Source organism: Corynebacterium sp. HMSC075F02 (assembly GCF_001838335.1).
Taxonomy (GTDB): Bacteria; Actinomycetota; Actinomycetes; order Mycobacteriales; family Mycobacteriaceae; genus Corynebacterium; species Corynebacterium jeikeium_D.
In genome coordinates this window covers 170,405-228,075 of sequence record NZ_KV836313.1, presented here as the reverse complement: position 1 = coordinate 228,075, position 57,671 = coordinate 170,405, and the positions used below count along the sequence as shown (strand labels likewise).

At 58.2% G+C, this 57,671-nt stretch carries 42 protein-coding genes and 1 tRNA gene (2 of these 43 running past the window's edge); 19 read left to right on the top strand and 24 right to left on the bottom strand.

What is annotated here, in order from left to right:
• The 4 genes from HMPREF2920_RS07320 to HMPREF2920_RS07305 form a co-directional block, all read right to left on the bottom strand.
• On the bottom strand, nt 1-1,275 hold the 5' portion of the coding sequence (locus HMPREF2920_RS07320; protein ID WP_070854120.1) for a protein adenylyltransferase SelO family protein. It extends 354 nt beyond the left edge of the window; 1,275 of the gene's 1,629 nt are visible here — the first part of the coding sequence; it begins with the start codon at nt 1,273-1,275; its stop codon lies beyond the left edge, outside the window.
• A 140-nt stretch (nt 1,276-1,415) separates the two neighbouring features.
• On the bottom strand, nt 1,416-3,647 hold the full coding sequence (locus HMPREF2920_RS07315; RefSeq protein WP_070854119.1) for a 3-hydroxyacyl-CoA dehydrogenase NAD-binding domain-containing protein: 2,232 nt from the start codon (nt 3,645-3,647) through the stop codon (nt 1,416-1,418).
• Between the two features lie 74 nt (nt 3,648-3,721).
• Nucleotides 3,722-4,957 carry an acetyl-CoA C-acetyltransferase gene (locus HMPREF2920_RS07310; protein WP_048734356.1) on the bottom strand — a complete coding sequence of 412 codons (1,236 nt, stop codon included), beginning with the start codon at nt 4,955-4,957 and terminating at the stop codon, nt 3,722-3,724.
• 279 nt (nt 4,958-5,236) lie between these two features.
• Nucleotides 5,237-8,446: a type I restriction endonuclease subunit R gene (locus HMPREF2920_RS07305; protein ID WP_070854118.1), complete on the bottom strand. Its 3,210-nt coding sequence runs from the start codon at nt 8,444-8,446 to the stop codon at nt 5,237-5,239.
• Between the two features lie 198 nt (nt 8,447-8,644).
• Between HMPREF2920_RS07305 and HMPREF2920_RS07300 the strand changes: the two genes are divergently transcribed.
• Nucleotides 8,645-10,366 carry a DUF5635 domain-containing protein gene (locus HMPREF2920_RS07300; RefSeq protein ID WP_070566694.1) on the top strand — a complete coding sequence of 574 codons (1,722 nt, stop codon included), beginning with the start codon at nt 8,645-8,647 and terminating at the stop codon, nt 10,364-10,366.
• A 136-nt stretch (nt 10,367-10,502) separates the two neighbouring features.
• On the opposite strand, the gene HMPREF2920_RS07295 is transcribed toward HMPREF2920_RS07300, so the two are convergent.
• From HMPREF2920_RS07295 to HMPREF2920_RS07280, 4 genes are all read right to left on the bottom strand, one after another.
• Nucleotides 10,503-11,714 carry a restriction endonuclease subunit S gene (locus HMPREF2920_RS07295; RefSeq protein ID WP_070601000.1) on the bottom strand — a complete coding sequence of 404 codons (1,212 nt, stop codon included), beginning with the start codon at nt 11,712-11,714 and terminating at the stop codon, nt 10,503-10,505.
• Nucleotides 11,711-12,760, bottom strand: a complete 1,050-nt coding sequence (locus HMPREF2920_RS07290; RefSeq protein ID WP_070566698.1) for a virulence RhuM family protein — start codon at nt 12,758-12,760, stop codon at nt 11,711-11,713. Before HMPREF2920_RS07290 ends, HMPREF2920_RS07295 begins: the two co-directional genes overlap by 4 nt.
• Nucleotides 12,753-14,330 (bottom strand): type I restriction-modification system subunit M, encoded by a 1,578-nt coding sequence (locus HMPREF2920_RS07285; protein ID WP_070566700.1) that lies wholly within the window; start codon nt 14,328-14,330, stop codon nt 12,753-12,755. Before HMPREF2920_RS07285 ends, HMPREF2920_RS07290 begins: the two co-directional genes overlap by 8 nt.
• Before the next feature lie 99 nt (nt 14,331-14,429).
• The gene (locus HMPREF2920_RS07280; RefSeq protein WP_246816238.1) at nt 14,430-15,320 is read right to left on the bottom strand and encodes a class I SAM-dependent methyltransferase; all 891 of its coding nucleotides are present in this window, start codon (nt 15,318-15,320) and stop codon (nt 14,430-14,432) included.
• 93 nt (nt 15,321-15,413) lie between these two features.
• Here HMPREF2920_RS07280 and HMPREF2920_RS07275 point away from each other — a divergent pair, with 93 nt between their 5' ends.
• A complete protein-coding gene (locus tag HMPREF2920_RS07275; RefSeq protein WP_070566702.1) occupies nt 15,414-16,592 on the top strand; it encodes a glycosyltransferase family 4 protein in 1,179 nt (392 codons plus the stop codon).
• Here HMPREF2920_RS07275 and HMPREF2920_RS07270 read toward each other — a convergent pair.
• Both HMPREF2920_RS07270 and HMPREF2920_RS07265 read right to left on the bottom strand, forming a co-directional pair.
• Nucleotides 16,572-18,404, bottom strand: coding sequence for an MmpA family trehalose lipid delivery protein (locus tag HMPREF2920_RS07270; protein WP_070601001.1), 1,833 nt, complete (start codon nt 18,402-18,404; stop codon nt 16,572-16,574). The two genes, HMPREF2920_RS07275 and HMPREF2920_RS07270, sit on opposite strands and share 21 nt — an antisense overlap.
• Nucleotides 18,405-18,496: 92 nt before the next feature.
• The gene (locus HMPREF2920_RS07265) at nt 18,497-19,657 is read right to left on the bottom strand and encodes a cell envelope lipid trafficking protein PgfA (RefSeq protein ID WP_070854117.1); all 1,161 of its coding nucleotides are present in this window, start codon (nt 19,655-19,657) and stop codon (nt 18,497-18,499) included.
• A gap of 196 nt (nt 19,658-19,853) precedes the next feature.
• Between HMPREF2920_RS07265 and HMPREF2920_RS07260 the strand changes: the two genes are divergently transcribed.
• Nucleotides 19,854-21,122, top strand: a complete 1,269-nt coding sequence (locus tag HMPREF2920_RS07260) for an acyltransferase family protein (protein WP_070601005.1) — start codon at nt 19,854-19,856, stop codon at nt 21,120-21,122.
• 6 nt (nt 21,123-21,128) lie between these two features.
• Here HMPREF2920_RS07260 and HMPREF2920_RS07255 read toward each other — a convergent pair whose 3' ends face one another.
• The 3 genes from HMPREF2920_RS07255 to HMPREF2920_RS07245 all read right to left on the bottom strand — a co-directional run bounded on the left by HMPREF2920_RS07255 (nt 21,129) and on the right by HMPREF2920_RS07245 (nt 25,640).
• Nucleotides 21,129-24,740 carry an alpha-(1->3)-arabinofuranosyltransferase domain-containing protein gene (locus tag HMPREF2920_RS07255; RefSeq protein WP_070601007.1) on the bottom strand — a complete coding sequence of 1,204 codons (3,612 nt, stop codon included), beginning with the start codon at nt 24,738-24,740 and terminating at the stop codon, nt 21,129-21,131.
• A 29-nt stretch (nt 24,741-24,769) separates the two neighbouring features.
• Nucleotides 24,770-24,964 (bottom strand): DUF2613 domain-containing protein, encoded by a 195-nt coding sequence (locus HMPREF2920_RS07250; RefSeq protein WP_005510537.1) that lies wholly within the window; start codon nt 24,962-24,964, stop codon nt 24,770-24,772.
• 196 nt (nt 24,965-25,160) lie between these two features.
• Nucleotides 25,161-25,640 (bottom strand): universal stress protein, encoded by a 480-nt coding sequence (locus HMPREF2920_RS07245; RefSeq protein ID WP_005510532.1) that lies wholly within the window; start codon nt 25,638-25,640, stop codon nt 25,161-25,163.
• 185 nt (nt 25,641-25,825) lie between these two features.
• Here HMPREF2920_RS07245 and HMPREF2920_RS07240 point away from each other — a divergent pair, with 185 nt between their 5' ends.
• The 3 genes from HMPREF2920_RS07240 to HMPREF2920_RS07230 are packed head-to-tail and all read left to right on the top strand — an operon-like array spanning nt 25,826 to nt 29,021.
• Nucleotides 25,826-27,157: an MFS transporter gene (locus HMPREF2920_RS07240; protein ID WP_083304820.1), complete on the top strand. Its 1,332-nt coding sequence runs from the start codon at nt 25,826-25,828 to the stop codon at nt 27,155-27,157.
• 56 nt (nt 27,158-27,213) lie between these two features.
• On the top strand, nt 27,214-28,383 hold the full coding sequence (locus tag HMPREF2920_RS07235) for a sensor histidine kinase (RefSeq protein WP_070601009.1): 1,170 nt from the start codon (nt 27,214-27,216) through the stop codon (nt 28,381-28,383).
• Nucleotides 28,380-29,021, top strand: coding sequence for a response regulator transcription factor (locus tag HMPREF2920_RS07230; RefSeq protein WP_070601011.1), 642 nt, complete (start codon nt 28,380-28,382; stop codon nt 29,019-29,021). Before HMPREF2920_RS07235 ends, HMPREF2920_RS07230 begins: the two co-directional genes overlap by 4 nt.
• 121 nt (nt 29,022-29,142) lie before the next feature.
• Here HMPREF2920_RS07230 and HMPREF2920_RS07225 read toward each other — a convergent pair whose 3' ends face one another.
• Both HMPREF2920_RS07225 and HMPREF2920_RS07220 read right to left on the bottom strand, forming a co-directional pair.
• A complete protein-coding gene (locus HMPREF2920_RS07225) occupies nt 29,143-31,533 on the bottom strand; it encodes an MMPL family transporter (protein WP_049171753.1) in 2,391 nt (796 codons plus the stop codon).
• Between the two features lie 173 nt (nt 31,534-31,706).
• Nucleotides 31,707-31,777, bottom strand: a tRNA-Gly gene (locus HMPREF2920_RS07220).
• Between the two features lie 265 nt (nt 31,778-32,042).
• On the opposite strand from HMPREF2920_RS07220, the gene dcd reads away from it, so the two are divergent.
• The gene (dcd, locus tag HMPREF2920_RS07215) at nt 32,043-32,624 is read left to right on the top strand and encodes a dCTP deaminase (RefSeq protein ID WP_005511764.1); all 582 of its coding nucleotides are present in this window, start codon (nt 32,043-32,045) and stop codon (nt 32,622-32,624) included.
• Between the two features lie 201 nt (nt 32,625-32,825).
• Entirely contained in the window at nt 32,826-34,208 is a 1,383-nt protein-coding gene (locus HMPREF2920_RS07210) for a UDP-glucose dehydrogenase family protein (RefSeq protein ID WP_070601013.1), read from the top strand.
• Here HMPREF2920_RS07210 and HMPREF2920_RS07205 read toward each other — a convergent pair.
• From HMPREF2920_RS07205 to HMPREF2920_RS07195, 3 genes are all read right to left on the bottom strand, one after another.
• Nucleotides 34,205-35,644 (bottom strand): YibE/F family protein, encoded by a 1,440-nt coding sequence (locus HMPREF2920_RS07205; protein ID WP_070549975.1) that lies wholly within the window; start codon nt 35,642-35,644, stop codon nt 34,205-34,207. The genes HMPREF2920_RS07210 and HMPREF2920_RS07205 overlap by 4 nt on opposite strands.
• A gap of 544 nt (nt 35,645-36,188) precedes the next feature.
• Entirely contained in the window at nt 36,189-37,571 is a 1,383-nt protein-coding gene (locus tag HMPREF2920_RS07200) for a pyridoxal phosphate-dependent aminotransferase (RefSeq protein WP_275435271.1), read from the bottom strand.
• Between the two features lie 136 nt (nt 37,572-37,707).
• On the bottom strand, nt 37,708-38,244 hold the full coding sequence (locus tag HMPREF2920_RS07195; RefSeq protein ID WP_048734412.1) for a YceI family protein: 537 nt from the start codon (nt 38,242-38,244) through the stop codon (nt 37,708-37,710).
• A gap of 304 nt (nt 38,245-38,548) precedes the next feature.
• Between HMPREF2920_RS07195 and HMPREF2920_RS07190 the strand changes: the two genes are divergently transcribed.
• Both HMPREF2920_RS07190 and HMPREF2920_RS07185 read left to right on the top strand, forming a co-directional pair.
• A complete protein-coding gene (locus HMPREF2920_RS07190) occupies nt 38,549-39,670 on the top strand; it encodes a CE1758 family FMN-dependent luciferase-like monooxygenase (protein WP_049171747.1) in 1,122 nt (373 codons plus the stop codon).
• Nucleotides 39,670-40,437 (top strand): FMN reductase, encoded by a 768-nt coding sequence (locus HMPREF2920_RS07185; protein WP_049171746.1) that lies wholly within the window; start codon nt 39,670-39,672, stop codon nt 40,435-40,437. Before HMPREF2920_RS07190 ends, HMPREF2920_RS07185 begins: the two co-directional genes overlap by 1 nt.
• 50 nt (nt 40,438-40,487) lie before the next feature.
• Here the strand turns inward: HMPREF2920_RS07185 and HMPREF2920_RS07180 are convergent, their stop codons facing one another.
• Nucleotides 40,488-40,679, bottom strand: a complete 192-nt coding sequence (locus HMPREF2920_RS07180; protein WP_049171743.1) for a hypothetical protein — start codon at nt 40,677-40,679, stop codon at nt 40,488-40,490.
• A 518-nt stretch (nt 40,680-41,197) separates the two neighbouring features.
• Between HMPREF2920_RS07180 and HMPREF2920_RS07175 the strand changes: the two genes are divergently transcribed.
• Genes HMPREF2920_RS07175 through HMPREF2920_RS07165 form a run of 3 tightly spaced genes read left to right on the top strand, consistent with a single transcriptional unit; the run spans nt 41,198 to nt 43,119 of the window.
• Complete coding sequence (locus HMPREF2920_RS07175) at nt 41,198-41,791, top strand: hypothetical protein (RefSeq protein WP_016421574.1); 594 nt, start codon at nt 41,198-41,200, stop codon at nt 41,789-41,791.
• A 45-nt stretch (nt 41,792-41,836) separates the two neighbouring features.
• Entirely contained in the window at nt 41,837-42,511 is a 675-nt protein-coding gene (locus HMPREF2920_RS07170; RefSeq protein ID WP_005511744.1) for a hypothetical protein, read from the top strand.
• 8 nt (nt 42,512-42,519) lie between these two features.
• Nucleotides 42,520-43,119, top strand: a complete 600-nt coding sequence (locus tag HMPREF2920_RS07165) for a hypothetical protein (RefSeq protein ID WP_005511781.1) — start codon at nt 42,520-42,522, stop codon at nt 43,117-43,119.
• Nucleotides 43,120-43,259: 140 nt separating this feature from the next.
• Here HMPREF2920_RS07165 and HMPREF2920_RS07160 read toward each other — a convergent pair whose 3' ends face one another.
• From HMPREF2920_RS07160 to HMPREF2920_RS07150, 3 genes are all read right to left on the bottom strand, one after another.
• Nucleotides 43,260-43,913 carry a response regulator transcription factor gene (locus tag HMPREF2920_RS07160; RefSeq protein WP_016421571.1) on the bottom strand — a complete coding sequence of 218 codons (654 nt, stop codon included), beginning with the start codon at nt 43,911-43,913 and terminating at the stop codon, nt 43,260-43,262.
• A gap of 133 nt (nt 43,914-44,046) precedes the next feature.
• Nucleotides 44,047-45,153: a histidine kinase gene (locus tag HMPREF2920_RS07155; protein ID WP_222865634.1), complete on the bottom strand. Its 1,107-nt coding sequence runs from the start codon at nt 45,151-45,153 to the stop codon at nt 44,047-44,049.
• Nucleotides 45,154-45,416: 263 nt separating this feature from the next.
• Nucleotides 45,417-48,800 carry a heterodisulfide reductase-related iron-sulfur binding cluster gene (locus tag HMPREF2920_RS07150; RefSeq protein WP_070601021.1) on the bottom strand — a complete coding sequence of 1,128 codons (3,384 nt, stop codon included), beginning with the start codon at nt 48,798-48,800 and terminating at the stop codon, nt 45,417-45,419.
• A gap of 790 nt (nt 48,801-49,590) precedes the next feature.
• Here HMPREF2920_RS07150 and HMPREF2920_RS07145 point away from each other — a divergent pair.
• Nucleotides 49,591-50,196, top strand: coding sequence for a YdcF family protein (locus HMPREF2920_RS07145; RefSeq protein WP_224784014.1), 606 nt, complete (start codon nt 49,591-49,593; stop codon nt 50,194-50,196).
• A 132-nt stretch (nt 50,197-50,328) separates the two neighbouring features.
• Here the strand turns inward: HMPREF2920_RS07145 and HMPREF2920_RS07140 are convergent, their stop codons facing one another.
• Nucleotides 50,329-51,105 (bottom strand): enoyl-CoA hydratase, encoded by a 777-nt coding sequence (locus HMPREF2920_RS07140; RefSeq protein ID WP_070601023.1) that lies wholly within the window; start codon nt 51,103-51,105, stop codon nt 50,329-50,331.
• A 246-nt stretch (nt 51,106-51,351) separates the two neighbouring features.
• Here HMPREF2920_RS07140 and HMPREF2920_RS07135 point away from each other — a divergent pair, with 246 nt between their 5' ends.
• Nucleotides 51,352-52,116 carry a cyclase family protein gene (locus HMPREF2920_RS07135; protein WP_049171735.1) on the top strand — a complete coding sequence of 255 codons (765 nt, stop codon included), beginning with the start codon at nt 51,352-51,354 and terminating at the stop codon, nt 52,114-52,116.
• 277 nt (nt 52,117-52,393) lie between these two features.
• On the opposite strand, the gene HMPREF2920_RS07130 is transcribed toward HMPREF2920_RS07135, so the two are convergent.
• Nucleotides 52,394-53,125: a YcnI family protein gene (locus tag HMPREF2920_RS07130; protein ID WP_049171733.1), complete on the bottom strand. Its 732-nt coding sequence runs from the start codon at nt 53,123-53,125 to the stop codon at nt 52,394-52,396.
• A gap of 518 nt (nt 53,126-53,643) precedes the next feature.
• Here HMPREF2920_RS07130 and dnaK point away from each other — a divergent pair.
• The 4 genes in view from dnaK to HMPREF2920_RS07110 are tightly spaced (at most 60 nt apart) and all read left to right on the top strand, a layout consistent with a single transcriptional unit that may run on beyond the window.
• Entirely contained in the window at nt 53,644-55,485 is a 1,842-nt protein-coding gene (gene dnaK, locus HMPREF2920_RS07125) for a molecular chaperone DnaK (protein WP_048734453.1), read from the top strand.
• A 2-nt stretch (nt 55,486-55,487) separates the two neighbouring features.
• Nucleotides 55,488-56,075, top strand: a complete 588-nt coding sequence (gene grpE / locus HMPREF2920_RS07120; RefSeq protein WP_016421563.1) for a nucleotide exchange factor GrpE — start codon at nt 55,488-55,490, stop codon at nt 56,073-56,075.
• Nucleotides 56,076-56,135: 60 nt separating this feature from the next.
• On the top strand, nt 56,136-57,332 hold the full coding sequence (gene dnaJ, locus HMPREF2920_RS07115; protein ID WP_005511752.1) for a molecular chaperone DnaJ: 1,197 nt from the start codon (nt 56,136-56,138) through the stop codon (nt 57,330-57,332).
• A protein-coding gene (locus HMPREF2920_RS07110; protein ID WP_070601024.1) for a heat shock protein transcriptional repressor HspR crosses the window boundary here: on the top strand, nt 57,332-57,671 show its 5' portion. The gene runs 71 nt beyond the window's last position; 340 of the gene's 411 nt are visible here — the first part of the coding sequence; its start codon is at nt 57,332-57,334; its stop codon lies beyond the right edge, outside the window. Before dnaJ ends, HMPREF2920_RS07110 begins: the two co-directional genes overlap by 1 nt.

The window sequence follows — 57,671 nt, the reverse complement described above, 5'->3', positions numbered from 1 at the left end:
GGCCAGAGCCTCAATCAGCGCCCGATGAGCATTCGCGTGGTCGAGCCCAAACTTCGCCAGCAACGCCTGCCACTGCTGTACCAAGGGGATGGCCAGCGGGTCGTCGTAAAGCGAGGGGAGAATCCCCAACTTGGGCAGCCACCTGCGGCTGAGCGCATCGGTGAACTCGTCGGCGAATTCTCCCAGGATGTCGCGGGCGCGTGCGAGGGCATCCTCCGGGGTGCCTGCGAAATGCGGTAGCAAAGTCTCCGCGAGCTTCGACATGTTCCACCCGGCAATCGTCGGCTGCGCGCCGAACGCGTATCGACCGCCTCGATCAATGCTGCTAAACACCGCCCGGGGGTCGTGCGCATCCAGAAACGCACACGGCCCGAAGTCGATGGTCTCGCCCGCGATGCTGGCATTGTCGGTGTTCATCACGCCGTGAACAAAACCGCAGGCCAACCACGCCGCAACGAGATTGGCTTGCCGCTTGACGACGTCCCGGAGAACCGACTCCGCCGAACCTTCGTAGCCATGCCGCTGCGCGGCGAACTCGATGAGCCGATCCATGATTCCGGTGTCCGTTCCGGAGCGAGCGACCAGCTCGAACGTGCCAACTCGCAGGTGGCTGGATGCTACGCGCACGACGATGCCACCCGGTTGAAGTTCGGTGGTGGGGTCGGTGTTGTCGAATGGGGTTTGCGAGCCGCGGTAAATCTCTTCGCCGGTTTTGATGACCGCCAGCGCGCGGGTGGTGGGGATGCCGAGCGCATACATGGCTTCGCTGATGAGGTACTCCCGCAGCGCGGAGGTCAGCGTGGCTTTGCCGTCACCGCCACGGGAAAAGGGCGTGGGGCCGGTGCCTTTCGCCTGAATCTCGTAGGCCTGGGTGTTGTCGCTGTGGGTTGTCTCTTTGGGGCAGTCGGGCTGGTTAGGCGGACAGTGCAGCCCAGTCAGCCCCGGTTCAACCTCAACTGTGGCAAGCAAGAGCGCGCGACCATCACCGAGTAGGCCTGCGAAGTTGCCGAACTGGTGGCCGGCATAGGCCGTGGCCATCGGGGTTGTGTATGCGCCGAGTGGGGTATCGGTTTCCTGGCCGACTCCGTGATCGGCGCCGTGGCCAGTGAGGAACTTCAGGCCAGCCTCCGAGCGAAGCCACTGCGGGGAGAGGCCGAGTTGGGTCGCGAGCTCGTCGTTAAGCATGACCAGCTGCGGCGATGGGGCATCAAACCCCTGCTGGTCGATAGCGAGTTCAGGCAGTGCGGTGGGCAGATCAGCGACGTTTCTAGCCATGTGCGCAGTTTAACGGGTAGGCCGAATTGGGGTTGGCGCGCTGGTGCGTTCAGCGGTGCTACGCCGTTGACGTGGCCTCGAAGGCGAAAAACCCCGGTTACTGGAACAATTCCAGCAACCGGGGTGCGCTCGGGGTAGTCCTACTTCTTCAGGGACTCCGGAGCGTTGAAGCGCTCACCGTGCTTAGCGGCCAGCTCTTCGGCGCGCTCGACGAAGCCCGCGACGCCGCGGCGCTCCGGGTGAGCTGCGGCCGGGTCGACAACAGTGGCGCCGTCGTAGTTCTTAATGAACTGGCGAGTACCACCGGTCCAGGCCGGGTAGCCGATACCGAAGATGGAGCCGATGTTGCCGTCGGCGTCGTGAAGCAGAACGCCCTCGTCGACGCACTTCTGAGTCTCGATGGCCTCGATGAAGAGCATGCGGTCGACCAGCTCCTGCAGGTCGGTGTCCTCCGGAGCGATCGGGGCGATGTTCAGCTCCTCACGGAGCTCATTGAACAGGCCCGGCCAGAGACCGGAGCGCTTGCCGTCGACGTACTCGTAGAAGCCCTTACCCTCGAGCTTGCCCGGGCGCTCGAACTTGTGCAGCATGGCCTCGACCAAAGCCGGTACGCCGCCCTCGTCCAAGGTCTGACCTGCGGCCTCGGCGGCAGCGCGGGTCTCGCCAGCGATCTTCTCCATGAGCTTGAGGTTCAGCTCGTCGGCAAGCTGGAGCTGCGGTGCCGGGTAACCAGCCTGGCGACCAGCGGCCTCGATGATGGCCGGGTCGTAGCCCTCGGCAACCATGCGCAGGGCCTCGTTGATGACGGTGCCGATGACGCGGGAGGTGTAGAAACCGCGGGAGTCGGTAACGACAATCGGAATCTTGCGAATTGCAACAGCGAAGTCCAGCGAAGCGGCGAGGATTGCCGGGTCGGTGTTGTCGCCGGAGATGATCTCAATCAGCTGCATCTTGTCCACCGGGGAGAAGAAGTGCAGACCGATGAAGTCCTTCTCACGCTTGACGTGGGAAGCCAGCTCGGTGATTGGCAGGGTGGAGGTGTTGGAGCCCAGGATGCAGGTCTCCGGAACCGCAGCCTCGATTTCGGCGTGAACCTTGTGCTTGAGGTCGGTGTTCTCGAAGACGGCCTCGATGACCAGATCGACGTCGGACAGGTCGTCGTAGGACTCGGTCGGCTTGATGCGGTTCAGCAGTGCTGCGGACTTCTCCTCAGTGGTGCGACCGCGCTTGAGAGCCTTCGCCTCCAGCCCCTCGGAGTAGGCCTTGCCACGCTCGGCGTTTTCCAGGGAAATGTCCTTCAGGACAACTTCCATGCCAGCCTTTGCACACACGTATGCAATACCTGCGCCCATCATGCCGGCACCAACGACGGCAACCTTCTTGAACTCGCGCTTCGGGTACGGGGTGCCGTCAGCCTGCAGCGGACGGGAGCCGCCGCCCTGAGCGTGATTGAGGTCGAAGAAGAACGCCTGCATCATGTTCTTCGACTGAGTGCCGGTGACCAGCTCGGTGAAGTAGCGGGACTCGACACGCAGTGCGGTGTCGATGTCGACCTGAGAGCCCTCGATGGCAGCCTGCATCGCAAGGCGCGGAGCCTTCATCGGGGAGCCCTTGAGCTGCTTGGTCAGGTTTGCCGGGAAGGACGGCAGGTTCATTGCGAACTTAGGAGTCTTCGGGTCGCCGCCCGGAATCTTGAAGCCCTTCTCGTCCCACGGCTGTGCGGCCTTGGCATCTTCGCTGGTCAGCCATGCTCGAGCAGTGTCAATGAGCTGCTCCGGAGCAACAACCTCGTCAACGAGACCAGCTGCGAGGGCCTTGCCCGGGTTCATCTGAGCGCCGGTCAGAATGACCTTCATCAGCGCGTCCTGAATACCCAGCATGCGAACGACGCGGGAGACACCGCCGCCACCCGGCAGGAGGCCGAGGGTGACCTCTGGCAGGCCAATCTTGGAACCGCGGGCATCAGCCGCAACGCGGTGGTTAGCAGCCAGCGCGACCTCGAGGCCGCCGCCCAGTGCTGCGCCGTTGATGGCAGCAACAATCGGCACCGGGAGCTTCTCCAGGCGACGCAGGGAGGCCTTCATGTCCTCGACCATGTTGAACATGTCAGCTGCATCGTCCTCAGTGGCCTTGGACATCTGCTTGATGTCGCCGCCTGCGAAGAAGGTCTTCTTCGCAGAGGTGATGATGATGCCCTTGATGGAGGTCTCAGAGCCGTCGCCAATTTCGTTTTCCAGGCGCTCCACGGTGGCGCGGATGTCGTCCTGGAAAGTCTTGTTCATGGTGTTGACCGGTGCGTTCGGGTCATCCATGGTGAGGGTGACGATTCCGGCGTCGTCCTGATCCCACCGGAACATGTTATCTGTGCTCATAAATCAGTCAGTCCTTTGTGGTTATCGCGGTGTGACCGCGGTAATTGTCGCTGTGAGTTTCGTTCCGGTTTGCTTTAGACGCGCTCGATGATGGTTGCAACACCCATGCCGCCAGCCACGCAGAGCGAGATGAGAGCGTAGCGGCCACCGGTGCGGTGCAGCTCGTCGATTGCGGCGCCGGTGATCATGGCACCGGTTGCACCCAGCGGGTGACCCATGGCCATTGCGCCACCGTTGATGTTGAGCTTGTCGTAGTCGATGCCCAGGTTCTGCTGAGCGTGCTTGACGACGGCGGCAAACGCCTCGTTGATTTCCCACACGTCGATATCGTCGACCGTCAGGTTGGCCTTGGCCAGAGCCTCGCGGACAGCCGGCTCGATACCGGTCAGCATGATGGTCGGCTCGACACCATTGACGGCGGTGGCGACAACGCGTGCGCGCGGGGTCAGACCCATGTCTGCGCCGGCCTTCTCAGAGCCGACCAGAGTCAGCGCAGCGCCATCGACGATGCCGGAGGAGTTACCTGCGTGGTGGACATGGTTGATGCGCTCAAGCTGCGGGTACTTCTTCAGTGCAACTGCGTCGAAGCCACCCTGCTCGCCCATCATGGTGAAGGCTGCGCGCAGGCCGGAGAGGGATTCTGCGGAGACACCTTCGCGGATGGTCTCATCGCGGTCGAGGATGGTCAGGCCGTTAGCGTCCTTGACTGGGACGACGGAGCGGTCGAAGCGGCCCTCAGACCAAGCCTTTGCGGCACGGGCGTGGGAGAGCGCTGCCATTTCGTCGAGGGACTCGCGGTCAAAGCCGTCGAGCGATGCAATCAGGTCAGCGGAGATACCCTGCGGGACGAAGTCAGTTGCGAACGAGACCTGTGCATCCATTGCCATTGCGCCGCCGTCGGACATCATTGGCACGCGGGACATGGACTCGACGCCACCGGCGAGGACGAGCTCGTCCATGCCGGAGCGGACCTTCTGAGCAGCCAAGTTGATGGCGGAGAGGCCGGAAGCGCAGAAGCGGTTGATCTGGACACCGCCGGTGCGGTACGGCAGGCCTGCGGTGAGTGCTGCGGTGCGGGCAATGTCCGCACCCTGGTCGCCGACCGGGCTGACGCAGCCAACGATGAGGTCGCTGATGCGTTCTTCATCCAGCTCCGGGAAGCGGTTGCGAATTTCGTCGATGAGGCCGACGAGAAGTGATACCGGGCGTACCTCGTGGAGGGAGCCGTCCTTCTTGCCCTTGCCGCGCGGGGTGCGAATTGCCTCGTAGATGAAGGCTTCGCCGCCCGGCTGAATGGTGGCGGAAGTCATGTGTTTTTACCTCACAGATTCGTCGTAAAGTGTCGTGCGTCACTCTATAACGAATGGCGGATTGCCGGGGGTGATTTGAGGGGTGCTGGGGAGAAAGTTGACTCGCCGTAGTCTCTCACCTGGGGGTATGGGAGAAACCGGGGGTAATTACATAAGTAGTTTTGGTGATGTGGCGCGAGAGTGGGGCGGTAACGGTCTGTCATGTGAAGGTCCAATCGTTACGCCTGTCCAGCTGCCACGCCCGCCCCTCCAGGCCCCGCAAAAGCCCGCCCGCAACCATCAAGCCGCCTCTCCATCATCCTCCGCGAACCCCAAGTTCCGATAGCGCTCGACAAAGGCCTGGATGCGCTGAAGCACCCGCGTCTTGACCTTTTCACGCTCATTACCTGGAGTAAACCGCGACATTGGCGGAAGAACTCGAACAATTCCGGTGCCAAGCGTGCTGACAATGCCAGTGGTTAGCGCCTCTTCAATGAAAGATTGCGCAGTGGGCATCCGCAGCTTCTCTTCAGTGATGATCGCATTGAGTTCATCCGTGCGTTTGGTCCTGATGAATTCCTCCCACTGCTCGTCAACGGGCTGTGTCAGGCTCACGGTGTTGACAAATTCTTCAATCAGATCGCGCTTGTTCCGCAGTGATGGGCTGGAGTTTGCAGCGCGAGAAATCTGGGCACGAATTTCTTCTCTCTCGTCACTGCCGTGGGTTTCGCGGTATTGCTCGACGAGCATGAGAATGTAGTCGACATTGATCTCTACCTGCTTAATCAGCTCCATCTCGAAGACCACATCTTCGTTGATGGACTCCCGTTCCCCGTCGCTTTCAGTACGGAATTCCGCGAACAGGTCGAGGTAGATACTGCGGTAGTCTTGCTCCTGGCGAGGCGTCAGCAGCGCGTCATCGGCGAATTGGTCGAAGGAGGTCAGGATGTTTTGGACACGCAGAATCGCGCCGAAAAGCTTGATGAACTCTTTTTTCGCCTTCTCGCCAACAATGACCTTATCCAGCGGGTATTCCTGGAGCAGCTGATTCACTAGCTCGGCGTATTCCGCAAAGTACTCAGCGTAGGGCTTGAGCAGCACTACGCTTTGCGCATCGGTGTCGCCGAAGAGCCGCAGCGCCTCATTTGTGGCATCTTCGAGGTCTCGGAAGCAGACAATGTTGCCGTACGTCTTGACTGAGTTGAGGATTCGGTTGGTACGCGAGAACGCCTGAATCAACCCGTGGTATTTCAGGTTCTTGTCGACGAACAGGGTGTTCAAGGTGGTGGCATCGAACCCGGTGAGGAACATGTTGACCACGATGGTCATATCGACTTCCCTGTTCTTCATTCGCAGGGAGAGGTCTTTGTAGTAGTTCTGGAATTTCTCGGCTGAGGTGTCGTAGTTGGTCTTGAAATATCCGTTGTAGTCGGCAATCGCCGCTTCCAGGTAATCGCACGCAACCTTGGGTAGCTGCTCGGGCTCCATGCCTTCTTCACGGAGCAAGCCTGTCTCGTCGGCCACGGCAGTAGCTGCCGCAGCGTTTTTCTTTTCGCTTGACGACGGAATCGTCGGTGACTCATCCTTTTCGGCCTCATTTGGCGCGAATGAGTAAATCATGGCGATCTTCAGCCGCTCTGCTTCCGGCAGTGACGCTTGCGCTTCTTTGAAGAGGTTGTAATAGGTGTAGGCAGCCTCAACAGAAGCGGTGGCGAAGATAGCATTGAAGCCACGAACTCGTTGATTTTTCTTTATTTCCTTAATGCGACCGCGGTGTCGGGCCTTTGCTGAGGCGGATACGTTCTCGACAACGCGGTGTTCGTAGAAGGTTTCCCGCTTCGTTTTCTGCGCGAAGTGTTCGAGCGTGTAGTCGACGACGTTTTTCAGGCGTGGTTCCGCCAGGAGTGCGCCTTCGGTGTCGATGCCTGTGACTTCCTTGTCTTTAACGTTTCCAACCGAGATGGTGTTGACGTAGTCAATCCGGAAGGGCAGGACATTTCTATCGGTGATGGCGTCAACGATGGTGTAGGCGTGGAGTCGTTTGCCGAAAGCCTGCTCGGTGGTTTTGAGGTTGGCCTTGGTGCCGCTGGTGGAGTTGTCGGCGAAGATGGGCGTTCCGGTGAATCCGAAGAGGTTGTACTTTTTGAATGCCTTCGTGATGGCAGTGTGCATGTCACCGAATTGGGAGCGGTGGCATTCGTCGAAGATGATGACTACGTGCTTGCTGTAGACATCGTGGTGTTTGTTGCCTGCGATGAAGTTCGACAGCTTCTGAATTGTGGTGATGATGATGGCCGCATCGTCGTCTTCCAGCTGCTTCTTCAGCACGGCGGTCGAGGTGTTGGAGTTGGCAGCACCCTTTTGGAAGCGGTCATACTCACGCATGGTTTGGTAGTCGAGGTCCTTGCGGTCGACGACAAAAAGGACCTTATCGACATGCGAGAGTTTACTAGCCAGCTGTGCTGTCTTGAATGAGGTGAGGGTTTTCCCCGAACCGGTCGTGTGCCAGATGTAGCCGCCGGCCTCCGTGGTGCCAAGGCGTTCACGATAGTTATTGGAAATCTCAATTCGTTGCAGAATCTTCTCAGCAGCGACAATCTGGTACGGGCGCATCACCAGTAGTTCTTCCGCGGCGGTGAAGACGCAGAACTTAGTCAGAATATTGAGAAGCGAGTGCTTGGACAGGAATGTCTTAGTGAAGCCAACAAGATCCCGGATGGGTTGGTTGTTTGCGTCAGCCCACCACGATGTGAATTCAAAGCTCTTAGCACCGCGTGCTGGGCGGCCTTTTCCTCCCGTTTCCTTGATGTGCAGTTCACGGGTGGTGTTGGAGTAGTACTTGGTCAGCGTGCCGTTACTGATGACAAACAGCTGCACATAATCGAACAAACCGTCGCCAGACCAGAAAGAGTCACGCTGGTAGCGCCTGATCTGGTTAAAGGCTTCACGCAGCTCTACGCCACGACGCTTGAGTTCGATATGCACCATGGGAAGGCCATTGACCAGGATGGTGACGTCGTAACGATTGGAGTGTTTCGCACCGCTTTCGCCCTTTTCCACCTCGTACTGGTTAATGACCTGCAGCCGGTTGTTATGGATATTTGCTTTATCCAGCAGTCGGATGTTTTTGCTCGTGCCGTCGTCACGCGTAAGAACCTGAATGTGGTCTTCGTGGATGCGACGGGTCTTTTCCTTGATTCCGTCGTTGGCACTGGTGATGCAGGTGTGATAGAACCGTTCCCATTCCGCGTCGCTGAAGGTGACGTGGTTGAGGGTTTCTAGTTGGCGGCGAAGGTTGGCAACGAGGTCTGCTTCGCTGTGGATAGGCAGGTAGTCGTAGGCCTGCGACTGGAGGATGTCGATGAGTTCCTGCTCCAGTTGCGCCTCGGTTTGGTAGTCCTCCGAGGTGCGCTCCTCGGCCTGGTACTCCGCGACGACGGTGCTCTGCTCACCGACAGCGATCGGGTCGTACTTGGTTACTCGTCGCTTGCCGACGCCGTCCTGGTTCATGCTGCCAGCACCTTTTCCATAGTGTTAATTTGAAGCGTTACTTTTATGAGTCTCTATCTTAGAGAGTCCGGGGTAGCATGGGGTCGTGCAGCTAATCCACCAAGGTTCCCACAAAAACCACAACCGCTGTTAGAATAAGGGGGCTCTAATCTAACAATCCCCAGGTGGTGGTTCGCTGTGGCTCCGACTTTGCCGGGAATGAAAGCTCGCCGGGAGCAGCTGATAGCTCAAGTTGACGCTATTTTGGAGTCGGCAATCGACGATTGTGTGCGTAAAACCAAAGAGACCCAGTCGATTGATTTCAAAGAGGAAGCTGGCCGACGTAGAGGTTCCCAGATTGAACCTGGTAAGTCGGAGAATCCGACAGCTGCCGACAAACTTGCCGACGAAGTGGCCTGCATGGCCAATACTCCTGGTGGCGGTGCCTTGATTGTTGGAATCGAGGATAAAACAGGGCGGATTATCGGTACCGAACTGGACATAGATTGGTTGCGGCAGGCTATCTATAGCCGGATTGATATTGCGCCCGATGTTGTCGAAAAGCGTGTGCAGGGCCAGCGAGTGCTTGTCATTTATGTTGCGGCAGCCTCTGAACCCGTTGAAGATACTGGGAACAGGCTGCGTTGGCGTGTTGGTGATTCGTGCAAGCCGGTGGACCGGTCGGAATGGTGGGAGTATCGGCGTGCGCAGGACGGCTTTGATTCAATGGCGCAGGTTAGTGCCGCAACACTTTCCGATGTCCGTCCCGGTGCCCTGGCGTTGGCCAGGAAATGGGACCCAGTGTTTGCCGAGCTTACCGACCAAGAAGTGCTGCACGGCATTGGTGCTCTTGATGCCAATGGATTCCTATCAATGGCAGGAAAGCAGCTATTTACTTCGGCAGGGCGTACGGTTATTGAGCTCAGCATTTTTGATGTTCACGGTGGTCAGGTGCTTAACAGAGTGGTGCCGGAACCTGAGAAGTCGTGTCTTGAGCAGCTTGCGTACATAGAGCAGGCTCTGAATGTGGTGAATAAAAACAACACTGTGGTGGAGGGGTTCGTACATAAGCCAGTGCCAGAGATTCCACGCGGTGCAGTGCGTGAGGCGATGCTAAATGCCATGATTCACCGCGATTGGAATCGTAGCGAAGCCATTGATGTGCGATGGATTGAGCTCGACAGCACCTTGATTGTGCGAAGCCCCGGTGGTTTTCCAGGAGCAATCACCGAAAACAATGTGTTAAGTAACCGTTCTGCTCGTTACCCCGCTCTGGCTGATGTGTATCGCGCAATTGGGCTCGTAGACAAGCAGGGTGTTGGGGTGGATCGCATGTACCAATCGATGATTGCCCTGGGGCATCGGCCGCCCACCATTGAAGAAGTAGCGGGCCCGTTTGTGGAAACGACTTTGGTGGGTGGCAGTCCCGTGCTGCCCGTTCTTGAGCTGATGTCAAGGATAATCCCGCAAGCACGGCAGGAAGATTACCGCATTGCAATCGTGTTGTATCTACTTTTTCAGCGCCCATTTGTCACGGTTGCGGAAGTAGCGCGTGGGCTGCAAGCCGGGCCTGAATCGGCTCACAATGCCCTGGATGCAGCCCGACAAACGACGGTACTGGGTGAACCGCTGATTGTCCCCCATGCTGGAGTGTGGGTGCTTGGCGAAACATGCCGAGCAATCTTGCGCAAAGCTGAACCGACGCCATTCTTGCCTGCGCGGTACCTCACCACCGATCAGGATGAACTCCAGAAAGCAGCGATGTTGTGGCTGTGTGAGGTTGGGGATATCGCTACAAGTGACCTCATGGTTCTGTCTGGAAGCTCCCGCGGCACAGTGAAGGCCTGTATCGACGTCATGGTAGAAACCGGCATTGTCACTGCCATTGGCAACGGCCGATCGCGCAGGTATCGGCTCACTAATCCGTCAAGGTCCCTGTAGAAACCGAAATCATTGTCAGATTAGGCACTGCCTAATCTGACAATCCGGAGGTGGGCGATGAATGCGGAAGTATCGCTGACCTGATGGAGCGAGGGAAGTCCGGCGTCCCGCTGGAACTCGCCGACGCCTCCCTGGTTTATGCCGAAAGCTCCTTAAACGTGAGTAGTTGATCCCGGTAGAACTCGTATTGCTTCCGGCGAGCTTCAATCTCGGCAGGTAGGCCGGAGGTGAGGTCGTTCACAAGTGCATCGAACTTATCGAGAATATTGACGATGCGCTGCTGTTCTTCGAGGGGAGGGACGGGGATAGTCACTCGTTTAATCGCATTAGCATTGAATTGGGGTTGTCCTGCTTTGCTGACCAAAAAATTAGCCTGCTGCCAGTAATGATTGCTTTGCATGAAGTGCCAAACAAAACGAGGATTTGCAATCTCTTCGTCGACTTTCATTCGAATCAGAAACGAAGCATAAACAGCCTGCTCTTCACCTTCAGTGATTGCACACTTGCCATAAGATGCTCCTGTCCGGGCTATTAATAGATCCCCAGGAGAAAGAACATATTTTTGCTCAACTACTTGGCGATCAAGAAACTTGCGTTCTTGGTTTCTGATTTTTCCGTTACCATCAATATCTGTAATTCGAAGAAACCTGTAACTTCCTGTTTCTTGGGCAGTGGCAGTTAGGCCGTACCTGAATTCTGCAATATCCTCAAATTTTATTAAGGGGTGCGAGTCAGTGTGGATTAGTGTGTCGCGGTAGAATCCAATTTGCTTTTTCCTCGCTTCCAGCTCCGCTTCCAGCTCCGCTTCCAGCGATTGGAAGGTATCGAGAATTTTTACGATTTCTTGTTGGATTTCCAAAGGAGGGCATGGCAAGAGGATTTTCCCCATATTCGTGCCCGAGATGGAGCGGACCTTTGTGCCGAAAACAAACTTTCGTTTTTGTTTCTGGAAAGGTAGTGAGCGTAGAAAGTATGAAACAAACTTAGGATTTAATTCAGTTGTAAAGATCAATGTGTGGTTACTAACTGCGACTGAATCTTCACCTAGCCAAGCAACTGCTTTGCACAAATCTTCATCATTTTCACTGGTATCTGCGATGATAATGTCGCCTGGTTGAGCTTTCTTTGCTTTAGAGAATGTTAACGAGGAAACAAATGACTTAGTTTCCGTAGCCGAGATTCCGTAGTGGGTATAAATCTGTCCGTAGTGGATACAGCCGATACCGCTTTCGGTGAAATCTTTCTTCTGGACCCCACCCCCACGACTGAAAGTGCCAACCTCGCCCAGCGGTTTGTACTCCACACCATCCGGGCAGAGTTCCTCGATGAGCTTTTCGATTTGGTTCACTTCTGCTCCTTCGGTGGTTGCTGAATCTGCTTCTGAACTGCAGTGATTTCCTTGAGGTAATCCCGTTCCACACCACTCGGTTGGGTATCAATCACAGTTTTGTACTTCTCGTATTCCGCATGGGCCTTCTGTATCGCTTGGCGGTGGGAAACCGTTCCTGCTCCCTCCAAGGACTTGCCACCCATCGCCGCAATCATTGTGGTGAGGTGATCCATCCAGTCCGCCATATACGTTGGCTGGTGCATCTGCGCACGGAATTCTGCCGCATCGAAGTAGGCAGAAACCAAGGTATTCAGGCGTTTTAGCTCATCCTCGGCAAGGTAGTTTTTGGCAATCTCCACCTCAGCCTTGGTGATGCGCTCGCCCTTCCAATTCGTCAACCCCATGTTTGGCTTTGCGGCATCCGAACGTTCGTAAACCACCTCGGCTGCCGTGTGGCCGTGAGCACCAAAATGAAGTTTATTCTGGACCGTCGCAAAGAACTGCTTACTCACAGCGGCGCGCGGATCGTAATCCACGCTGGTGGCGTACAAATCTAGAACCTGGCGATGAATGACCTTCTCACTAGAGCGAATATCGCGGATGCGCTCCAGCAATTCACGCCAGTATGTTCCGCCACCGCCCTCTTTCAGCCGCTCATCATCCATGGCGAAGCCCTTAATCAGGTATTCGCGCAAAACGCCTAGCGCCCACTGCCGGAACTGAGTACCCCGCAAGGACCTCACTCGGTAGCCCACGGAGATAATCACGTCGAGGTTGTAGTGCTCCCGCTCGCGCGAAACTTCCCTTGAGCCTTCGAGTCGAACTGTTCGGAATTTCCGAACAGTTGCCTCTGACCTGGGCAGCTCGCCTTCCGCAAACACATTCCTAATATGTTCGGAGACATTCGCCTTCGACGACTGAAACAGCTCCACCATTTGGGCCTGGGTGAGCCAGACGGTTTCGTCGACAAGCCGTACCTCAATGCGAGTAGCACCGTCGTCCGTGCGGAACATCACCAGCTCGCCCGCAGACGCCATGCTCATGTCGCCGTTCATGTCAGACATCGGTGCGGGTTCCCTCAAGATCTGCCACAACCTCATCGATGGCCTCGCGCAGCTGGCACTGGCGCTCCACAATGCCAACGATCTGCTTATTCAGCTCCACGATGTCAATGACCTCGCGGGTGTCTTCGGGTTCGACGTAGGAGGAAACTGCGATGTTGTAGTCGTTATCCGCAATCTCCTCAGCGGGCACCAGCTTGGTGAAATACTCCACATCCTCTCGGGCAGTGAAGGCATCCAGAATCTTCTTCTGGTTCTTGTCATTCAGTCGGTTCTTGTTGCCACTGCGCTCGAACTCTGCGGAGGCGTCAATGAAGAGGACCGAATTGTCCTTCTTCGACTTCTTCAACACGATGATGCAGGTTGCGATGGTGGTGCCGAAGAAAAGATCCGGCGGCAACTGAATAACCGTATCGACATAGTTGTTATCCACCAGGTACTTGCGAATCTTCTTCTCCGCGCCGCCGCGGTAAAGCACACCGGGGAACTCAACAATTGCGGCTGTGCCATTCGTCGCAAGCCACGAGAGAATATGCATCGTGAAAGCCAAGTCAGCCTTTGACTTCGGCGCAAGGACGCCTGCCGGTGCGTAGCGCGGATCGTTAATCAGCAGAGGATTGTTATCGCCCTCCCACTTGATGGAGTAGGGCGGGTTGGACACGATTGCCTCAAACGGCTGGTTATCCCAGTGCGCAGGTTCAGTGAGTGTATTGCCCAGCGCAATGTCGAAATTGTTGAAGTTCACATCGTGCAAAAACATGTTGATGCGCGCAAGGTTATACGTGGTCAGGTTGATTTCCTGGCCGTAGTAGCCCTCGCGGACACCGCCCACGCCCAGCACCTTCTTGAACTTCAACAGCAGTGAACCGGAGCCAACAGCCGGGTCATACACCCTGTTCACACTCTTCTTGCCCACCACAGTGATTCGAGTCAGCAGCTCAGAGACTTCCTGCGGCGTGTAGTACTCGCCGCCGGACTTGCCTGCCTGAGAGGCGTACATGCCCATCAAGTATTCGTAGGCATCACCGAATAGGTCGATGGAGTTGTCATCGGCTTTAACCGTGAGAGGCATATTGCCGATATGCTTCATCAGATCGTAGATCTTGTTATTGCGTTCGATGACCGAGTTGCCAAGCTTGTTGCTGTCCAGGTTGATGTCGTCGAAAAGCCCTTGAAGATCGCTTTCGCTAGCGGTGCCTTTTGCAGATGCTTCGATATTTTTGAATACCTGCTGCAGTCGCTCATTGAGGTTCTCGCGGTAGTGTTCGTCAGCTGCCTGCTTGCAGACGTTGGTAAACAACTCAGAGGGCAAAATGAAGTAGCCCTTTTCCTCGACGATACTGGTGCGTCCCCACTCAGCATCCTTGTCAGAAAGGGAAGCGTAATCCGCGTCCTTATTTCCAGCGGCGCGTTCTCCGTCATCGATGTACTCGGAGAGCTTCTCCGAGATAAAGCGGTAGAACATCATGCCGAGCACATAAGACTTAAAATCCCAACCATCCACGCTGCCACGCAAGTCGTTGGCGATGTTCCAAATAGTCCTGTGCAGCTGTGCCCGGTCTGCGTCACTCATAGTGAAAATCCCCGCTCAATTAGTAAAAATGCTTGAGCTCCCAGTCTAGTGGCAGACGATACGAAGTCAGGGGAGCACGCTCCGAGAGAAACTGACCCCCTACCGCTTCCGCAGCACTAGCACCAGGTTCGACACCGCGAACTCGCGCAGCCCCGGCACGTGCACCATCCACCAGGCCCACCACGGGTGGTAGCGCGGGAATGCGGCCAGCAGTTCGCAGTCGCCGGCCTCCGCCGCAGCGCGCGCCCACTTCAACCCTTCGCCGCAACCGACCTTGAACAGGGATTCGCCAAAGTAGTTCTTCGGCCGCTTGCCGTGCTTCTTCTCATACATGCGCCGCGCGCGGTCGCCACCCAGGTAGTGCGTCATCCCCATCTCGTGGCCGCCGAACGGGCCGTACCAAATGGTGTACGAGTAAACGACCAGTCCGCCCGGCTTGGTCACGCGCAGCATTTCCTCGCCCATCGTCCATGGCTCGGGCACGTGCTCGGCAACGTTCGATGAGTATGTCAGGTCAAAAGCATCATCGCGAAACGGCAGTTCCAGCCCCGATCCGCGTACCGACGACTCCAGCTTGATACCCGCCGCCGCCATCTCGCCCACATCTGGTTCACAGGTGTAATATTCCACGCCACGCTGGGCAAATGCTCGGCCAAAGTACCCCGGGCCGCCGCCGACATCAAGGATGCGCTTGCCACGCAGTGCGGTATTCGTCGTAACGCTTGACGACGTGCCCCCTGCGCCCGGCGGCTCCGCCGTACCAGCGGTGCCCCTCGCATCCACCGCGCCCACTGAACCATCCGCGCCAGCCGCGATGCCTTCTAGGAGGCCGATGGTGTCCTCGGCAAGGTGCCCGTAGAAGATATCGGGATCGGTTTGCTCGTATTTGAAGTCGTTGAGCAGACCGAATGAGCGCGACAGCGTAGCAAAGCTGCGCAGCTCTTTCAGAGCGGGCGGGACGATAAAAGCGGGAAAGCGAAAGCTGGTCACGTCAAACAATCTAATGGACTGGTTGGGTTTGGGAGTATGGATTTGAGCTAAAGCGGCAACGAAAGCCGCGCCGAGCGTTAGGCTCATATTGTTATGAAAATCTTATTGTTGTGTTGGCGCGACACTGGTCATCCCGAAGGTGGAGGTAGTGAGCGCTATTTGGAGCGCGTCGCAGGTTACCTTGCCGACCAAGGCCACACTGTGGTGTTCCGCACGGCCAGTTACCCAGGCGCACCGGCCCTTTCGCGTCGTGACGGCGTGACTTTCTCCCGCGCTGGTGGAAACTTCTCCGTCTACGTGCGCTCCTGGACCGCGATGTTGGGCGCGCGATTTGGCGTGGGGCCAATTGCCAAGGCGCTTGGCGGCAAGCCGGATGTCGTGGTCGATACCCAAAACGGTGTCCCCTTTTTCGCGCGGATTTTCTCCGGCGCACCGACGGTGCTCCTGACACATCACTGCCACCGTGAACAGTGGCCAGTGGCGGGGCCGATTATTAGCCAGCTGGGGTGGTTCATCGAGTCGCGTCTGTCGCCGATGATTCACCGCCGCAGCCGCTACATCACCGTTTCCGAACCAAGTGCCGCTGAACTGGTAGAACTCGGAGTGTCGCCGGGGCGCATCGCGGTGATTCGCAATGGTGTGGACCCGATTCCGGAGGAATTGCAGTCGACCGAAATCATGGCAGACCTATCCGAGTGCGACGGTCCGGCACCGCATCTGGTGACGCTGTCGCGATTGGTCCCGCATAAGCAGATTGAGCACGCCATCGATGTGCTCGCAGATCTTGTGCAGGATCGTCCAGGTGCGATTCTCGATGTTATTGGCTCGGGCTGGTGGCACGACAACCTCGTGGAATACGCCCGTGACAAGGGCGTTTCGGATCACGTGGTCTTCCACGGGCAGGTCACAGAGGCGGATAAACACCGCATCCTCTCCAAGGCATGTCTGCATCTGATGCCTTCGCGCAAGGAGGGCTGGGGGCTCGCCGTCATCGAATCGGCGCAGCACGGCGTGCCGACGGTCGGTTACCGCTCCTCAGCGGGATTGCGCGATTCGGTCAACGACGGTGAAACTGGCCTGCTGGCCAGCGATGAAGCGGACCTAATTACCAAGACACGACAGATTCTCGATAACGGCGAACTACATCGCGCCATGTCCAAGGCCTGCGTCGCCCGTGCTGCGGAATTTGGCTGGGACAAAACCGGCGAGGCAGTTCTGAATGTCTTGGAAAACCCAACTCTGGACAATCTGTTACCTGCGGCGGGGCAGTAGCGCTTCCTTTACTCCAGCCAATAGTCCCGCCAGCAGCCCAGCGAGCAGGCAAAGAGTCCAGATTCCAAAGGCTATCCACGCAGCTGCATAGGCCCCCTGGCTTGGTTCTGTGGTCGGATCGATAACGCCGGGGACATGGTATAGCTGCAGGTCAGGTGTTTCATAGACGGGATCTAGCGCTGCCACAATGTCAGCTGAATCGCCGAAGTTGCCGGGCGAATTCTCCACAAGGACCCAGCCAACGCCCTGGTCCCGAAGGCTCTGGAGCGCAGACGTAAGCTCCTCCTGCCTCTTCGCGCCACCGAGCAGTGTGCGCTCAACGGTTGTGGCTCCCTCGCCAGACACCGACTGCCCAGAGACGATCAATTCGCCGGAGCTCACCACCGGAGCGGGCAAAATCTTCGTAGCCGGGTCGAGGACAGGGCGCCCATCAATGATGCGGTAAGAACCGGCAGGCAGAACCGCAACGCGATCGTCGTCAAGCGCGACGACACCGGAAACCGCCGACCAGCCCTCCCATGACGGAACGGGGCGTAGTGGAGCGACATCGGCGGGCAGCGTGGGGACAGCGGCAATGATGATGAGCGCGCTGACGCCAGTAGCCAACCACTGGCCGATATTGGCGGTGGCACTGCGCGCGCGGCGTGCCAGGTACTCCGCACCGCTGGCGGCGAAGATGACATAGGCGGGGACAGCGAGCGCGATCCACTTTTGTGCATCGCGAAGCAGACCCGCCCCCGGGATGTGCTCGAGCGCCCAACCCATCATCAAAATGCCCGGCGTTGTTGCGGCGAGAGCGACGAGCACAATGCTCACGGCGCCGACGATAATCAGCCCCCGCCAGTGCTCTTGCGAATGCCAGACACGACGGAATCCCAGCCCCATAAGCACCAGGAGTGCCAGCACCATGATCGCCGAAAAACCAGCCTCGCGCGTCAGTGGCACAGCCTGCTTATTCCAGATGCCACCCAGCCCCAACAGGCTGCCGAGCGTGCCGACGTGAGCCTCTGCTCGGGCCGCAAATGCGGCAGCGCCAGCAACATCGGAGGACCCAGCTGCACTCGGGTTCAGCAAAGATGCCACCAGCCACGGTGAACTGACCGCCACTGTTGTGGCCGCAATCCTAGCGCGGTCGCGGTTATTGCGGGCGGCAGCAATGCCGGTGATACCAGCTAAAAGGGCACCAGTCGGTGTGAGGCCCGCAGCGGCAATGGCGCTGGTGCGCCACAAAGCACTACCCATCTGTGTTGCCAGAACTACTGCCGGAAGTAACAATACGGCGATGACCAGTGACCACTGTCCCTGGAGTAAACGCTCGACGACGAACGGGTTCCAGAGCAGCATCGTCGGTGCGATCAGCTGACTGGCCAAGCTCGGAGTCATGGGGATAAGGCCGGCACCGGATACGCCACTAGTGCCAGAGTCGTGGCGAGTGAACCTGCGGGCGAGCTCAGCAGCTGCAAGACCACCAATCAAACAGGCGCCGACCATGGCGAAGCGCACCCAATGGCTGGCATCCACAAAGTAGCCCAGTGCCCACAGTGCGGTGTCCTGCGGAACAGCTCGTGCCGCAGCGGGGCCGAGTCCCAGGGCCGCGTCGGTAAGCGGTGGGTGATTGGGGATGACCATGTCGCGCAGCAGAAACATCGGTGTCCCAAAGCGACCCTCAGCCGGGGCCTTGTGCGGCACAAAGAGAGGCCAGCACACGGCAGCGGTCAGTAAGAGAATCCACGACAACACAAAAACCCAGGCGACTCGCTCCGAATGAGAGCGAGCCGACTGGGTCAGAGTAGTGCGGAAACGTTGTGTCACGTGCCCTATATTAAATTATTTTTAGATTTCCTCAGTGAAACTCGAGCTAAGCGAGTGCCTGAGGCATCTTAAGGGCCTCGTGGCTTGGTCCCTTAAGCAGACTTGCTGCGAATGCGGAAGCCAATCACGATGAGAACCAGGCCGAGGATGCCGAGGATCCACGGTGCGACAGTGCCACCGATAGTCAGCGACTTACGGGCTTCCTTAGCACGGTCCATCTGACGGCCCTTGGAGCCTTCGTCCCACTGTGCGGTGTACTTCATCGCGGTGCGGTTCTGCTCCTTGGCTTCCTTCTCACGGCCAGCCTTGGAAGCAATTTCTTCCGCTTCTTTGTCGTCCTTGGCGTAGAACATGAACATCTCTTCAGTACCGTTGACGATCACGCCAGAGGTTGGCTCGACGCGAACAGTACGGACGTTGGTGTAGTAACGATCCAACTCGACGTCGTCGTCACCCTCCAGGCCCCACTTGTGAGCCGGGAAGCTCAGGCGCATGGAAGCCAGCGAGGACTTGTCAGCCTCGGTGAGCTTGCGGCCGTCGCGAGTGAAGTGCTCGGTCAGGGACTCGTAGAGGTTCTGCGGCGGAATGGTCATGGAGTACTTGTAGACCTTGACGCCATCCTGAGTTTCCTCACCGACGAAGTCGATCTCGAAGTTACGCATCGCCTGGACGTCGTAGTACGGGTAGGACTTCTTCTCGGCACCAAACGGGAACTGGTACTGGATGCCCGGACGGGTGAACGTCGGCGGCTTGGTGTCCGAACCACCCTGGGGTGCGTTAATAGCAACGCTGGAGATCGGGTCATCTACCGGGTACGCAGTACTGCGGTCAACAGTGATGCGGTCGAGGGTCGCATTGATGAGGTTCTTCGGCTCTTCGCGGTCATCGCGCAGCAGGGTGGTACCGACCTGGAGGGTTGCGATCTTGTCGTCAGCCGGCTCCTCGATCTCAACGTGGCGCTTCGACTGCATCGGAGTCTTGTCGTTGATGAAGCAGTGGACCGGGAGGTCGCGCTTCTCTTCGTCCGTCTCTGCCTTGCAACGCGGGTCATTCTTGCGGTTTGGCGTTGGCTCATTCTTGCCCAGCTGGCTGGAGTCCAACAGGGTGCCGTCGCGCACCTCCGTGATGGTGTCGCTCACAGTGTCAAGTGGGATGCCCCGGAGGCGAGGCACCAGGAAGGTTGGCAGAAGGACGGCAATGACAATCAATGCAGCACCGATGATAATCAGTGCATGTCCGAGAGTTCTCTTCATCAGCGGATAGTCCTTTAACTGTACGTAACTTTCTGCTGCAAAACCTAGCAGGAAGTTAGAAGTTATGTGGTGTGTTTTTTAAAAATAACTTGTCAGGAAAACAAAAGAGTTTTGGAAAAACCGGCCTGAACAGGACTTATTTCATAATAGAATGCAAGTAATTTTACTCATTCCGGTATCCGTGTAAGAAAGTACTATGACGTCCAAGGCATTTGCGGCAGCGCCGAACGCTAGGCAAGACACAGCGTCGAGCTCTGTGCCGAACTCTACGCCGAGCACTGCATCCAGCACTGTATCGAGCACTGCCACCACATTCCGCCCAGGCTTCCTGCCCTCGCTGGAGGGGCTGCGGGCTGTGGCTTCGATGGGCATCATCGGTACGCACGTCGCATTCCAGACCGGGCATGATGTGGGAGCCCTGTGGGAGCGTATCCTCGGCCGCTTCGACTTCTTCGTGGCCGTTTTCTTCGTGCTGTCCGGATTCCTGTTGTGGCGTTCTCACCGCTCGGGTTATGGCGGAACCCCCCGTCGTAAAGCATTGGCCGATGCCGACGGCGGACGGAATAAGAGCTGGGCGAAGTACTACAAGAAGCGCGTCGCGCGCATTATGCCTGCGTACTGGGTGCTGGTGCTTATTGTGCTCATCGCACTGCCGGTGGGGCGTGGCGCGGATCTCAAGATTTGGCTGACAAACCTGACGCTGACACAGGTGTATTTCTCCGGCTCTCTGCACGGTGGGTTGACGCACCTGTGGTCATTGTCAGTGGAGGTCGCGTTCTACATCGCGCTGCCGCTGTTTGCCATCGGGCTTAGCCGGTTGGACCCGCATCGCCAGCAGGGGCGCCGCATAGTGACAATTTCCCTGCTCGCAATCTTGAGCTTCGGCTGGCCCTACCTGCCACTGCCGTACCCAGAAGGCGTTAACCCGCATATTCAGCCGATTGCATACTTTTCCTGGTTCGCAGCTGGCATGATTCTCGCCGAGCTGGAATCGCTCCAGGGCGTCGATACCGATGCTGCCCGCGCGAGGGTGGTAACCATGCAGCGCTGGGCTCGCCGCCGCCCACTGTGGCTGGCGATCGCCGTTGGTGCGCTGGTCCTGGCTTCCTACCTGGGGCCCGAAGGGCTAGTCGAGCTCACCAACTGGGAATTCACTCGCCGTCAGCTGTGCGGGCTGGTCTTCGGTGCCGCCATCATCGGCCCCTGGACGATGGCGCCGGAGTCGCGCTTCCTCGAACACCCCATCATGCAGGCGCTGGGACGCTGGTCGTACGGCATCTTCCTCTGGCACGTGGCGATGCTCTCCATCGCATTCCCGCTGCTTGGTGTGAAGCTATTTACCGGCCATCTGCTCAGTGTCACCATTGTTACGGTCGCACTGTCGATTCCAGTGGCCGCCGCCTCCTACGCGCTCGTCGAGGAACCTGCCCGCCGCTTCTTCGCACGCGTCTGGGTCAACCGCTAACGGCTCTTAATCAGCGGTGTTGTCGGTGTTCTTGACGTCGCTGTCGGTGCCGTCATCAGCACCGCCACCGGAAAGCATCGAGCAGCACGCCACGATCGTCAGCGCCGCCGTCAGCAGTAACTGCAGCGGCCAGCCAGCGCCGGCGTAGGCATCCTTCGGCCACGGGTTCGCGGCCAGCACCATGCCCGCAATCGTCATCGTCGCAGCAAGCGCCACAATCAGTGCGTTTCGCACGTTCAGCCACGGCTTGACGACGTCCCCACGCTTCCGTACCCAGAAAGTCCCACCAAGGGTAGCGGCAACCACCACGAGGGCAATGACCACGCCAGGCCAGCTGGATACCAGCGTCACTGTCGCGGCAGCCGCAATGCCAATAGCCGCCCGCGGCAAGTCATTGCTCAGTGAAGATGCGGGAATCGGGGAGGTGAGAGCGAAGCGTCGCCAAGCGAAAGCCAGCCCCACAGCGGCCAGTGCGTACACGGTTGCGAGTGCGCCGCCTGCGAGGATGCCAGTACGCCAGGTCTGCTGCGGTGGGTAGGTCAGCTCGACTGCACCACCAATACCGGCCGGAATCGTCCAACCCTGCTGCCAACCAGAGACCGTTACCGGCTTCATGGCGGCGCCTCCGACACGGAGCTCATGGCCGGCATTGACGGAGATGGGCAACCACACGATGCGATCGTGGTCGGCAGCGTCAATGGGATTGTTCAGATCGATTGGCGTCACTTTCTGCTGCTCAGCTGACGGCGCGAAGTAGTCAGTCGAGGTGAGCGACACCCAATCGGACTTGGCATCGATGCGCCATGGCCCCGGTGAGAGCTCAATCTCTTCACCACAGGTCAGCTCGCGGTGATCAGAGCCGTCACCGCGCTGGAGGCTGGCCCACGGGGCTCCGATGCGGCTGCGGCAGGTATCAGCATCGACCTTTACCTTTACCGGCTTTGGAACGGTGAACAGGCGCACCAGCGTGCCCTCATGAATCTCCTGACCAAAGACCCAACGCTGTGCCAGCGATGAGGAATTCGGCACCACCGGGACACGAACCGGCGTGAGGTCCTCCGCGATATCCTCGGTGGAAGGCTCTGTATCTTCGTCGGAATCGGGACTGCTGGATTCGAATGCGTCGAAGCCAGTGTTCCGCTGTGGAATCACCAGGCCTAGCTCGGAGATAGCAAAGCCTACAGGAGCAATCTTCGCTGTGATGAGCACAGATGTGGTCTTGCCGCCGGGCAGCGGAATACGAGTCGTCTCACCCGGGACCAACTGTACGGAGCTCGAAGCCGTATCAGTCTGGATGCGCAGTTGCACTGGAACGCGAGCACCGGTCAGGCTGAGCACTGCGTTATCGGTCGGTTCCTTCCATGACAGTTTGACCCATTCAGCCTGGCTCTTGCCCGCCAAGGGTTCCCACCAGGTGGTGGTGTCGCCGTCGAGCATTGCGTTGACCGAGTGGTCAGCCGATGCACCACCGACGTTGTATGGCTCAGAGGCCGACGACGAAACCTCAATTGTGGCGCGACCCGTTACTGTCTGCGTCAGTGGCAGTCCCACGACGGGGTAGTCCGGAACGAGGTTGCGGACATATGAGTCCTCATCTTCGGCCAGGATTGCTGACTCCGCACCGACGACTTCACCATAGTTGCGGCCGCGGCGGGCGGGTGTGTCGGTGACAGTGCCGGCATCCTTGCCAGACAGGATGCGCACCGGAGCATCGGAATCGACTTCGTCAAGCCGCGGGAGCACTTCGGGGCCGCCGGCGACCAGCGGCACCTGGGTAGTGTCCACCAACCGCGGTGAAAGTGCGTGATTGCGCAGCTCCTTCGGGCCCGCACCCCAAATCTGGATAGCGGTATGGCCGTCCTCGTCCGCGAACTCCGCCACCTTTTCCATGGTCGGAGAGTCCTGCAGCGTGGAAGTGATGGCGCGCAGCGAATCGCCCCTCGAGGTAACTCTCAAGTCGTGGCGGACCAGCACGTAGCCGATACCGTTGTTGCGCAGGGTGGCATCCAGTGCCGGTACCTCACGGCCCCGAGTCAGTGAATTGCGCAGACCATCGAGGCCACGAATCGCCTCTGGAGGCACTAGCGGCACCGTATCGCGGACGGCCCAGGGCACGTCGGCAAGCGGCTGGAGCGGTTCGTCGCGAGTATTGCCCCATGTCTGATCAGCAAATGGCGATGACGGCACCACCAGCGTGCGGGTGTCCTCGCCCTGCGCATTCAGCCAGTCGGCCGCTTCGTGCCAGTAGCCCGGAACCTCGGAAAAACCACCTGTCGGAGCGAGGCGTGCGCTCCACGCAGGTGCGGTGGCACTGGCGATAACCACCAGAACCAGCATCGATGCGATAGCGCGCGGGTGCTTCTCAGGGTGCAGCCACTGCTGCCAGCCAGTGGCTGCTGAATCGCTCGCCGTCTCGTTCTTGTGCTCGTTCGCCGGCTCTCGCCACGGCCATGGCAGCTGGGCTGTCGCATGAGCGAAGCCGATAACAAGCGGCAGGCGCACAATAGTGTCGAATTTGTGCAGGTTGCGTACTGCTGCGAGCGTGGAATCGAGCACCTCTCGAGCCGATTCCCACACCAGCCCGAATGGCTCCGTCCAGGCCGCCACGATGACAAGCCCGATCATCAGCATCATCAGCCACATCCGACGCAGCGGCAGTGAGCGCATGACCAAGCCAAGCAGACCAATCGCCGCTACGGCCAGAGTGGCGTAAATGAGAATGGGCTCCGCGACCAGCGCATTTCCGCCCACTCGCTCGAAAGAGACAAACGGGGTCCACGAAGTGGAGCCGCGGAGCGTCTCGCCGAGACTCAACCAACGAGTGGTCAAGCCGGATGACTCGATGTAGTCCGTAAACGGTGGTGAGTACTTGCCCAGCAGCAGTAGTGGCACAATCCACCACATGCTGACCGCTGCACACGCAGCCAGCCAACCGCCGAGCATCGCCCACGCACGCCCGCGGCGAGGCCCCGTAAAAGCGAAGAAGAGCAGCATCAGACCTGCGGGGATGCAAGCCGCAGCTGTACTGACCGCATTGACCGCGCCAGTGCACAGTACCGCTAGACCGGACAGCAATACGGCACGGGCAGTCGCACGCCAGGGCAGTTCCTCGCGCCGGGCCGCGACCCGCAGGAGCGGAAGCAGAATCCACGGTGCCAGCGCTACGGGCCAGGTCTCGGACGAAATCGCGCCCAAGGTCGTAATCACACGCGGCGACAACGCGTACAATAACGCCGCCAGTACGCGAGAGGTATGCGTGCCGACGCCTATAGCTTCGGCCACGCGATATGCGCCGGTAAAAGCCAAGCAGAGAGTAAGGCTCCACCACAGCGCCTGGATCAGCCAGCCGGGCGCTAGGACATCGGGCAGCAAGCTGAACAGCGCGAAGAATGCGCCCTGTGGAAAGAGATAGCCATATGCCTGGTTTTGGAGCTGTCCCAGTGGCATGGTGTCTGACCACATGTTGAGCGAGGCGGACAAAAACCCGATGGGGTCTTCTGTCAGGTCGTGCTTTGTGTCAGCGACAGTCTTGCCGGGGGACTGGATGAATGCCAGCAGGCACAGCAAAACCCACCAAGGTACAAGCACGCGCTTACGCGCTCGAACAAAGGTGGGCATAGCGTTAAAGGAGGGGTAGCGTTAAGGGCTTAACGCTGACCGTACTCGACACCGCCAAGCAGAGCGTCATCGGTGGAAACAGCCTGTGCTTCCGGAATTCGGTCTTCGGTCAGAGCCTGGCCGATGCCGAAGATAGCGGCACCACCGAGAAGGGCGCCAATGAGCGCCGAGGCCAGGGCAGGGCCAACGCTACGACGCTGCTCGGAATCAGTTTCGTATGCCATGTTGAGGACTCCTCGTGTGCATTAAGTCAATACTGTTTATAAAACTACACTCTGTGACTTCTGTAAACCAGTGGAACAGCTGGGAATCTCTCCCTGCCTTGAACTTTGGGTGGTTTCAGCGGTCATTGAGTTTTCTTAGTTGAGAGATTAACCCATTTTCTATCAGCTAAGTAAGTTTTTAAAAATTTTCTAGAAATTATTCCTTTTCCCCGGGAACGACGAGGACCGGGCGGCCAGCATTCTTCAGCAACGCGTCAGAGGTCGAGGCGGTAAACAGACCACGCAAGCCAGTCACACCGCGAGTGCCGGAGATAATCACGCCCGCATCGAGGTCGTGAGCTGCATCGACGATGGCCGACCAGATAGTAGTTTCAGTCTCTACCAAGTAGGGCTCCGCGACGAAGCCGGCCTCAGCGGCAATCTGCACACCCTCACGGCAAATACGGACGGCCTCGTCGTGAGCGGGATCGCCGTCTTCAGTAGTGGCGTCCCAGTCGGGCTGCATCATGCCAGAGGCGCCAGCAGTGCGTGCTGCAGCACGCTGTAGAGGCTCCCAGGCCGTCAGAATGTAGGCCTTCTTAACGCGCAGCAGTTTTCCGGCGTAGGCCAGCGCCCGCTTGGCTTCGTCGGAGCCGTCGTAGGCAATGAGCATGGAATCAGAAATCGGTTCAACCATTTTCGAGTTCAATCCTTACGTCAGAGATAGCCGAAAAACTGTCAATAGATACAGAAAAAGAGATGTCGCTGTAATCCAGGATAGGACAACAGCGACATCGAGTACGTCAATCTTTAAAGCTACTCCGAACGAGCGGCTTGAATCAGCTAGAGAGTCATTAACAGGAAGCGGTAACGTCCATTGTTATGGCAGCAGAACAAAATCCAGGGCAACCTCAACCAAAAGCTTCTGGGGCCTCGAAGAATGTCATCGCGCTCAGCGTTCCCGTTCTTGTTATCGCCGTAATCGTTGCGGCGCTGAACTTGCGCCCGAGTATTGCGTCGATTGGTCCGGTGCTCGATCAGCTCCTCTCCGACCTCGGCGCATCCTCCGCCTTTGGTGGTCTGATTACGGCCATTCCGGGGCTCGCGTTTTTCGCGATTGGGTTGTCCGCGGTGTCCGTCGGCAAGCGGATGGGCTTAAGCGGCGCGCTTACACTGTCTGCGACGTTGCTATTCGTCGGCCTTGCGGTGCGCCCGTGGGTGAGCAGCATCTGGCTATTTCTGTTGTTTACCGCGTTGTCGGTTGCGGGCATTGCACTGGGAAATGTGCTGCTACCTGCGTGGATTAAGGTGCACGGCGGTCGCCAAACGGTCGTGCTGATGATGCTGTACTCCAGCATGCTTGCCCTCGGCGGTGGACTGGGGCCGGCGACGGCATTTTTGATTAGCGATTCTCCCGAGACATCTGCAGGTGGTATCGAAATGTGGCGCTGGGCGCTTGCCGCATGGGCAATCACCGCCCTGGTGCAGCTCGTCGTGTGGTTGCCGCTGTGTGCACGCATCGGATTCGACTACCCGAAGGCGCCGGTCAGTGCCTCGGCAAGCACACCAATCTGGAAGTCACCGACAGCCATTGCGCTGGCAGTTTTCTTCGGCGTGCAGTCGATGAACGCCTACGTGCTCATGGGCTGGATGCCGAAAATGCTTATCGACGCAGGCATCAGCGTAAACATAGCCACTGCAGCGTCCATGATTGTTCAAGGGCTGGGCATCATCGGCGGTTTGCTGATGCCGCCGCTGATTGCACGGCTCCGCACCATGTCCTACGTCGCCTTTGGTCTCGGCTGCCTTTTCTTCCTCGGGTATGCGTTGATGATTCTGATCGACCAGCGGGGAGCGGCGGAAACTGGTGTGGGGTACGCCATTGGCGCTGCATTCCTGCTGGGTGTAGGTGGTTTTTGTTTCCCCATGGCCATCGCGCTGATTCCGGGCCGCACGCGCAGCCATGAGCTGACCGCGCGACTGTCCGGCTTCGTGCAGCCAATCGGCTACATTTTCTCCGCAGTCGGGCCATTCCTGGTGGGTGTGGCCGCTGGAACGACGGAAGCGTGGACGCCGATTCTGGTCGTGCTGCTTGGCACCACGGTGGTGCTAGCAGTGCTTGGGTTGATTGTCGGTCGGCCAACGTACATTGATGACGAACTGGCCGATCGAGGTATCGGCGAAAAGAAGCCGGGACGTATTCAGCTCGACTGAATTTAGGGGAGTTAGCTCCACTGTATTTGGACACGGGCCAACTTAGCTTTGAACCTATGACAAAGAAAACGAATTTAATCGCGCTGGCCTGGAGTTTTATTCTCGGACTGCTGTTCATTCCGGGATTGATTGTCTCCGCTTTTCTTCTGCCCTGGATTCCGCTCATTGGCCGCGGTGCCGATTGGCTCTCCCGCTGGGCAGCATCGTGGTCCGGCACCCCAATCGCCAACCGCGTGACCAATCGCTGGTTCGACATCCGCAACTTCGTCAACCTGCTTGTCCAGTTGGCCATTGGCTTTGTCACCTTCATAGCGTGGGTCGGCGGCGGGTTCACTGTTGGTGTACTTTTTGGCGCACCATTCCTGGTTGATGAAGTGGAGTTTTTCAGCTGGACTCTGACAGACCCCACACAGAAAATCGGTGTTGCCTGGGTTTTCGCCATCGTCTTTTTGGTGCTGACCATCGCCATCAACCTCGGTGCCGGCCTGCTGTCCATTTGGCTCTCCCGCGTCATCCTCGCACCATCCAGCGAGGAAGTCAGCCAGTCCCGCGATGTGCTCATTGACTCCTTCTCAGGCGAGCGCCGTCGCATTGAGCGCGAGCTTCACGACGGTCCGCAGCAGCACCTGACCGCCTTGAAACTCAACATTGCCGCTGCTCGCATGGGTAAGACTGAGGAAAAGGTAGCCGAGGCACTCTCCGCCGCCGACCGCAATGCAACGCAGGCTCTTGCGCAGCTGCGCTCCGTGGTGCTTGGCATTGCCCCGCCAGTGCTTTTCGAAAATGGCCTAGTCGCAGCAGTAGAGGAATTGGCAGCGCACTCTGGCATGGAGGTTTCTGTTCGTGAGGACGGTGTCTCCGACTTCGGCCCGATTGATGAAACCACAGCGCTGCTCGCTTACCACTGCGCAGCGGAGGGGCTGACCAACGCCACCAAGCATGGCCATGCCGATCGAGCTGATATCACTCTCGGGGTTCAGACTCCGAAGAAGGCGCTCGTGTCCCATCTGGGTACGCTTACGGTCACTGTGCGCGACAATGGCGAAGGCCTGGAAAAACCAACGAGTGCAGACGCTGTAGACGTCGTAAAGCATGACAGTGGAACCGGCATTGCGGGCCTGCGCGAACGGGCGGCAGCGCTCGGTGGAACCGTGGAACTCACCAACGCCGACGGTGGAGCCCAATTGCTGCTGGAACTGCCGATTCGCCAAGGAAGGACGCGATGAAAGTACTGCTGGCAGAGGACTCCGTACTCCTGCGCGAGGGGCTGACCGGCCTGCTGCGGGCACTGGGGCACGAGGTCGTCGCCGTCGGCGATGCGGATCAGCTGCTCGCCACCGCCGAAGGGCAGGTGTTCGATGTCATCGTCACCGATGTCCGAATGCCGCCGAACATGCGTGACGACGGACTGCTCGCGGTCTCCACACTTCGCCAGGACAACCCCGACCAGCCGGTTGTGGTGCTCAGCCAATACGTGGCGGCCAGTTACTTAGATCGCCTGCTGCAGCATGGTGGCTTTGGGTACCTGCTTAAGGAACGCGTCTCGGATGTCGACCACTTCGTTGCGGCGCTGGAAGAAGTGCGTGGTGGCGGTACCGTGGTCGATTCTGAAGTGGTTGCGACGCTACTGGCCGCAAAGCAGGACGGCATCGCCGAGCTGACTCCACGTGAGCGCGAAGTGCTCGACCTGATGGCGCAGGGACTCAGTAATAAGGAAATAGAAAAACGCCTGGTACTAACCGCAGGCGCTGTGAGTAAACATGTGGCGAATGTGTTCTTGAAGCTCGGCTTCCAACCGGAAGATAACAACCGTCGTGTCAAAGCAGTATTGCGGTGGCTGAGATATACCGCGCCATCGACTTAGGCTTTGCCGTTGTCTTTGGTATAAACCGTGCCCGCGCAAAAGCCCCGCACGTAGGCAAAAGCCCCGCACCGACTCCTCCGAAACTGGAGTCGAGGCGGGGCTTATGGCTGTCTAGCTGGTGCTACTTGGCTTCAGTAGCTACCTCAGTTGTAGTGGTCACCTCAGCATTTCCGAACTGCTTATTGAGGTTCTCACCCTCCACATCCACGGATGGGAGGATCTTGTCCAACCAGCGCGGAATCTTCCAGGCGCGCTCGCCGAGCAGGAACATCATGGCCGGGATGAATGTCATGCGGACGATGAAGGCATCGAAGAGAACTGCGGCTGCCAGGGCAAAGCCCATGACCTTAATGAACGGTTCATCCATCAGGATGAAGGCGGCGAACACCGAAATCATAATCAGTGCCGCAGCGGTGACCACGCGAGCACCGTGTTTGAAACCGTTGGACGTTGCATTAGCAGCTGTCTTGCCGTGCGCCCAGCCCTCACGCATACGGGTAACCAGGAACACCTGGTAGTCCATGGCCAGGCCGAAGACGATACCAATCAGCATGATCGGCAGGAAGGAAATCAGCGGCTGCGGGTCATCGATGATGCCCAGGGCGCCCTCCTGCCACAGAGCCACCGTGACACCAAAGGTTGCGGCCACAGACAGTGCGAAGCCGAGAGCTGCCACCAGTGGTACCCAGATGGAGCGGAAGACGAGCATCAACAGCAGGAAGGCCAGGACCAGCACGATGCCGATGTAGGGCAACAGCACGTCGGAAAGCCGCTGCGAGATGTCCTCGTACATGGGCGAAACACCGGTGATGGAGTAGCGGGCGCCCGTGTCCTCGTTGTACTTGTCCTCTGTATCGCGGATGGACTGCAGCAGGTCAGCAGCGCGGTCATCGGTCGCGCTGTACGCCGGGGTGATTAGAACCTGGGCGGCATCACCGAGATCGCTCGGATCCTGCGGATTGCCATTGGTGGCGATGACCTGAGCATTTACCACACCATCGACGCTCTGCAGCTCCGTCAGGGCAGCCATCATGGCGTTCTGCTTTTCCGGTGCGGCGAGATCCTTGTAGTCCACCAGCGCAATCATCGGGGAGTTGCGGCCGGGGCCGAAAGCGTCTTCGGTCATTTCGTAGGCCGTGCGGTTAGGAGTGCCCTTGGCCATCATGCCGTCAGAAGGCATGGCCAAACGGAGGTTGGTAGCCGGGATGGCCAGCAGGATTAGGACAACTGCCGTGCCCAGGACGAACGCCAGCGGACGCTTGCGCACGATGCGGACCCACTTCAGGCCCATGGTCGGGGTGTCGTTCTCCGGGTCCGGTGCCTTCACAAATGGCGCGCGACCGGCGAAAACCTTGGTGCCGAACAGGCCGAGAATAGCCGGCAGCAACGTGATGGCAACGAGCACCGCCATAGCGACGGTAAATGCTGCGGCCAGCGCCATTGCGGTCAGGAACGGGATGTTGATGATCGACAGTGCCGCAAGAGCAATCAGCACGGTGAGGCCTGCGAATACCACTGCGGAACCAGCCTTGCCGACGGCCAGGCCCGCCAGATGTGCACGCTCCTCGCGTGGGATTTTCTTGAGCTCGGCGGCCAGTTCCTTCGGCTCAAGGTTCGAGCCATCGACGTGTGCAACCAGCTCGTTGCGGAAGCGAGCCACGATAAACAGCGCGTAGTCGATGCCGACAGCCAGACCAATCATCGACGCCAGCGTCGGTGTCATGGTGGAGATGGTGTCGGTGAAAGCGGTGGCGGCGAAGATGCCCGCCATGCCAATTCCCAGGCCGATGACAGCCGACAGCAGCGGCAGTCCAGCGGCGACGAAGCTTCCGAAGGCAACAATGAGCACGATTGCGGCCACGATGATGCCGATAATCTCCGCAGTGGCGGAAATCTCGCTCATTTGGAACGCGTTACCGGACCAGGCGACGTTCAGATCGCCCTTGTGCTTTTCGACGGTTTCCGTGAACGCATCCCGGACTCCACTTTCGATATCCATGCTGGTCGCAGCATCGAAAGTCACGGAAATGGTGCCGGTGGTCTTATCGGCACTCAGTGGGGAGACGGCCTCCAGGTTCGAATTGATCTGCTCCTCAGGGAATCCCTGAGCTTGCATTGCCGGGATGGCCTGCTGCTTCATCCCCTCAGCCGCCATGATGGGCGGGACAATTTCTTCGGTCTTCGTCAGCCCTTCGGTGCTCCGCATTGCGGCGACGAGCTCATCGACCTCGCCTGCAATAGCTGGGTCCTCGAGGGTCTTGCCTTCTGGAGCTTGAATGACCACAGTGCCCGTGGGTGCGCTTAGCTGATCTTCATCGGTGGCAAAGCGCTGCTGAATCTCTTCTTGAGTTTCAACTGACTCAAGGCCGGGAAAGGTGAAGTTCTCAGACGTGCCGCTGTACAGCGTTGCCGTCGCGGTACCCATGCCCGCGATGAGCAGCAGCCATACAATGAGGAATCGCCAGCGGTGAAGATAAGCGGATCTACCGATTTTGTACAAAAAGGAAGCCATAGCAGTAACACTTACATGATTTCAGAAGTAGTTTCTAATGGGTTTGTGCTGTGCAAGAGTGTTACTCGGATGTGCTAATCGGAGTTGTTTGGTTGTTGTGGTACCGCGGGATGTAGCTGAAAACAGCGGAAACAAAAATGAGGCTCAGCTTGACGCTGAGCCTCATTGGGCGGAGCCGATGACGGGAATCGAACCCGCGCCGCCTGCTTGGGAAGCAGGAGTTCTACCATTGAACTACATCGGCACACAGTAGGCGGAATGATTAAAAGCACGCCACGGGATTGGCACAGTAGGTGTGGCATGCAGGCAATCAGTCGCCCTCTGTAACTTCAATGTAGCACTCTCGATTCGTGTCGAAAAAATTGGTCTTGAAGACCCTCTGTCCGTCTTTTCGGGTTAATCGCTGATCTCCTTGTAGGACCTTATCCAGTCCTTCCCGGGGGATTCAGTGCGGGCATATCCTGTAACCCGCACACGCTGTGTATTACAGAGCGGTTAAGCTGGTCTATGTGTTGCTCTCAGATCGTGATATTCGTGCCGCTATCGATGCCGAAGGCTCCGGCCATCTCGGCATTGATCCTTTTGACCCGAAGATGATTCAGCCTTCGTCCATCGACGTGCGTCTGGACAAGTTCTTCCGAGTTTTTAACAACTCGCAGTACACGCACATCGATCCGAAGTTGCCGCAGGAAGAACTGACGTCCCCGCACGAGGTTCCAGAAGGGCAGCCCTTCATTCTTCACCCGGGCGAATTCGTCCTGGCATCGACCCTGGAGTACTTCACTATTCCTCCGCACCTAGCAGGCCGCCTGGAAGGTAAGTCTTCGCTGGGGCGTCTGGGCCTGGCAACGCACTCGACCGCCGGCTTTATTGACCCAGGGTTTTCAGGCCACATCACGCTGGAGCTATCCAATGTGGCGAACTTGCCTATCGCACTGTGGCCGAACATGAAGGTCGGCCAGCTGGCACTGTTCAAGATGTCCTCGCCGGCAGAGGTGCCTTACGGTTCCGGCAAGCTCGGTTCGAAGTATCAGGGGCAGCGCGGCCCGACGCCGTCGCGTGCGTACCTGAACTTCCGCGATGAGGAATAAGGCACCTGAAACTCGGGATATGAACTCGGAATATAAATGAATTGTGAATAGCCCCGAGTGAATTCTCGGTGAAGAAATGGAAACAATTGTTCAATAAAGAGTTTTCGCAGGTGAAAAGCCTAAATATGGGCCTTTAGTTCACACCATTTAAGGGTTAAATCGGCTTGATGGCCTTTTATCTTTCGATAAATAATAGCCCTTATGCGTATTACGGTTATTGGTACGGGTTACCTAGGCGCCACTCATGCCGCGGCGATGGCGGAGTTAGGCCACGAGGTTCTCGGCGTAGATGTTGATCCCGCCAAGATTGAGGCATTGTCCGCAGGCCAAGTTCCTTTCTTTGAGCCTGGCTTGCCCGAACTGCTAAAGAAGCACGTTGAGTCGGGGCGACTACGTTTCACCACTAACTACGACGAAGCCGTTGAATTTGCGAACGTCCACTTCGTAGGTGTCGGAACTCCGCAGGTTAAGGGCTCGTACGCCGCCGATGTTCGCTATGTGGACGCAGCTATTACCGAATTGGCTAAGCGCGTCGTCGGCAAGCATTTAGTGTTTGGTAAGTCCACTGTGCCCGTCGGTACCGCACCGCGCCTGCAGGAGCTGGCTGCGAAGATGATCGGTGAGCGCGCCGCAGCCGGTGATGAGCAGTTGAAGAACACCAGCCTCGAGATCGCCTGGAACCCGGAGTTCCTGCGCGAGGGCTTCGCGGTAAAGGACACCCTGGAGCCGGACCGTGTGGTGCTGGGCACCCAGAAGCCGGGCATGATCCTCAATGGTGCTGGTCAGGAGGTCGAGTCAATCGCTGAGGACAGCCTGCGCGAGTGCTTCGGTCCTATCTTCGAGCGCGAGACGCCGCTTATCGTCGCGGACACTGCCACCGCAGAGCTGGTGAAGGTGTCGGCAAACGCATTCCTCGCCACCAAGATTTCCTTCATCAACGCGGTCTCCGAAATCTGTGAGGTCACAGGTGCGGATATCACTACGCTTGCCGACGCTATCGGTATGGACGCCCGAATTGGCCGCCGCTTCCTCAACGCGGGTCTGGGCTTCGGCGGCGGTTGCCTGCCGAAGGATATCCGCGCATTCATGGCCCGCGCCGGTGAGCTGGGCGTTGACCAGGCGCTGACCTTCTTGCGCGAGGTCGATGCAATTAACATGCGTCGCCGTGAAAAGACCGTTGACCTGGTGCGCGCCAGCTTCGGCGGCTCGCTGCTCGGCCATACCGTGACGGTGCTGGGTGCGGCCTTCAAGCCGAACTCTGACGATGTGCGTGACTCCCCGGCGCTGTCGATTGCCGGTTCGCTGTCTCTGGCGGGCGCTTCGGTGATTGTTTATGACCCGCAGGCCATGGAGAACGCCAAGAAGAATTTCCCGACCTTGGAGTATGCACCGAGCATCGAAGCAGCTCTGGAAGGCTCGGAGATGGTTGTCGTCGCCACCGAGTGGCAGCAGTTCCGCGACATCGACCCGGTGGCTGCGAAGAAGCTGGTCAAGCGCGCAGCGGTGCTCGACGGCCGCAACTGCCTGCCAGCAGATCAGTGGCGTGCCGCAGGCTGGGATGTCACCTGCCTCGGCCGCGGCTAAATGCTAGCTGCCCTCGAGCGCTTCGGAAACTTCATACCCTCCGGGGCCACGGTATAGGCGGCGATGAGGGTGGTAATCGGCACTGCGAGTACCAAAGCCACCGCACCGATGGTGGAACGCAGCAGCTCTGTGGCCACGACATCGGAGGTCAACGACTGCATCAGCGGCCGGTCGGAGACGCTTAACAAAATCGATAGCGGCAGTGCGGTGCCGAGGTACGCCAGTACCAGTGTGTAGACCATCGACGCGATGTGATCGCGACCGACGCGCATTGCCGAGCGGAAGACCTCCATAGGGCGCGACCGCGGAGCTGCTTCGTAAAGCTCCTGGACGGTCGATGCCTGGGCGATGGTGACGTCGTTAAGCACGCCCAACGCGCCGATGATGAATCCCGCCAGAAGCAGACCTGTGACGGAGACGTCAGGCAGGTAAAGCTGAATGAGCAGGTTGTCCTCGTTGCCGAGACCACGTAGCTGCGACGTGGAGATAGCGAGGTTGGCCAGGCCCGCCGCCAGTACCATCGTGGTGAGTGTTCCCGCCAGTGCGGAAGCTGACTTCCAATTGATGCCATGAACGAGGAAGAGCACTGGGAAGAGAATCGCCGCGCCCGCCGTGATGGCTAAGGCCACAGGATCGCCGCCGCGTAGCAGTGCCGGAACCAGGAATCCCATCACTGCGGCCAGCGTGATGCCAAGACCAATGAGGCTCAAGACTCCGCGAGTCATGCCGACGAGGATGATGAGCAGCACCGCTGCGCCGAGCCACAACCAGATCGTCGTGGTGCGATCCATGTCCAGGAAGGTGTAGGTGTTGCCGATGCTAGCGGTGTCGACAACCTGATGAGGTGCGAGGTCGACGACATTAGTGTCGGCCGCGGGAGCAGGAGCTGCGGGGGCAGCGGGGGCAGCGGGGGCTTCTGCACCGGATTCAGGTGCTGGTTCCTGCTCCGGGGCTGGAGCTGGTGCCGGAGCCTCTGCATCAGGAGCAGGCTCACCCTCTGCGCCCTCAGGGGCAGGCGCGGGAACAACGCCGGGAGCCGGTGTCATCAACCCCGGATCCGGCACGGCACCATTGTCGACAGCTCCGGTACCGGCCGCGTTTGGACGGTGAATTGCCAGGACGACCTTGTCGCCCTCCGCCAGCTCGATTTCTCCGGGCAGGCCGGATGCCTCCAGAAGCGTCTTCTTGCCCTCGTCTGGGCCCGAGGTCAGCTCAATGACCGAGAGCTGGCATTTCGGCGCCGCGGGGTCATTGAGGGAGGCCGCCAGTCCTGGCCGCGGCTGGTCATCGAAGACGCGTCCGTTGTCAGGCGAATTGCACGCGCCGACGCTGTGCTTTACGACGGTTCCCTTAACCGTCTCTGCAGCTGACGTCTGTGACTGCAGGAATCCCGGCCCTGGGCTCGGAGCTTCACCCGATGGCCAGAGACCAATCACTGCGAGGAAAGTGGCAATACCAGCAACTGTGAGAGCTGTGGCCAGTAAGCGACGTGCTCTTGTGGGGTTGTGCCGCGGTTTCTTTGGTTTTGGTTTGGCTTGTGCAGGTTCGTTTTGCCGTACCGGTGCTGGTTTTGAATGTGCGGCTGGTTCTGCATGTCGTGCTGGGGCAGCCGAGGTTGCAGAGTTGGGTTGATTCGCGGTATTGACAGCCCGGAACCGGCCGGTAGGGGAGCCGCTGTTCGAGTTCTTCAGTACGTCGAGATGCGCACCTATGTCGGAACCCGGAGCAACGCGAAAAGGTTGCTGGTTGTCAGAGTTCATTGAATCTTTTGAGTGCCTGCCCACCCTTAATAACCTAATCGCTGCACCAGCACCGGAAGGCGTACCGCCATTCCGGCGTGCCGGGCCGTGGTCATTAGCGCTATGGCCCACCTATCGATGCAATGCTCACTCATCGATGCGCTCCAGTGTGTCCATAAGTGAATAGCGCATCGATATGTGAGAAGGGCAGAACCAATAGCGTGCGCAACCCTAAGTACTGCTATTGCTTGTAGCTGACCAGGAAGTTGCCCAGGCGCTCGATAGCTTCCTTCAGGTCGCGTGCCCATGGCAGGGTGACAATTCGGAAGTGATCCGGCGTCGGGTAGTTGAAGCCAGAGCCGCCGACCATCAGGATCTTCTCTTCACGCAGGATGTCGAGCATCAGCTTCTCGTCATCGTGAATTTCGTAGACGTTCGGATCCAGCTTCGGGAATGCGTACATGGCGCCCATCGGCTTCACGCAGCTCACGCCTGGAATTGAGGTCAGTCCCTCGTAGGCGACATTGCGCTGCTCCAGCAGGCGACCGCCTGGCAAGATCAAGTCCTCGATGGACTGGTAACCGCCAAGTGCCACCTGAATGCCGTGTTGAGCAGGGACATTCGGGCACAGACGGGTGCTGGCCAGCAGGTTGATGCCCTCGATAAAGCCCTCTGCGTGGCGCTTCGGGCCAGTCAGCACCATCCAGCCCGCGCGGTAACCGGCCACACGGTAGGTCTTGGACAGGCCGTTGAAGGTGATACAGAGCAAATCCGGGGCCAAGGAGGCAGTGGAAATGTGCTCTGCATCGTCGTAGAGGATACGGTCGTAGATTTCGTCGGAAAGCAGCAGGAGCGAGTGCTCACGAGCGATATCCACGATGGCTTCGAGTGTCTGGCGTGTGTAGACCGCGCCGGTCGGATTGTTCGGGTTGATGATGACAATCGCCTTCGTGCGATCCGTCACCTTCGAGCGAATGTCTTCGACATCCGGGGCCCAGTTATTCTCCTCATCGCACGTGTAGTGGACGGCCTTGCCGCCGGCGAGGGTGGTTGCTGCAGTCCAGAGCGGGTAATCCGGAGCTGGAATGAGGACCTCATCGCCCTCGTTGAGCAGCGCCTGCGTGGTGATGGAAATCAGCTCGGAGACGCCGTTGCCCAGCCAGACGTCGTTGACGTCGAAACGGGGGAAGTCCGGGTCCATCTCATAGCGCGTGACGACGGCACGGCGTGCGGAGTAAATACCCTTGGACTCGGAATAGCCCTGTGCGTGGGGGAGAGCGCGGACCATGTCCTGCACGATGGTGTCAGGTGCATCAAAGCCGAACTTCGCCGGATTGCCAGTGTTGAGCATCATGATGCGGTGGCCGTCGGCCTCCATCTGCTCGGCGAGAGTAGTCACCGGACCGCGAATGTCGTAGAGGACGTTCTGCAGCTTGGAGGATTGGTCCAGTGTCTTCAGTGGAGTGCGGCGAGGTGCCCTGATGTTTCCACGACGGGCGGCAACACGGGCAGCACGGGACTGCTCGGCCTGAGCGGCCTGCGCAGCCTGAGCGTCCTGCGTTGTCTCGTTGGTGGTTTCGGTGCCCTGGGAAGTGTCTTTACTGGAACTCACCTGTCTAAGCATGCCACTTTTTTGCTCCCGCACCATGCTTTTCTCACAGCGGGGGCAGATTAATTGCACATTGATTGCGCAAAAGCGCCCTGCATGAGGATGCAGGACGCTTTACTGGGTTGCGGGCAGCTGGGGTTCTGGCTGCTAGTTACTGCTTAACTGCGGAGCCGTCGATCTGCAGGGAAATCTCGTTGCCAAGGAGCAGGCCGCCAGTCTTAATAGGAGCGTTGTAATCGATGCCGAAATCGGTGCGGTCAATCTTGGTGGCTGCCTCGAAGCCAACGCGAGTCTGACCCCATGGGTCTTCAGCGGAGCCGAAAATGTCGACATCCAGGGTGACCGGCTTGGTGATGCCGTTGATGGTTAGGTCGCCGGTAACGGTGGCCTTTTCTTCGCTCTGGAGCTCGATAGCGGTGGAAACGAATTCGAAGGTTGGGTTTTCGTCGGTGCCGAAGAAGTCCTTCGAGCGCAGGTGGTTGTCGCGCTCTTCATTGTTGGTGTTGATGGAGTTCGCCTGAATGGTCGCCTTTGCCGTGGAATTCTCCGGCTTGTCGGCATCAAAATTAATAACGGACTCAAACTGAGTGAACTGACCGTGGACCTTAGTGATCATTGCGTGACGAACGGTGAATCCAACGGTGGAGTGCTGTGCATCAAGAACGTAGTTGCCAGACTGAAGAGCCATAGTGAATCTCCTAAAAGTTAAAAGTATCTCGAATGTTTCGAAGTATTTTTGTCCGCCGGAACCAACTTCCGGTGTTGACGTGTCAACGATAACTCTAGATGTGATGATGTGTCAACAAAGGTCAAAGAAAATGCCGAATATTTTTTTAGAAGCGCACATCCGGTCGGGCGATCGGTTCGGGGTTTTGTCATGGCTGGGCGAGGCTCCTTTGGTTGGAGACGGTTCATATGGAGTCGTTTTAAGTGCTTATGCCCAGCATAACAGGCGTTGACATGTCAACAACTGCTATTTAGGATTGAGAATTATGCAATTCGGAATTTTTACAATTGGCGACGTCACAAAAGATCCCACGACTGGACAAATCCCTACTGAACATGAGCGAATTAAGGCAACTGTCGCGCTAGCGAAGAAGGCCGAAGAGGTCGGCCTCGATGTATTTGCTACTGGCCAGCACCACAATCCACCGTTTGTGGCACCGGCGAACCCGCCGATTTTATTAGCCAACCTCGCAGCACAGACCGAAAATCTGATTCTGTCGACCTCGACAACGCTGATTACCACCACCGACCCCGTGCGCATCGCCGAGGATTACGCCTACCTCCAGCACCTTTCCGAAGGTCGCATTGATCTCATGATGGGCCGCGGCAACACCGGGCCGGTTTATCCGTGGTTTGGCAAGGATATTCGCAAGGGAATTCCGCTGGCCATCGAGAACTATCACCTGCTGCGCACCCTTTGGCGTGAGGAGAATGTGGATTGGCAAGGTCAATTCCGCACTCCGCTGCAGTCCTTTACGTCCACACCGCGCCCGCTCGACGGTGTAGCACCTTTCGTGTGGCACGGCTCAATCCGCTCCACTGAGATTGCTGAGCAGGCCGCCTTCTATGGGGACGGCTTCTTCCATAACCACATTTTCTGGAATATCGAGCACACCACAGCCATGGTCAACCTCTACCGCCAGCGCTATGAGCACTACGGCCATGGTGCTGCTGATCAGGCAATCGTCGGGCTTGGCGGGCAGGTCTTCGCCGCTGAGACGGAGAAGAAGGCCAAGGAGATTTTCCGCCCATACTTCGACAATGCCCCGGTCTATGGACATGGGCCATCTCTGGAAGAATTCGAGAACATCACTCCACTGACCGTCGGCACGCCTGAGCAAATCATCGAACGTTACCTGGGCTATGCAGACGCCGTTGGCGACTACCAGCGTCAGCTCTTCCTTATCGATCACGCCGGCCTGCCGCTGGAAATGGCGTTGGAGCAGGTTGAAATCCTGGGAACCGAAATCGTTCCGGTCCTGCGTGAAGAGTTCGAGCGCCGCCGTCCGGCGCACGTGCCTTCCGACCCGCCGACGCATGCCTCGCTGGTTGCCGAGGGCGCAGATTCCCCGCACCTTCTCGTCCGCCCGGCTGAAAGGAATCAGTAGTGAAAAAGCTCGTCGTCGTAAGTGCCGGTGTTTCCGATCCATCAACCACGCGCATCCTTGCCGACCGCATCGCGGAGGCCGTCGAGGCGCAGGTCTCCAAGCGTGGCGAGGGGGTCCAAGTTGAGTACGTCGAGCTGCGCGAACTCGCTGTCAGCCTCGGCACTGTGATGTCCACAGGGCTTTACGACGAAAAATTGCGCGCCGCCCTCGATACTGTCAGCGGTGCTGATGGATTGATTGCCGCGACCCCGGTGTTCGCAGCGTCCTACTCTGGGTTGTTCAAGATGTTTTTCGACGCCCTGGATAAGGATGCGCTGACTTCCATGCCGGTCATTATTGCTGCGACGGCTGGCACAGCACGACATTCGTTGGTGCTGGAGTATGCGATGCGTCCGCTGTTTAGCTACCTGCGCGGCACGGTTATGCCGACTGCTGTATTTGCAGCCACTGAGGACTTTGGTGCTGGCGATGGTGCCGGAAATGGCGCCGGCGGAGTGTCCGGCGCGGAGATGAATAATCGCGTGGTGCGTGCAGCTCGTGAGCTTGCCGAGTACCTTGTCGGTGTTCGCTCGGCCGTAGTCGGTTTTGGTCCAGATTTTGGGAACGAAGCTGAAGAAAAGGGTGCGGAGCATTCAGCGGGCGGGGCCAGCGAGGGGAATCGGGGTGTTGGCGAGCCGAACCAGCGACGCAGTACAAACACGCGGGTGGATACTAATGTCACGGATTTTGCCACACTGCTAGAGGGGCTCGACGGCACCGCGAAGTAGCCGCGCTCACGTGAAGGGGCGGCAGAGGAGGGGTAGGGGGTCAGCGCTCTTTAGCGGCACCACGGGAGGTTGTAGTAGTCGCAAGAGAAGGTATCGGAAAGAGCGTATTCCTTAACCTGCAGGTCGTCGCTGCTGGTCGTAGCTGTCGGTGCTGCGGTAGCGGTCGGGGCGCCGGTCAGCGCGCCCAGGGAAAGTGCTGCGGATGCAATGGTGGTAGCAAGAACGGAAGTGCGTCGAAACATTAGGTAGTACTCCGAAAGATATCTGCCTCGGCAAAGTGTCAGGGCTTTGTGGACTGCCGGACTTCGCCAGTGATTAATAAAGAAATCATAACTATTTAATCAAGAGTGTGAAGTGTGGAGGTCTCTCTACCTGCCCGCGCCTGGGGGTGGCCATTCGGCTACTCTCTGGTGTCTTTATGTAGGTGGGCTAGTGGCCGAAATGTTGATTGTCTAGTACCAAGTGGCCGACCGAGGCATTTTTGAATTGGTTCAAAAGGCGTAGTTCTGATGCGATTGAATTGATCGCCGAAATCTTATTGTGGCGCCCATAATCGCTGGTCAAGGTCAATTAGATGTCGTATTCTCGCGTGGTAGAAATCGGTGAGATTCCATTTTTACTATGTGGATAATCGCTGCGGCCGTCGTAAAGCCAGTCGAAAATTTTCCATTACAAAACGCTGAATTTCGACTTACCTTTGCAGGTGTCAGTTCAAGTATTTCCTTACGAGTTGCTCGTCACATCCTGAAAGGATTTCGCCGTGAAGAAGACCCTGCTCTCCGGCTCCATTGCAGCCCTGGTCACCATGTCCTCGCTGGCTGTCGCCCCGATGGCTGAAGCTGCCCCAGCCCCCACCCCGGGCACTGTCGGTGGCACTTGCTCCGTTGAAGGCCAGTCCGGCCAGTCCCTGAAGATCACCGGCTCGAAGTTCGAGGTCGAAGGTACTGCGACTGTCGCTAACTACGGCGACACCGACCTGCCGCTGACTCAGACCCTGAAGGAAGGCAAGACCAAGTCCTGGAACGTCGGCGGTTCGGTCGACTTCGATTTGCTCAAGCTCTTCCACGTCACCTTCAGTGCCGGCTACCAGTCCACTCAGACCTGGGAAGTTGGCCAGACCCTCGGCCCGTACCCTGTCAAGCCCGGCTACACCGGTGTTCTGGAGTATGGCTTCCTGAATCAGTCCTTCGAAGGTACTCACCTGACCTGTAAGGGCGGAAAGTGGATTGACGCGGGTCGTCCGTACTGGGGCACCATCCCGAAGGAGCGTCACATTCGCGTTTCCATGCGCGCCAACGAAGCTGACCGCTCCGTGGACGGTGCTGCTCCGCAGGTCAAGGAGTACGCCGTTTAAGACGGCCAGAGCCCCTAAAGCCTCGAAGCAGAAGGAAGTTTCTCCATGTTGAGCCTGAAAAAGAAGGCCCTGGCCTGCGCGGTGATGGGTGCAAGTCTTCTTGCACCAGGCATCGTTGGACAGGCCGCGGCGACCCCGCTGACCCAGACCCCTGACCAGGATGAGCACCACACCGGTTTCACCAATACGGATAAATGTGACCCGGTCAAGGATGCCAAGCGTCACCCCTGGGAACAGTGGATTACCGACGAATGGGACCGCTACAATGGCACTAACTCATTCACCAACCGCACTGACCGCCCTATTCAGTACACCCTCGAGGTGACAGAGGGAGTCAACGAGTCTGTGAAGGCCATGAGCTCCGGAAATATGTGGGACGTGTTCCTCCACGGGGTGAAGAACAAGTACGGCATCGTCGAGGTCAGTCAGTGGTCGGTTGGCGACAAGCTGGGCCCGGTGACCGTCAACCCCGGTGAGACCGTTCGCGCAGACTACGGCGTGCACATGAAGTCCTTCATTGGCCGTGTTCGCACCTGTGACCAGAAGACCGGCCTGTGGCGCGGTGAGCCCTACTTCGGTGAGTACAACGGCAAGGGGCCGTCGACTCGCTTCGTGGTCTGGCACAAGACCACCAAGGAGGGCGAGCACCGTCAGCAGTGGGCGCCTGTCAGCGGTAACTCCGGTGACGGCGGCCCGGCATCCGCCACGATTAACGACTAGGAGCAGTTATGAAAAAGCGTGTTGTCGCCATGTGCTTGACGACGGTCTTTGCGCTCGGACTCGGTGCTCCGACAGCGGTGGCCGCCCCGAATCCAGGAGCCGGTGAACCGTTCGCGCCGGAGGAGTGGGTACCAGTGCCCAAGCCGGCGGCAGTTGACCGCGGTCCGGCACCGGGAACCACTTGTGAAGCTCCGGGTTCGGTGGCTGAGTTCGTGGAAATCACCGGCTCTCGCTACGACGTTGAGGGCGTTGTTTCTACGAAGAATGACATCGGTGATGAGCCGATTCCGCTGACGCAGACCATCAAGGAGTCCAAGACCAAGAAGTGGTGGACCAATATCTCTGTCAGTGTGAAGGTCAGTAAGGAGCTCAACCGCAAGTACTCCTGGGAATACTCCCGAGAGATGGTTTGGAGCCTCGGGCAGAAGATCGGACCGTACGAAGTGCGCAAGGGTGAAACTGGTCGTCTGAGCTGGGGATTCCTGGTTGACGAGTTCGCCGGACAGACAGTTCGCTGCAACGCCAACTCGAAGACGTGGGAGCCAATTGGGCGCAGCTACTTCGGTGTGGCTCCGCGCGAGCGACATGTCGAGGTGACCATCCAGTAGTTACACAGTTCTCTCTCCACACTCAGCACGGGTAAAAGGGGCATATTCGCGAAAGTGAATATGCCCCTTTTTGCTATCTATCTCGGGCCTGCAAAGGCTCAATTCAGAGCCGCTAACCGGCCAAATCTCAGAGCCCCTGGTTATTCTGCGGCAGCGGATGCCGGCGGATGGAAGCCCGCATCTATTGCTTTCAGCGCCAGGTCCAGGCGAGAGGTAGCTCCAAACTTATTGAACATGCTGGAGAGATGCTTCTTGATAGTGCCCGGCGACTTGCCGAGCTCCTTGGCGATGTCGTGGTTCGATTTGCCGCGGCAGATCAGGCCGAGAACCTCTCGCTCGGCTTGAGTGATTTTGTACGAGGAAATGTTGCGGGACGGCAGAGTTTTAATCAGCCGAGTCGCAGAAATCGGTGAGATGACGGTGCCGCCCTGGAAAACATCTTCAACGGTGCCAATGACGGATTCCGGGCGGGCAGTTTTGAGAATGTAGCCATTTCCGCCGAGACTCAAGATTTTCAGCATTGTTTCATCGGTATCAAATGAGGTGATAGCGATGAATTTCGGTGGATTCTCCACCTTCTTAATGCGCTCAAGTAGCTCAACGCCGTCCATGTTGGGCATATGAATATCGGTCAAAACTACGTCAACGCCACCACGGGCAATAATGTTGAGAGCCTCGTGGCCATCGCTGGCTTCATCGACCACGGTGATATGCGGTGCCTTCTTGAAATAGGTTCGCAGCGTCGAGAGTACGAGTGGGTCGTCGTCGACAATGAGAACCTTAATGTCAGACATCCGCGAACCTTTCATAGAAGTTATAAAAACCGAACAATATCTGTCATCGTGTGATATTACTACGCTAACCAGGACTTTTCGAGAGATATCTTCGTCACAGGCGGCTCCTACACCAATCTTACGCTAGCGTAACCTACTGGTTGGTAGATGGCATGTGGAGTTTGCAATTCCACACATTTCCCTCTCGTTCTGACGTGATGGAACCGTCCCACGGTCGCACTCGCCGATGCAGTGAGGAAAGCCCCAAACCGCTCGAGAGCATCGCCCGCGGCAGAAAATGCGGTAGCGCCTTCGATATCTGATTGCTGATGTCGAGCGTGAAGCCATCTTCCTCATTGCTCAGCGCCAGAATGTGAACGTTCGTTTGCGGTTCGCCGTACTTCTGAATGTTCGTGCAGAACTCCGACAGCGCCGGCGAGATAACCTCTGAAATCTGCGTCAAAGAGGGCTCGGTTTCAATCTTCGTGGCCAGCGAAACGTTAAACCCAGCTTCCTGCAGTTCATCCTTGGCCTGTTGAAGCACCCTGCTCATGCTGGGAACTCGCTCATCCTGGCCGATAGCGGAGGTCAAAGAACTCTCGTCGTCAGCTGATTTCAGCAATGAAAGCAACTGGCGAAGCTGTAGCAGGCCTTCTCGGGAGGTCTCTGCGATGTCCTCCAGGGATTCTTCAAGTTTTTCATCGGTCCCTTCTCGCTCGATGGCGAGCGCCTGCGCCAGCATGGTTACGCGAGTAAAGGACTTGGCGGTGGAGTCGTGCAGTACGGTCGCCAACTCAAGGCGTTGTTCTTCCAGAGCGCGGTTAGATTCAATCGTTGCCCGCCGGCGTTGTTCTTTGTAGCGGCTGCGCATCATGCCGATGGCGTAGGCAATCACAAAAAGCAGTGTTGTCACAAAGGTCGCGACATGGTCGCGTGCGAAAGTACTTGTGTTTACGTCGTAGTTTGAAATCACCAACAACAGCAACGCAGTGATTCTCGCCGGCATCTTGTTGTTGTTAGCACGCATCACTTCCACGATGAGAAGCGCGCAGAAAATCTGCATTGGAGCCTGCTCTGTGGGAAGGAAAGTCAACGCCAAGAAATTCGCTGGGACAACCACCATGGCAAAGAGCGGCAAATACGTCGCCACTGCAACAAGAATGACCTGAAGGCCACCGATAATGGTCGGCAACAATAGATCAGAGTTGCTCTCGCGGAAAATTAGCGCATCGAGAGCAGTGAGGATCAGCGCAATGACCATCTCCACTGACCCCGGAGTCCTCAGAAAGTCCCTTATCTGTGACAGCGATTTCTTAATCACTACGCCAAGACCTCTTTCCACACCACAACGCGGTCATCTCTAACGGGATGCAGTAATCAATATGCAGTAATCAATATATTGTCAGTGCGGTTGAGAGTGCCATTTGCATGATTAATGCCGTGGCGCAGGGGTCGTCGTAAAGCACAAAAAATCCGCCCGGGAAGAATAACCTCTCGGGCGGATTTTTGCTTACTTAGCGAGTGCTACTTACGACGCGCCGATCCTGGCAGCGGAACTCCGTGCTGGTTGCGCGGAAGGTTCTTAGCGCTTGCCGACGGCGCCTGCGTCTCCTCGGCTGGGGCCTCAGTGGCCTGCTCGGTGGAGGCGGCATCTTCCGCCGACTGCTGTTCAGTAACCTCTGGCTGCGCCGGAGCCTGCTCTGCCACTGGCTGAGCAGGAGCCTCCTGAGCTTCGGTTTCCTCTGCTGCCGGGGCAGGGGTGCTAGCGACTGGCTTGGCCTTGCGTGCGCCACCCGGGATTGGAGCGCCCTTGCGTGCGCCGCCCGGAACCGGAGCACCGGATGCGGTCTTCGGCTGCTCAGCTGCTGGCTGGTCAGCTGCTGGCTGCTCGGACTCGGTGGCCGCTACTTCAGCAGCGGTGTCCTCGGCGGGAGCGGTTTCCTCGGCCTTCGGCTTGGCGGCCGGGGCTGCCTTCTTAGCACCACCTGGAACCGGGGCACCCTTGCGTGCGCCACCCGGAATCGGAGCGCCCTTGGTTGCCTTCGGAGCCTCAGCCGGAGCTTCGGTTTCTGCAGCTGCTGGCTCTGCCTGCGCGGCCGGCTTAGCGGCCTTGGCGCCGCCCGGAACTGGAGCGCCCTTCTTAGCGCCACCTGGAACCGGTGCGCCGGCCTTTGCTCCGCCTGGCTTCGGAGCGCCGCCCGGAGCTGGAGCACCCTTCTTGGCACCGCCTGGGGTCGGGGCGCCGCCCTTTGCACCACCTGGAACCGGGGCGCCGGCCTTGGCGCCGCCTGGCTTCGGAGCGCCACCCGGAGCAGGAGCACCCTTCTTGGTGCCACCCGGAGTTGGTGCGCCGGCCTTGGCACCGCCTGGCTTTGGAGCACCACCCGGAGTCGGAGCGCCCTTCTTGGCACCACCTGGGGTCGGTGCGCCGCCCTTGGCACCACCCGGCTTCGGAGCACCACCCGGAGTCGGAGCGCCACCCTTGGCGGCAGCGCCTGCAGCAGCACCAGCAGCTGCGGCACCAGCGCCGGCAGCGGAAGCCTTCTCTGCCTTCTTCTTCTCGGCAGCCTCAGCCTTCTTGCGCTTAGCTTCCTCTTCCTCGAGGCGCTGACGCTCTTCCTCTTCAGCCTTCTTCGGATCGACCCAGCCACGCTCCGGCTGCTCAATCCACTCCGGTTCGCGTGCCTGCGGCAGCTCGCCGTCGACCTTCACGGAGTCGCGGAGCATCTGGGCGATGTCCAGGACCTCCGGCTTCTTCTCGTCGTCCTCGATGACGTTGTTGACGCCATCGTTCATCATCGTCTTACAGAACGGGCAGCCGATGGCAATTGCCTCAGCGCCGGTTCCGACAGCCTCTTCGGTGCGGTTTACGTTGATGCGCTGACCGATGGTCTCTTCCATCCACATGCGAGCGCCACCAGCACCACAGCAGAAGCCGGTGTTCTTATTACGTGGCATTTCGACGAGGTTGGCGCCGGACGCGCCAATCAGCTCACGCGGAGCTTCGAATACCTTGTTGTGGCGGCCCAGGAAGCATGGGTCGTGGTAGGTGACCTGGCGGCCCTGACCCGAAGCAACCGGCTGCAGGCGGTTAGCACGAACCAGCTTGTTCAGCAGCTGGGTGTGGTGGACAACTTCGTACTGTCCGCCCAGCTCCGGGTACTCGTTCTTGAAGGTGTTGAAGCAGTGCGCACAGGTGACGACAATCTTGCGCTGCTTAGGCGGCACACCGTCGAAGACCTCGTCGAGCTGCTCGATGTTCTGCTCAGCCAACATCTGGAAGAGGAATTCGTTACCAGCACGGCGAGCGGAGTCGCCAGTACAACCCTCGGCCTGGGAGAGCACAGCGTACTTCACACCTGCGGTGTAAAGCATCTCTGCAACAGCCTTGGTGGTCTTCTTCGCATTGTCGTCGTAAGCACCGGCACAACCGACCCAGAACAGGTACTCGGTATCGTCGAAGCTCTCGACATCCTCGCCCCAAATCGGGACAACGACGCCTTCCTTGCGGACCTCATTGATCCAGTCGGCGCGAGTGGAAGCGTTCTGGCCCCACGGGTTGCCCTTGGTCTCAAGGTTCTTGAACAGGCCAGCCAGCTCGGTCGGGAAGTCCGACTCCACCAGGACCTGGTAGCGACGCATATCAACGATGTGGTCGATGTGCTCAATGTCAACCGGGCACTGCTCAACACAGGCACCACAGTTGGTGCAGGACCACAGGACGTCCTGGTCGATGATGCCCTCATCGCCGTCGCCAACCAGCGGCTTGGTCAGGAGTGCTGCGCCAGCGCCTTCGCCCTCGCGAGCGGTTTCGATGGTCTCGCCAGCCAGCAGGTACGGGGCAGAAGCGTAAGCGTGGTCACGCAGCTGGTTAACCAGCAGCTTCGGGGACAGTGGCTTGGAAGTGTTCCATGCCGGGCACTGCTCCTGGCAGCGACCACACTCAGTACAAGAGGTGAAGTCCAGCAGAGCCTTCCAGGAGTGGTCGGTGACCACACCGGTACCCATGGAGTCAACTTCTGGGTCAGCCTCTTCCAGGTTCAAAATCTCGCCGTTAGAGGTCATCGGCTTAGCGCCAGCGAGGGCGTTGTAGCCATCAGCGTTGCGCTTGAGCAGGATGTTGGCGAATGCCAGGAAGCGGTGCCATGCGACACCCCAAGTCAGGTTGCGGCCAACAACGAAGAGCCAGACCATACCGGACAGCAGCTTAATCAGCGCGAAGATGGACACCATGACTTCGGAGGCCGGCAGAATCTGTGCGATACCACCGGTGGCGAAGTTCGCCCAGTTCCAGACCTCGGCGCCAGTGTGACCGTGGTCGCCGTAGGTAGCCAGCTTGGCTGCCTTGACGAACATCATGCCGAGGCCCTCGATGAGGACGACAGCCTCGACGAAATAAGCAGCACCAGCGTTGGAGCCGTAGAAGCGGCTCAGGCGCTCCTTGCCCAGGTTGGTCTGGCGGACGAGGATCAGTGTCAGGATGCCCAGGGTGGTGCCCAGGCCGAGCAGTTCGTCGATGAAGTGCCAGGCGGTCAGATTCCTGAGGATTGGCCAACCACCGGCTGGCCAGAAGGTCTGAATGTACGCCTCGAACCACACCAGGGAGCCGAGGAGGAAGCCCACCATGACGAACCAGTGAGCCACAGCAACGCCGGGTTTCTTGGCCATCTTGGTGTGACCGACGATCTCTCGGATCATGGTCCAAATACGGGTTCCCCATTCACCGGTGTGACCGTATGTCTTTTGGCCCACCATGATGGTCTTCACCATATGGGTGAATCCCTTGATAAAGATGAACCAGCAGGGCAGGGACAACAGGACGCCAATAACGCCGACTGCGACGGTGAATCCGGTAGATTCCGGAATCGCCGTGTCAGCCGTCGCCGCGGCGAGGTTGAGCACGCTCATAATGTTCCTTCTAGGCTGGCTCAGCCAGGGTGATGGCTGAGTGAAAATAGTTCTCTTGTGAGTTCTATCACGAGCCGCGGACGCTTACCTAACTAATGTCCAAAATGGTGCTGAATTCATCGATACACGGTGTAACCAGCGGTTATTTGGCGAATTACGCAAAAAAATCGTTGTTTTATTCGAGAGGGATTCGAGGGGCAACGCCTTCGCTTGACGGCGGCGCGAGGCACTTTCGTCGTCACTCTTTTATGGGCGGAAGTGGTGGCGGTGTTGCGTGTGGGCAGTTGTCGAGTGTTGTCGACTCGATGTTCTGCGGACGCATTGCGGGGGTAGCGCCGAAGCGCAGGGGCGGAGCTGTGTTGCGAGGCGGAGAGGGGGGTCGGTGGCGTGTTGGTCTTTGAAAACTGATTGAAGCAGACATGTATTCACATGCGTTACATTCTTAACACAAATAACAATAGTTACTTCTGTACCTGTGTTTTGGTGGATAGTTCGCTATTGGGCCCGGGATTTGCTGGCAATTAACGAAAAAGTCATTAAATGTAACTGACTTTTATGAATCCCAAGTGGATTTAAAAGCCTCTATGTCCGCAATTTGCCTAGTAATCGGCGTGCCAATTCGGTGGTGAGGAGAGTTGCCTGGCCACCCCCGGCGCAATTCTTATGTAGGCGCCATTCTGTGTATTACCTAGTATTAGCAGCGTGATACTGCGGATTTATCCGTCTGATTCTAAATGGCAGTGGGGTATGGATGTCTCAGTGCCACTTTTTCTTGAGAGGGACTTTAATAGTGCGATCTTTCCGTGCAATCGCTATGGCTGGAGCCGGCCTTATTCTTACTGCGAGTGCGGTCTTTAGCTCGGGCGCAGTGGCAAACGCCAATCCGGTCAGTGCGGTCGCAGTCAAGGCGTTCAATAGCTCGCTTATGACTCCAGTGGTGGTTTCCCCGGTCGGACGTGCAGCTGCGGAGACTGCGCTACTTGATCCTCAGGTGCCGATTATTGTGCTCGGAGCCCGTCTCAATCCCGACTGCAGTGCTCCTGCTGTCTTGACGTCCCGATTGGAAACTGCACGTTCGCTGGCGCTGCGTCATCCTCTTAATCCGGTCATCGTCACGGGTGGTCGTACTCAGCCGGATTGCCAGACTGAGGCTGAGTACATGCGTGATGCGCTTGCAGCTATGGGGGTATGGAAGCGGCGAATCACGATGGAAACAAACTCAGACTCCACTGTTGAAAATGCGGCTGGCACTGCATACCTTGCGGAATCGGGAACCAGTGGCGTTCGTGCCGCTGTCATTGTGACTTCTCCAACGCACACACCGCGCGCACGCGACACCTATTCTGCTGCCGACGACTCGGCGCTGTGGCTGGCCGTCCCGTCGACTGTGAACTAGCCACTAGACGTATACGGCCAGCGGCTAGCGGGGCGGTCATAATCGACTGGCCTATTGAGGCAGAAAAGCGAGAGGTTCCCTCGAGGGGATGGGTCTCTCGCTTTTCTTCAGGCGGATAATCGCCTGGAGATCCTAGGAATTGGTGAAGTTCGCCTTGCGCTTCTCGGAGAACGCGGCCATGCCTTCCTTCTGGTCGTTGGAGGAGAACAGGGAGTGGAAGGTACGGCGCTCGTAAAGAAGGCCCTGCGACAGAGTCATCTCGTATGCCTGGTTGATCTGCTCCTTGATCAACGTGGTGGCAACCAGCGACTTTTCGGCGATCGCTTCGGCGACCTTCAGGGTCTCGTCGAGAAGCGCCTCCGGCTCGACGACGCGGGCGACCAGACCTGCGCACTCAGCTTCCTCGGCACCCATCATGCGGCCGGTGAGGCACATCTCCATTGCCTTAGCCTTGCCGATTGCGCGGGTGAGACGCTGCGAGCCGCCCATGCCCGGAGAGATGCCGAGGTTGACCTCAGGCTGACCGAACTTGGCCTTAGCGCCAGCGATGATGAAGTCCGCCATCATAGCGACCTCGCAGCCACCGCCCAGGGCGTAGCCGTTGACGGCGGCGATAACTGGAGTGCGGACGGAAGTCAGAACATCCCAACGTGCGAACCAGTCAGAGGCATACATCTCGGTGCCGGACTTGTCCGCCATCTCCTTAATGTCCGCACCTGCGGCAAACGCCTTCTCGGAGCCGGTGATGATAATCGCGCCGATTCCCGAGTCGTTGTCGAAAGCGGTGGCTGCTGCGCCGATCTCTTCCATGGTCTTGTGGTTCAGGGCGTTCAGTGCCTTCGGGCGGTTCAGGGTGATAATGCCGACGCGACCTCGGGTTTCGGTAAGGATGTTTTCGTAGGTGGTCATTAGATACTCCTTTGGGATGGCTTGAGTTTGGTGAAAGTTGTGTATGTAGCCCGCAATTCCAAAATCTGAAGAACGTGGCTGCGGCTTGAAAAGTCTTTCCTGTATGCGAGGGTACCTGCGGTAGCGGGTGTCGTCAGGCTGTTTGAGCTGATAGGTGCAGGGTGGGGCGAGTTGGTGTCTTTTAGTGCTCGATGTGCCGGTGGCCATATTGGCTAACTAGACAGCTTTGTCTATATACTTCGCTTTATGTCGAACAAGAACACCGCAAACACGCACGAACTATGGGACATTGCTCGCAAGCTTCGGGAAAACCACACCTATGTTGACTTGACTCACGCGTTTCACGCCGGTCAGCCGAAATTCCCTGCGCTTCCCGACGAACAGCGAACACGGCTTTTCACCGTTGCTGAGCATGGATTTGAAATCGACCAGTATCAGTTTGTTGGCCAGTGGGGTACGCATGTGGATCCGCCTGTGCATTTCGTCCAAGAGACGAGAACTCTTGACAATATTGGCGTCGAGCAGATGATCCTGCCTTTGGTCGTCCTAGATTTCACTGCTGAAGTCGCTCGGGATAATGATTTCTCCCCTTCGATTGCTGATGTCGAGGCGTGGGAGGAACGCAATGGTTTGATTCCGGGCGGTGCATTTGTCGCATTTCGCAGTGACTGGTCAAAGCGGTGGCCTGACGCTGAGGCAATGGCCAATGCGGATGAAGAGGGCGTGACTCACTACCCAGGATGGAACGTTGAGGTTGTCGAATGGTTGATAGACAACCGTGGCGTTGTGGCGATTGGGCACGAGACCACTGATACGGACCCCGGCATCGTGGCTCATGGTGGCAGCTTGCCGACGGAACTCTATCTATTAGGGCGTGACCGATGGCAGATTGAACTTCTGGCTGGGCTCGACCAGGTGCCGGAAACGGGGGCTCTCGTGGTTGCCTCCTGGCCGAAGCCAAAGGATGGGACGGGGTTCCCAGCTCGAGTTTTTGCTGTTTTGCCAGTGTAATCCTCCCACTGCCTTCGAACGGTTTTCGAATACGCCATAAAGCTTCGCCTAACTCAATCCGAGCCTAGATGCGTGATTCAGCCGTCATTGTTTGAGAGCTTTGCATTGTCCGTTCACTGCGTCGACCGAAACGACGAGCCGACAGCACGGATTATCCTCCGGCGTGCATTGTCAAGATCGGCCGGCTCTATGTGCTCGCATGGGGTGAGCTCTGTGAAGGCATGGGCGGCAGTGCCGCGGTGAAGGCGGATTCCCGAGTGGCAATCCGCCTGTGGTCTTAACCTCGCTTACGCAGTGAAACTACCAATGCGGCAATACCGGTCAGCGCGCCCACGAGGCCGAGCCCCAGGCCCCAGCCGCCAAGCGTGCTGCTCGAATCCTCGCTGGTAGCAGCTGCGGAATGCTCCACGTCGTCTGAGCGGCTATCGCCGTGGTTTGTCTCGCTGGTGCCATGGTTGTGGCTGTGGTCGTGGCCGTGGCTATGTTCATTGTCTTCCGACTTCTCAATCAGCTCCACAGTTGGAACCGGGTAGTCACTATCGTGGTCCTTTTCAGCCCAGTTCATCGAACCCTTTTCACAGGTTTGCAGCGTCGGCACCTCAACTGTCGACGGCTTTGCGTCATCAGCCACCTTCACGCTGAGCGTCAGAGAATCCTTCAGGTCCGACGGCAGTGGAGTCTTTGCGGTGTAGATGACCTTCTGCACCTTTTCATTCTTGCCAGAGCCGGTCGACTCCTTGGTGACATCCCAGTTCGCGTTCACGTTCGGCGTAACCTTTTCGAACTCCTCCGGGATGGTGAACTCGACCTTCGTCGTCGGCGAACCGTCGCAGCCATGGCCGACCCCGAAAGCCAGATCCGCGTAGCCGCCAATCGGGGCAGACGACGGGGTTGCATGCACATGTGCGGATGCAATGGCAGGGAAGGCGAGGGTTAGTGCGGCGCTTGCCGACGCTACTGCGAGCCCACGGAAAAAGGGGAAATGGTGTCGCTGTGCATTCTGAGGCACGAAAAACTCCTAAATAAGTGGGATGAATTCTTGGCTCAATCGCCCCGTAAATGGGGAGAATTTAGACATGTATTAGTGGAGCCGCCAGAGCTGATTCGGTGTCAGGCCATGGGGTAACAAGGGCATGGCCTGTTGATGAGCCGGTGGCTGCAAAACACGTCAGGGGATTAGTCGGTTCGCTGTGCAGGAAAGTTCCCAGGGCTAGTGCTAGGAAATTCTTTGTCCCCCTGGAGTCCAGAGGCAGGATTCTGTATAGAAAATTGCGCTGTCGGCTACCGTGAGTGGCTTTAGAGCATAGTCTTGTAAAAATCTTTTATCGCGGTGACCTGCGGTGATGACGGTTTTTTTAGAAAAGTTGAGTCGGGTTGGAATAACTTTGTCCCATAGTCCGTTGCATAGCATGACAAACATTGAGTCGGACACACTCAAGTTTGCTTGACAGATTTTCTACGGCAATGCAGACTTGAGCGCGTAAGACTTAAGGGCAATTCTTTTACTCTTCTAGAAAGGTGTTCATCATGGGACGCGCTGTTGGTATTGACTTGGGTACGACGAACTCCTGTGTCTCCGTCCTCGAGGGCGGCGAGGCTCAGGTGATTGCGAACGCTGAGGGTTCGCGCACCACTCCGTCGGTGGTTGCATTTGCAAAGAATGGTGAGGTCCTGGTTGGCCAGTCCGCTAAGAACCAGGCTGTCACTAACGTTGATCGCACTATTCGTTCGGTCAAGCGCCACATGGGTACTGACTGGAGCATCGAGATTGATGACAAGAAGTACACTCCGCAGGAGATTTCCGCTCGTACGCTGATGAAGCTGAAGCGCGACGCTGAGTCTTACCTGGGTGACGACGTCACTGATGCGGTTATTACCGTTCCGGCTTACTTCAACGACGCTGAGCGTCAGGCAACCAAGGAAGCGGGTCAGATTGCTGGCCTGAACGTCCTGCGCATTGTCAATGAGCCGACTGCTGCTGCACTTGCTTACGGTCTGGAGAAGTCCGACAAGGAGCAGACCATTCTGGTCTTCGACCTCGGTGGCGGTACCTTCGACGTCTCCCTGCTGGAGATCGGCGACGGTGTTGTTGAGGTTCGCGCAACTGCTGGTGACAACAAGCTCGGTGGCGATGACTGGGATCAGCGCATCGTTGACTGGTTGGTTGAGAAGTTCCAGTCCAGCAACGGCATTGACCTGACCAAGGACAAGATGGCTCTGCAGCGTCTGCGTGAGGCTGCTGAGAAGGCCAAGATTGAGCTGTCCTCCTCGCAGCAGGCATCTATCAACCTGCCGTACATCACCGTTGATGCTGACAAGAACCCGCTGTTCCTGGACGAGACCCTGTCCCGTACTGAGTTCCAGCGCATCACCTCTGATTTGCTTGACCGCACTCGTAAGCCGTTCCAGCAGGTCATTGCTGACGCTGATGTTTCGGTTTCCGACATTGACCACGTCGTGCTGGTCGGTGGTTCCACCCGTATGCCGGCAGTCTCCGAGCTGGTCAAGGAACTGACCGGTGGTCGTGAGCCGAACAAGGGCGTTAACCCGGACGAGGTTGTCGCAGTTGGTGCTGCTCTGCAGGCCGGCGTTCTGCGCGGTGAGGTCAAGGACGTGCTGCTGCTCGACGTCACCCCGCTGTCGCTGGGTATTGAGACCAAGGGCGGTGTCATGACCAAGCTGATCGAACGCAACACCACTATCCCGACCAAGCGTTCGGAGACCTTCACCACTGCTGAAGACAACCAGCCGAGCGTTCAGATTCAGGTCTTCCAGGGCGAGCGTGAGATGGCTGCAGCTAACAAGCTGCTGGGCTCTTTCGAGCTGGGCGGTATCGCTCCGGCACCGCGTGGTGTCCCGCAGATTGAGGTCACCTTCGACATCGACGCCAACGGCATTGTCCACGTCACCGCTAAGGACAAGGGCACTGGTAAGGAAAACACGATCACCATCCAGGACGGCTCCGGCCTCTCCAAGGAGGAGATCGACCAGATGATCAAGGACGCTGAGAAGCACGCTGACGAGGACAAGAAGCGCCGCGAGGAGCAGGAAGTCCGCAACTCGGCTGAGTCCATGGCTTACCAGACCCGCAAGTTCGCATCGGAGAACGAGGACAAGGTTTCCCAGGACATCCGCGACCGCGTTGAAGAGGCCGCCAAGGAAGTCGACGAGGCTCTGAAGGGCTCCGACATCGAGGCCATCAAGTCCGCCGTCGAGAAGCTGTCCACCGAGAGCCAGGAGATGGGTAAGGCTATCTACGAGGCTCAGGCAGCTGAGGGTGCAACCGCAGCCGAGGGTGCTGAGGCCGCTGACGCTGACGACAACGTCGTTGACGCTGAGGTCGTCGACGAGGACGAGAAGGACAAGTAAGAATGACTGACCAGGATCAGGGAAACCAGCCCACCCCGGAGGAGCCGGCCAACCTGGCCGATCAGGTCAACGAGGTCTTCGAGCAGGCCAAGCTTGACGACGACGTGGAGCCGGCGACCGAAGGTGCCGCCGGCGACACCGCCGCGGAGGAAGCTGCAGACCCAGTTGCAGCCATCCAGCGTGAGTTGGATGAGCGCACGGAGGACCTGCAGCGCCTGTCGGCGGAGTTCGCAAACTACCGTCGTCGAGTTGACCGAGACCGTGAAGCCGAGCGCGTACAGGCGAAGGCAAAGCTGGCTGGAGAACTGCTGGTTTTGGCTGATGACCTCGACCGGGCTGAAGAGCACGGCGACTTGGCAGACGGCACGCCGCTGAAGGCTTTCGCGGATAAATTCCGTGGCGTGCTGACCGCACAGGGTGTTGAGGAATTTGGTGCCGCAGGAGAGGAGTTCAACCCGGACATCCACGAGGCTGTCCAGGATCTCTCTGAAGGGGATGACAAGGTTCTAGCCAATGTGCTGCGCAAGGGCTACCGAATTAATGACCGTGTCATTCGTACGGCGATGGTAATCATCGGCGATCCGCAGTAGCGGAGACACAAGTGACGCAGATTTCTTTGAATTAGTTTTTCTGAAAGGAGGAGATGCACCATGACTCAACGGGAATGGGCAGATAAGGACTATTACGCTGACTTGGGCGTCTCTAAGTCTGCGTCACTCGACGAGATTAAAAAGGCCTACCGCAAGTTAGCCCGGGAGAACCACCCGGACAAGAACCCGGGTAACAAGGCCGCTGAAGATAAGTTCAAGCGAATCTCCGAGGCATACTCGGTGGTCGGTGACGAGGACAAGCGCCGCGAATACGATGAGCTGCGTGCAGCTCTCGCAGGTGGTTTCCGATTCCCCGGTGCCGCAGGTGCCGGCGGAGCCGGTGCTGCCGGTGCACGTGGATTCGACTTCGACGTGTCGGATCTCTTCGGCGGAGGTGCCGGATTCGGTGGCAATGCTGGTGGTGCAGGTGGCCTAGGTGATTTCCTGGGCGGCTTCGTAAACCGCAATGGTGGCGCTGGTGCTGCCGGGCGGCAGAAGGCCCGCCGTGGTGCGGATGTGGAGACAGAGATTACGCTCGATTTCCGCGAGGCTGCCCAAGGTGTCACCATCCCGCTGCAGCTCACCAACCCGTCGCCATGCACGAACTGCAATGGTTCGGGTGCAGCGCCGGGAACCTCACCGGTGACGTGTACCACCTGTCATGGTTCGGGATATGTCAAGGAGCAAAAGGGGGCCTTCGGCTTCTCCAGTCCGTGTGCGGACTGTGGTGGCCAGGGCACTCGTATCGAGAACCCTTGCTCGCAGTGTAACGGCACCGGTGTGACCACCCGCCGTCGTACCATCACCGTTCGCGTCCCCGCAGGTGTGGTGGACGGCCAGAAGGTTCGTCTTGCTGGCCAAGGTGAAGCGGGACTGCGAGGGCGTCCGGCCGGTGACCTCTTTGTCACCGTTCATGTTCGCCCGGATGAAGTCTTCACCCGCAGCGGCAATGACCTTGAGGTCACGGTGCCGGTGAGCTTCGGCGAACTCGCACTCGGCGGCACCATTACTGTGCCGACGTTGGGTGACAAGATTCGTGTGCGTGTGCCGGCTGGCACAGCCGATGGCCGAACACTGCGTGTGCGCGGTCGGGGTATCCCAAAGCGCAATGGCACTCCGGGGGATTTGCTAGTGACCGTGCGCGTGAAGGTACCGACCAATTTGGATGACAATGCCACTTCGGCATTGCGCTCCTACGTCGAAGCGGAGCGTGCTAGCGGGTTCAATCCTCGTGAGGGGTGGGCAGGTGCGAAATAATGTCCGACAACACTGAGGTCTATGTCATATCCGTAGCCGCGAATCTCGCCGGCATGCATGCGCAAACGCTGCGTAATTATGACCGACTCGGGTTAGTAACTCCGCAGCGCACTTCCGGCGGAGGTCGGCGCTACACCAAACGCGATGTTGCGCTGCTGCGTGAGATTCAGCGTCTGAGTCAGGAAGACGGCGTCAACTTGGCCGGTATTAAGGCCATCATCGACCTGACTGAGCGGGTGGATTCGCTTGAGCAGGAAAATGCAGAACTGAGAGAGCAGCTCTACCAGGCAAAGGCACAGGCTCGCCGCTCGCGTGGCGAACTGGTTCACGTCCCACGCT

Bases quoted from the DNA above. Each gene is read 5' to 3' on its own strand.
- HMPREF2920_RS07315 (WP_070854119.1), bottom strand. From the start codon at position 3,647: ATGAGCACAGATAACATGTTCCGGTGGGATCAGGACGACGCCGGAATC.
- HMPREF2920_RS07310 (WP_048734356.1), bottom strand. From the start codon at position 4,957: ATGACTTCCGCCACCATTCAGCCGGGCGGCGAAGCCTTCATCTACGAG.
- HMPREF2920_RS07305 (WP_070854118.1), bottom strand. From the start codon at position 8,446: ATGAACCAGGACGGCGTCGGCAAGCGACGAGTAACCAAGTACGACCCG.
- HMPREF2920_RS07300 (WP_070566694.1), top strand. From the start codon at position 8,645: ATGAAAGCTCGCCGGGAGCAGCTGATAGCTCAAGTTGACGCTATTTTG.
- HMPREF2920_RS07290 (WP_070566698.1), bottom strand. From the start codon at position 12,760: ATGTCTGACATGAACGGCGACATGAGCATGGCGTCTGCGGGCGAGCTG.
- HMPREF2920_RS07285 (WP_070566700.1), bottom strand. From the start codon at position 14,330: ATGAGTGACGCAGACCGGGCACAGCTGCACAGGACTATTTGGAACATC.
- HMPREF2920_RS07275 (WP_070566702.1), top strand. From the start codon at position 15,414: ATGAAAATCTTATTGTTGTGTTGGCGCGACACTGGTCATCCCGAAGGT.
- HMPREF2920_RS07265 (WP_070854117.1), bottom strand. From the start codon at position 19,657: ATGAAGAGAACTCTCGGACATGCACTGATTATCATCGGTGCTGCATTG.
- HMPREF2920_RS07260 (WP_070601005.1), top strand. From the start codon at position 19,854: ATGACGTCCAAGGCATTTGCGGCAGCGCCGAACGCTAGGCAAGACACA.
- HMPREF2920_RS07255 (WP_070601007.1), bottom strand. From the start codon at position 24,740: ATGCCCACCTTTGTTCGAGCGCGTAAGCGCGTGCTTGTACCTTGGTGG.
- HMPREF2920_RS07250 (WP_005510537.1), bottom strand. From the start codon at position 24,964: ATGGCATACGAAACTGATTCCGAGCAGCGTCGTAGCGTTGGCCCTGCC.
- HMPREF2920_RS07245 (WP_005510532.1), bottom strand. From the start codon at position 25,640: ATGGTTGAACCGATTTCTGATTCCATGCTCATTGCCTACGACGGCTCC.
- HMPREF2920_RS07240 (WP_083304820.1), top strand. From the start codon at position 25,826: ATGGCAGCAGAACAAAATCCAGGGCAACCTCAACCAAAAGCTTCTGGG.
- HMPREF2920_RS07235 (WP_070601009.1), top strand. From the start codon at position 27,214: ATGACAAAGAAAACGAATTTAATCGCGCTGGCCTGGAGTTTTATTCTC.
- HMPREF2920_RS07230 (WP_070601011.1), top strand. From the start codon at position 28,380: ATGAAAGTACTGCTGGCAGAGGACTCCGTACTCCTGCGCGAGGGGCTG.
- HMPREF2920_RS07225 (WP_049171753.1), bottom strand. From the start codon at position 31,533: ATGGCTTCCTTTTTGTACAAAATCGGTAGATCCGCTTATCTTCACCGC.
- HMPREF2920_RS07210 (WP_070601013.1), top strand. From the start codon at position 32,826: ATGCGTATTACGGTTATTGGTACGGGTTACCTAGGCGCCACTCATGCC.
- HMPREF2920_RS07200 (WP_275435271.1), bottom strand. From the start codon at position 37,571: ATGCTTAGACAGGTGAGTTCCAGTAAAGACACTTCCCAGGGCACCGAA.
- HMPREF2920_RS07195 (WP_048734412.1), bottom strand. From the start codon at position 38,244: ATGGCTCTTCAGTCTGGCAACTACGTTCTTGATGCACAGCACTCCACC.
- HMPREF2920_RS07190 (WP_049171747.1), top strand. From the start codon at position 38,549: ATGCAATTCGGAATTTTTACAATTGGCGACGTCACAAAAGATCCCACG.
- HMPREF2920_RS07180 (WP_049171743.1), bottom strand. From the start codon at position 40,679: ATGTTTCGACGCACTTCCGTTCTTGCTACCACCATTGCATCCGCAGCA.
- HMPREF2920_RS07170 (WP_005511744.1), top strand. From the start codon at position 41,837: ATGTTGAGCCTGAAAAAGAAGGCCCTGGCCTGCGCGGTGATGGGTGCA.
- HMPREF2920_RS07165 (WP_005511781.1), top strand. From the start codon at position 42,520: ATGAAAAAGCGTGTTGTCGCCATGTGCTTGACGACGGTCTTTGCGCTC.
- HMPREF2920_RS07160 (WP_016421571.1), bottom strand. From the start codon at position 43,913: ATGTCTGACATTAAGGTTCTCATTGTCGACGACGACCCACTCGTACTC.
- HMPREF2920_RS07155 (WP_222865634.1), bottom strand. From the start codon at position 45,153: ATGGTCATTGCGCTGATCCTCACTGCTCTCGATGCGCTAATTTTCCGC.
- HMPREF2920_RS07150 (WP_070601021.1), bottom strand. From the start codon at position 48,800: ATGAGCGTGCTCAACCTCGCCGCGGCGACGGCTGACACGGCGATTCCG.
- HMPREF2920_RS07140 (WP_070601023.1), bottom strand. From the start codon at position 51,105: ATGACCACCTACGAAAACATCCTTACCGAAACCCGAGGTCGCGTCGGC.
- HMPREF2920_RS07135 (WP_049171735.1), top strand. From the start codon at position 51,352: ATGTCGAACAAGAACACCGCAAACACGCACGAACTATGGGACATTGCT.
- dnaK (WP_048734453.1), top strand. From the start codon at position 53,644: ATGGGACGCGCTGTTGGTATTGACTTGGGTACGACGAACTCCTGTGTC.
- grpE (WP_016421563.1), top strand. From the start codon at position 55,488: ATGACTGACCAGGATCAGGGAAACCAGCCCACCCCGGAGGAGCCGGCC.
- dnaJ (WP_005511752.1), top strand. From the start codon at position 56,136: ATGACTCAACGGGAATGGGCAGATAAGGACTATTACGCTGACTTGGGC.